This window comes from Spirochaetota bacterium (assembly GCA_004297825.1).
Taxonomy (GTDB): domain Bacteria; phylum Spirochaetota; class UBA4802; order UBA4802; family UBA5368; genus FW300-bin19.
The window spans coordinates 1-57,671 of record SCSX01000060.1 but is presented as its reverse complement, the minus strand read 5'-3'; the positions used below and the strand labels follow the sequence as shown (position 1 = coordinate 57,671).

The window sequence follows — 57,671 nt, the reverse complement described above, 5'->3', positions numbered from 1 at the left end:
CGGTTCGAGACGGACATCTCGCGCGTCTTCATGGACGTCGACCGGCCCCCCATGGACCTCCCGCCGCGCACCGCCGACGGCGTCATCAAGATCGAGACGCCCACGGGCCGCAGCGTATACCCCGAGGGCGTGTTTCCCGACGAGATCGCCATCGCGAACATGCTGCGGCGCTACTATTTCCCCTTTCACACCGCGATCGAGAAGGCGGTTTCCTCGAAGCGGGTCAGGCTGATACTCGACTGCCACACGATGATGCCCGTGGGTCCCGAGCACTCGGTGGACGCCGGAAGCCCCCGGCCGCTGTTCTCCGTACAGAACCTGTCCGGGGGCGCGGGCGGCGGGGACCGGACCGCCCCGGATCGCCTGGCCGAGGCGCTGCTGGAGAATCTGCAGAAGTCGTTCGGCGCGGAAACGGGGACGGTGGCGAAACGCTTCACGCTTAACGCACCCGTCTTCCCCACCTATACCGCGGGCCGGTACGGGACCGGGCGCGTCCCCGTGCTCAGGCTCTCGGTTTCGCGCGCGCTGTTCCTCACCGATCGCTATTTCAACTACGAGCGGATGAAGGTGGACGCCGCCCGGCTGGACGCCATCCGGGCGCGCCTGGAAAGCGCAATCACGCGCTTCATGGAGAAAAACCTTCAGCCCGGAGGGAAATTTTAGACATCACGCTTGCGCGATACTGTCTATAAAAAGTGATTGACAAATAAATCCAATAGAACCCATTGTCCTCCAATCAGACGCGCAACTGCTATGAACCCCGTGAAACCGCGTGAAGCGGACGACCGCCGTTCCCTCAGCCGGCAGGCTGAATGCGGTGCGCGGTATGCCCGTTCTGCATCTCGCACGAACACGGCTCGCGCATCGAACTTTCGCTTCGCTCGATCGATACCGCACTCTGTTAAAAATTTAATATAAGAAGGGAAACCCATATGAAAAGCTTCCTTCTGTACAGTTATTTCATTATCCTGATAATTCTCAGCGTCTACGGTGCGCACCGCTATTACATGATCTACCTGTTCCGGAAGTACCGGCACAAGGACATGTCGCCCGAAAAGCAGTGGGACAAGCTCCCGAAAGTGACCATCCAGCTTCCGGTCTTCAATGAGAAGTACGTGGTCGAGCGGCTCATTGACAAGGTGGCGCTTATACGCTATCCCAAGAAGCTTTTACAAATCCAGGTCCTGGACGACTCCACCGACGATACCGTCGAGATCGCCGCGGCCAAGTGCAAGGCGATGAAGAAGCAGGGCGTCAACATCGAGTACATCCGCCGGACCAACCGCCAGGGCTATAAGGCGGGGGCGCTCGAAAACGGCCTCAAGACCGCCACGGGCGAATTCGTCGCGGTGTTCGACGCGGACTTTCTCCCCGGCCCCGAATTCCTGGAAAAGACCGTACAGCATTTCACCGACCCGAAGGTGGGCATGGTGCAGGCACGCTGGGACCATGAGAACAGGCGCTACTCCCTCCTCACCGAGTGCCAGAGCATACTCCTGGACGGCCATTTCATGATCGAGCATACCGCCCGCAACCGCAGCGGCCGGTTCTTCAACTTCAACGGCACCGCCGGCATCTGGCGGCGCGCCGCGATCGCCGACGCGGGCGGCTGGCAGCACGACACCCTCACCGAGGATCTGGACCTCTCCTACCGTGCGCAGATGAAGGGATGGCGCTTCGTGTACCTCCCCGACCTTACCGTCCCGGCCGAGCTGCCCATAGAGATGTCGGCCTTCAAGGCCCAGCAGTTCCGGTGGGCGAAGGGCTCCATCCAGACGTTCATGAAACTCTACGGAAAGATACTCAAGTCCGATATGCCGGTGCGCGTGAAGATCGAGTCCTTCTTCCACATGGGCGCGAATTTCGCCTACCTGCTCATGGTAGTGCTCTCGCTGCTCATGCCCATGAACATCATCGCGCGCTACAACACCGAGGGGCTCAAGGACCTGGTCTACCTGGACCTGCCGATATTCTTCTTCGCGACGGTCTCGGTCATGTTCTTTTATCTATACTCGGAATTCATCGTCATCCAGGAGACGCTCAGCGTAAAGCACCGCTCCAGGCTGAAGCCCATCATCTTCCTGCCCCTGGTGCTTTCGATCGGGATAGGACTGGGCATCAACAACTGCAAGGCCGTGCTCGAGGCGCTGTTCAAGAAGGAGACGCCCTTCGAGCGCACACCCAAGTACAACGTGTCCGATACGACCGCGGGCGTGGATCGCGCGAAGAAGCTGGTCGCAAACGTATATCGCATCAAGAAAATCGACTGGGTCTCAATCATTGAGCTCGTGATGGGGCTCTACTTCACCTTCGCGGTGTATTACGCCTATACGAATGAAATGTTCACCACCCTTCCCTGGATCATGCTCTTCCAGGTAGGTTTCCTGTACACGGCGTTCCTGTCAATGTTCTTCACGCCGCTCAGCGTGCTCCTGAAACGGCAGGCAGCGTAACGACGAACGCCGGGGTTTCCCCCCAGCGTTATTAATTTCCAGGCACCCCCCCTTCCGGGCTTATTATTACCCATAACTTACCCGGCCGCCCAAGCTACGGCAAGGGCGTGCAAGAAGTTAGAATAAAAGATATAGAGATCGGAGAGCCGGGAGGTTGCTTATGACCAAAGCGCACACGAATCGCGGTCCGGTGCGGGTCGGCATTATAGGCTATGGAGACATAGCGGGGCCGTATATGCAGACGCTAGAGCCCTACCGGAGCCGACAAATCGAGCTTGTCGGCGTGGCGGGCCGGACCCCGGACAAATGCGCCGCGTTCGCGAAACAGCACGACCTCCGCGCCTACGGATCGATTCCCGAATTATTGGCGGACAAGGGCGTTGAGCTTGTCCTCGACCTCACGGCCCAAAACGCGCACACAGAGGTAGTGTCGCTGTGCCTGGACGCCGGGAAAAACGTCTACTGTGAGAAACCCATCGCTTTTAACTATCGCGAGGCAGCGGAACTGACTGCAAAGGCCAAAAAGGCGGGGCTTCGCCTGGGGTCGGCGCCTTCAAGCTTTTTGGGAGAGGCGCAGCAGACCGCCGCAAAGCAGATTCGCGAGGGACGTCTGGGGACGGTGCGTCTGGTCTACGCCGAGATTAACCACCATCGAATCGAGACATGGCACCCCTCCGCGCCGCTCTTCTACGCCTGCGGACCGCTTTTCGACATGGGGCCATACGCGCTCGTTTTGCTCGCAAGCATCTTCGGTCCGGTCCGGAGCGTCACCGGCTGGGGCCGCATTATCCTCGGGGAGCGGCATACGAAAGACGGAACGCCTTTTCGCCTCGAAAAACCGGATTTCGTGGTTGCCCTGCTGGAGTTCGCGAGCGGTCCAGTGGCGCGGTTAACCGTCAATTATTACACCGATTGGATGAAGAAGGAGGGGGAACTGGTGGAGTTTCACGGCGATAAGGGCTCTTTATACCTGGCGCACGTCTCCATTTTCAGTGCCGGCGTGGAGTATGCGGACTTTGGAAAACCCTACGAGCCGGTGCCCTTCGTTAAAGAGCCGTTCAAGGGGATTGAGTGGGGACGCGGCTTGATTGACATGGCCGAGGCGATGCGCGGCGACCGCCCGCATCGGGCGACGGGCGAACAGGCGGCACACATCATCGAGGTACTTGAGGCGATTGAGGAATCCGTACGAATTGAGCGCTCCGTCGCGGTGAGCTCGACGTTTTCGCCGCCCGCCCCGATGGAGTGGGCGCTGTGACAAATAAAACGGTATTCGATTTCACGAAGCTGCGCCCGTATCGGACCCGCCGCGGCCGAATACGCCTCCGCAAAGGGGAAGCGCGGGAAATCCCGGGGGTCACCCCTATTCCGTCGAGAGTATCTCGCGTATTTTCTGGAAGAGATCGTTAAGGAGAAACGGCTTGGGGATGAACTGGACCCCCCGGTTGATCATGGCGCGCGTCATGATTCCCTGTTCCGCGTAGCCGGACATGTAGAGGACCCGCGTGTCGGCAAGCCGCGACGCGAGCTTTCCGACGAGCTCCGGGCCGGTGGTGTCGGGCAGGACCACGTCCGAGAGGATGAGGTCGATATGCGATTCGGCGGCGGCCACGGCCTTCTCCGCCTCGGCGCCGCTCTGGGACTCTATGACATTGAAGCCCTGCAGGGCGAGCGCCTTGGAGATGAGCTTCCTCACGGGCTCCTCGTCCTCCACGAGCAGGATCGTTTCCCGGCGCTCCGAGGGGCGCACGGCCCCGACCTTTTTTACCGCCGGGGCGGCCGGCTTCTCGCCCGACTGCTCCACGCGCGGCAGGAGGACGGTGAAGGTCGTGCCCTTGCCCGGGGTGCTCTCCACGGAGATATAGCCCCCGTTTTGCTTCACGACACCGTACACGGTCGCGAGCCCCAGGCCGGTCCCCGCCTCTCCCTTAGTCGTGAAAAACGGCTCGAATATTTTTTCCTGAATCTCCGGGTCCATGCCGATGCCGTTGTCGGATATCTTCAGGACCACGTAGAGTCCCGGGTACAGGCCCGGTTTCTTGAGCGACTCCCCGTAGGTCACCAGCGCGTTCGTGATCGAAATCATGATCCTGCCGCCGCGCGGCATCGCGTCGCGCGCATTCACGATCATGTTGACGATGAGCTGTTCCATCTGCGTGGGATCCGCCTCGATGAATCCCGGCCCGCGATGGGGTTCGATCGAGAGGTCGATATTCTCCCCGATCACGCGGCGCAGCATTCTTTCCATCGAGGCAAGCGCCTCGTTCAGGTCCAGCTTTACCGGCTTGATCATCTGCTTGCGGCTGAAGGCGAGGAGCTGCCTGGTGAGCTCCGAGGCGCGCGTGGATATCCGGATGATGTCGTCCAGGTTTTCCCGGAGGATCTCCGGATCGTCGAGCGCGGCGAGGGAGAGCTCCGCGTTTCCCAGGATCGCCGTGAGCAGGTTGTTGAAATCGTGCGCGATCCCACCCGCGAGCCTGCCCACGGCCTCCATTTTCTGCGCCTGCAGGAGCTGCCGCTCCAGGCGTTCCTTCCCCTCTTCCGCCGATTTCTGCGCGGTGAAGTCGCGGATATACCCCTCGAGGAAGCCGCCCTTACCGCCCGGGTCCAGGCGCACGCTGGTGTTCATGGAAACCCACACGATGCCGCCGTCCTGCCTGCGAAAGCGCGTTATAAAATCGTTCACGTCGGAGCCGGCGTCGGCCCGGACGCGAAGCTCCCGGGCGTCCCGGGCCTCCAGGAAAAACCCTTCCATGTTCTTCTCATGCGCCATGAGTTCTTTGATGGAAGAATACCCGAGCATGCGGGCCATCTCGGGGTTCACGGTAAGCACCGTCCCGTCGAGCGAGGCCTGGTAGAGCCCCACGGGGAGATTTTCGAAAAGCTCCCGGTAGCGGCGCTCGCTGGTCGCGAGCTCGGTCTGGGAGGCGATGAGCTCCTCGTTGGTGGCGTTTAGCTCTTCGTTCGTGGCCTCGAGTTCCTCGTTCGTGGCCTCGAGCTCCTCCTGGACGCGCTTCAGCTCGGTGATGTCGATGACGTTGATGAGTCCCGCGGGCCTGCCGCGCATGTGGGTGGTCGCGCCGTTCAGGAGCACCCATCGAACGCGGCCCTGTTTCGTGACGATCTTGAATTCATAGCGCGGATCGACCGCCTCGCCCGCCTGGCGCCGTTTGCCGCGATCCTCCACCATCGCCTTATGATCCGGGTGGACGATACTCCAGAAATTCATGCCTATGAGCTCATCCCGGGCGTACCCGGTGATCTCCTCGGCCGCGCGGTTGAGAAAGACCCACCGGTCGTCCTGGAAAAGCAGCACCGCAACCGGGGTCGATTCGGCGAGGGTGCGGAAGCGTTCCTCGCTCTCGACGAGCTCATTCCATTCGCTGCTGCTTCCCGTTTTATCTTTACCCATAGGTTTCCGTTGCCGCGCGCTTCCATTCACGGTCCGTGGCCCGCGGCGGCGCATCCCTCGCGACGGATACTCGCATGCCGCTTTCCGTGAGTCAAGAATGTTATATGCAACCGGGAAACTATAAACTGCCGTGGATAACCCCCGGTGCATAAAATCGCTCAAAAAGGTCTTCCTGAAATGATTTACATGCCCCAGTTTTTGTAGTTGAAGTTTTTCCCGTTCTTTCTTTACAATTCCTTTACCTTCGAGCCCAAGGAGCGGTCACCCGTGAAAAATCTTCTGCGTCTCTTTTTCGTCACGATTGTCATCCTGGGCGCGGCCGTTCCCGTATTCGCGACGCATTCCAGCTGGGACGACCTGGACGAGGGCGAGTACGAGCTTTTTGGCAGCGAGAAGGCCAAGAAGGTCCAGATTGACGGGGGTCCCTTCTTTCGCAAGGAAGACTGGCCCGACGGAAGTCACTCCGTCTGCATGTTCCTGCAGCTGTATAAAAGTACCGATTTCCCAAAGTATACTTCGACCCGGTTTCTCCCTTTTTTCTATCACATGGATTCGAAGATCGACAACAGGGAGCGTTCACTCTACCTGCTGCTCTGGTACAACCATATAGACGACACGGAAAACCTCACGGTTAGCCCGTTCTATTATTCCCGCATAGACAAAAAAGAGCAGCACCGCTCGTTCCTCTGGTTCACATGGTGGGGACATCACTCGTACAAGTACCGGATGGACAAATATCTCACCATCTTCCCCCTCCTGTACTGGAACAACGATTACACGAACGAGAACCAGTTCGAATTTACGATCGTTTCCCCGCTCGTCTACTGGCACACGGAGAGGAAGGACTCGAAGGACGGCTACACCCAGGAGCGCGCGAACCTGTCGCTCCTGCACATGTATTACTCGGACTACACCGCTTCCGGCGATTTGCGGGAACGCGTCTGGTGGTTTCCCATCATTCCCCTCGTGCTGCGGTCGTGGAGCCATGCCGGAGGCCACCAGAACATCCTGTGGCTCATAGACTGGGACTGGGATACCGTGGACGGAAAGGACAGGTTGAACCACTTCTGGTTCTTCCCGGTCTTCCTGCATAAGCCCGGCGACGACGGTTACACGGACGTCCTCCCGCCCGTATTTATCAACCTGCGCAAATCAAACGGCGAGCTCTACACGCACCTCCTGCCGCTGTACCAGCATACGAAGAGCGTCGAGTCCACATGGGATTACGACCGGGACACGGGCGTGACCGGATACTACGAGTCGTATCTGACCCCCATATATTCGAGCTTCACCACGTCATCGGGCGAGAACAAGTGGGACGGGGACATCTTGAAGAAGACGTTCTTCTTCCCGCTCGTTCCCCTGTATTATTCGAGCTACGACCAGCGCGAGGGCACGCACCGTAATCTCGCGTGGCTATTCGACTGGCAGAACCGGCGTGACGGGACCAACGAGCGTTTCTGGTTCACGCCCCTCTATTTCCAGAAGGACGATTCCTACCTGCACATCCCTCCGCTCGGTTACCTGAGCTGGTGGGATAACTTCGAGAAGTATATCGTCGCGCCGTACCTGTACAAGTATTCGTACAAGGCGGGCGCGCAGGCGGAGGTCTCCGAGGAAAGGATATGGGTGCCGATACTCCCCCTGCTCTATTCGTCATACCAGTCCCCGAACGGGGGCGTATCGCGCAACCTGCTGATGCTCTTCGATTGGCGCTACTCGAAAGAGGGCGTCCTGGACCGGCTGTGGATCGCGCCTTTCTACTTCGCGAAGGATAACGCGTACCGGCACATACCCCCGCTGCTCTACATGAGCTGGACGGAGGGGCGTACCACGATGCGCGTAAACCCGCTCTTCTACTGGGAGACGGTTGCACCCGGCACCCCCGAACCGGCAAAGCGTGACGGCGAAACCGGTGATAGTATCACCACCGCCGTTACCGGCGCGGGCGGGAGCTCGCGTCTCTGGGTGCCGATACTCCCGGTCCTCTATTCCCATCACTACAGGGAAGACGGAAGCGTGTCGCGCAACGCGCTTATCCTTTTCGACTGGCATACCACGAAGGAAGGGAACACCGACCGGTTCTGGGCCATGCCCTTTGTCTTCCAGAAGGACGGCGCATACCTGCATTTGCTCCCCCCGCTGTTCATGAGCTGGGACGACGCAAACTCGAGCCTGAAGCTCTCGATCTTCGGCATGGACTACCGCGAGGCCCCGTTTGACAAGGACCACGCCGGGTTCGAGCGATTCTGGTTCCCCGTCATACCGCTCGTATATTCATCGCGTACCGAGGAAACCGGCGTTAAGGACAAAAACCTCCTGGTGCTCTTCGACTGGCAGACCAATCCCGATGGAAGCTGGAAGAGCTTCTGGGCCTTCCCGCTTGTCTTCCACGAATTCGGATCAATGGGCTACCGGGTGTACGCGCCCTTCTACTTCCGGCCCTCAGGTAACACCGACGAGCGCGGCTGGTCGTTCGGCCTGTTCTACTACCACAACTGGAGCCCGGGGTATGAGACGCAGTGGGCGCTCCTGTACTACAAGCATTATAACCAATCGACGGGTTTTTCCACAAGCAACCTCGTCCCGCTCTACTGGAACTTCGAGACAAAGAAGCGGGAATTCACGCTCGTCCTGCCGCTCTACCTGGATTACAGCGACAGGAAAACGAAGGTCCATGTCAACATCCTGGGCCTGTCGAAGAGCTCCGCGCTGGGGGCGTATCCGAACGTGAGCCTGGGACTTGGATCGAACGAGAGCAATTACTACGTCGATCTTGATTTGTCATGGCTGTACGATGCGGTGAGTCTCTCCTATCGCTCTCCCATTCCCTTCACGGAAAAGGCCATGGACGAGGCGACCAGGCTTGATCTCGAGCGCGAGGCAAAGGCGAAGGCGGAGGCCCAGCCCAAGGGCGTAAGCCTTGCGTCCAAGAGCACCGTGAGCCGGGACGATTCTAACAACTTCTTCGGGTTCAAGTTCCTTTACGGATGGCTCGCATGGCAGAGGGCTGACGCGCGGACGCATTTCCGGCTTCTGCCGCTTTCATGGATCACCTTCACCGACACGGATTCCGTCAAGGTGATTCTCAATTACATCTCCTACGATTCTAAGGAACTGGAGTACCTCGTGTTCTTTCCGTTTTATGGAATGCAGCGCGTGGATCGGAGCTACAAGAAAGCGTACCTCTTGAACCTCTACTGGACCGAGTACGACCAGACCGAAGACCTTTACGACAGGTCGGTTGTCTGGCCGATTATCAACTGGTACAATGGTGCGAAGAAATCGGGCTGGAGGATCCTGCCGCTCTTCTATCACTGGGAGCGCCAGAAAAAAGACGAGCGCGTCGCGAAATCGTTGTTTCTCCCGCTCTATTATTCTTCCCGCACGACGGACGCGGACAAGAACGTGAACGCGAGCTTCACTATCAGTCCGCTGTGGTATTATGACTATAAGCAGGCGGCGTCCTACGAGGAGAAGACGTGGTGGTTCCCCATTCTTCCCCTGGTGTACTACAACCGGGACGAGACCCGTTACGCGGCGAATATCGGCGAGCGGAAAGAGGGGAGCTATCCCCTGTCCACCGCGTCGTCGTTCGTCCTTCCGCTCTGGTTCTGGACCTCGCGCGATACGCTGCTCGCAAAGGAGGGCGCGACGCGCACCGATTTCACCCTGCTGGGACTGCCGCTCCTTTATTATTCATCGGCGAGGGTGGGGGATGAAACGCGGGAACGCTCGCTCTTCATGCTGGGATATTACTACACGCGCGACGCGAGCATCGCGCACTGGAGCTTCCTGCTGGGGCTCGTGGGCTCCACAGATTACAAGGAATCCGGGGCGAGCGAGTTCGAGCTCCTGTGGGGACTGTACAAATCCTATTCCTCGAATGAGAAGAACAAGTCGCACTTCCTGCCGTTTTACTACTACGAGCGCGCTGCCGACAAGAGCGAGTTCCTGTTCATGCTGGGGCTCTACCAGGGGATATGGCATGCAGGGAAGGACGACAGCGAGAACTCGTTCCTGTTCTGGCTCGTCCACACCGAGGTCTCGCACGCGAAACGCTCCGCGTACATCAACGGGAATTACGCGACCTATGACGCCCGCGAGCGCGCGACCTGGGTGGTTCCCGCGCTTTATTATTACTCGAGCGCGACGAGCGAGACGCCCGGGTACGAGTATTTTGAGAACTCGCACACAAGCCTCTTCTTCTACAAGGACTACCGGACCGACAAGGACCACGGGTACGAGTCGACGTTCTGGTTCCCGATCATACCGCTCGTGTATCGGTCTTCCTCCGGCGACGGCTCGCACCTGAACGTGCTGGGACTTTTCGACTGGTCGAACGATCACGCGAAGCAGGCGTACCGTCGATGGCTTATCCCGGTTCTTCCGATCTGGTACACCTATTCATCGCCCGATGAAAGCACCTGGTTCTTCCTGCCGCCCCTGCTGTACCGCTCGCATGACAGGACGAGCGATTCGGCGCTTACGCTCCTGTGGTATTCGAGCAACGACCGAACGACGGGCGAATCATCCCGGCATTTGCTGCCTTTTGTTTTTTCATGGCGCGAGAAGGAAGCCTCCACCCTGTTTACGCTCCCGGGCTTCTATCTCCACTCTTCACCGGGATATTCGCACTGGAACCTGCTGCTTCTTGTCGACCGTTCGCGGCAGGAGGATAAGGACTACACCTCCACCCATACCGGCTTCGTGCTGAATACGATCTCGTGGGATTTTTCTCCCTCCGTCACCGAGTTCAACCTTGTGTGGGGTGCGCTCCTGTCCTACAAGAATTACAAGACCTCGCCCACCGACTGGAGCACGAACGTGCTCTGGTTCCTCTACCAGGTGGGCAACGAGCAGGGGCGCTTCTACCATTACGCGACCCCGCTCTGGTATTACTCGAGGGACGCGCAGGGCTACAGCCTGCTCATCCCGCCGCTCCTGTCGTATCTTTCGAGCGACAAGGATTACGGGAAGTTCCAGATGTGGGCCCTGGGCGCGCTCTGGTACCGGAACTACAAGCCGCAGGAACGTTCCGACACCCAGACGCTTCTCCTGGGCATTCCCTATTACAAGGTCCAGGTTCCCGAGCGCGGTTACACGGGGCGCGGCAGCCTCTGGGGCATACTCTGGGAATACCAGACGGAGAGCGAGACGGGCTTCAGCAAGTTCTCCATACTGAAGATCCTTTACCAGCGCGTCACGATCGACGGGGAAACGTACAACCGCGTGCTGGGGATAAAGTTCTAGGGAATATTTTTCGAATCGTCAAGGGGCAGGGAGCCCTCCCGTCACGGACGAGAGGATTTCACGCCAGGCATTATTATGCCGGTGAAGGCGCGGAAACGCTTCCGCGCCTTCACCGCACTCTCATGCATCCTTCCCGTCCTGCGAGAATTTTCGCGTTATACGACACCGTGTTCCCTGCGGCGCCTCACTGACCGGCGCGCGTCGGAAAGCGCACGACATCTTCAGCCGTTCGCGCAGCTAATGGTGACGTCGTGCGTATGAGGCCCGGAGCCGTCCGCCGTCGAGGTGATGGTGACGGGTGTCATTGCCTGGAGGTCGGTGAAATTTGTGACGGTTACGGTAATTGAGTGGGTATGCCCGCTGCCCGACGTAAGCGGATAAATAACCTGGGCTCCCGTATTGATGTCGGCCTGCGGCACGGTGACGGTGTGCCCGTGATTGGCCGAGATCGACATGCAATCTGTGCCGTTATCGGAACTGCTTCCGCCGCATTTTGTAAGAAATGCGCCGCCCGCGACGATAAGCGGAACCGCTTTAAGTACGCCCGTTAAAAATTCCCTTCTGGTTTTCATAACGATAGTACGTCCTCCCGTTCAATTGGCATACCGCTTCGGTGCGGAGAATGCCAAGGTTAGTCCGCGGCGGTGCGCGCTTTATCCCCGTAAGAATTCAATTCGCCGGTGAAATTTCGGACCCGGTAACCATGCATTGTGCGTCCGGAACCGCGCTATATGATGAGCGTTACGCACCATCCCGCGCCTTCATGCGGGGTTTCGGTGCGATCGCTTCGGTAAAAGGAAATGGGTTGAACCGATGAAAGTAAGGTAGGGATAATTACCCGAATCGTCAAGAGGCCGCGTGTAAACCTTTCCGCCCGAATCGGAACAGCGCCGATATCGAATACGATTATGGCCCGGCCGGCGAAACGGCACGGTTTAAAAGTCGATTATAAAGCACCCGAAATCCTTTTCCCGGAGCATTTCATTGATCTCGTCGATATCGAGCATCTCCGGATCGAATTCTCCGCCAAGCCATTCCATCGTCTCCTCGTACTCATCATGGTCGGGATCTTTCAGCGTTTCCAGGAGTGATTCGTATCCCCAGGGTCCCCCGCAGTCTTCCGGCGGACAATGACGCTTGCCGGCGACACATACGGGGAGCTTCGCCGTCGAGCCTTCCGGCAGTATCTTTTCCAGCACGATCTCGTGCTCCCATCCGTCGCCGAAATCATACTCGTAAAAAAACTTTTGCTTCGGTTTTTTCACGAGCGCGTTAAGGCGGGCCTTCCGGGAATCGCTCACCGGGGTATAATCCCCCCGGTGGGGAACCGAATAAACCGCGCTTCCGATCCTAAACGCATGAAGATGTGAGTTGGTCCAGCCCATGGTCGTTTGGAAAACCTTATGGAGGTCGTTCAATTTCATGTCCGCGGGCACGAGAATCCTTCTCCACACGGGCGGCTTGACCTGCTTTAATGTGATTTTTAACTGATACGCCTCGTCCGATCTCAGTTTCTTTACGTTGCTCATATCACGATCTCCTATCCCCGGGTGTTCCCGCCTATTACGCACACCCCATAAACCGGGCAACCATAATTCTTTATCTCCTCATCTCTTCCCATCTCCCTCTCCCCCGGTCCTTAATGTTTCTATGGAATACCAGGAGGTTCCGATTGGGAAGTCAAGCAGCTTACAGCCCTTCCAGGTACTGGTAGGCGGAGAGCGCCGCGGTCGCGCCGTCGGCGGTGGCGGCAACTATCTGGCGAATTGAATCGAGGCGGAGGTCGCCGGCCGCGAAGAGTCCGGGCAGGGAGGTGCGCATCTGCATGTCGACAATCACCTCGCCCTTCTTCGAGAGAAGGTCCGCCGGGAGCCACGCGGTGTTGGGCTGGTAACCCACGAAGATGAAGACGCCGTCCACCGGGAGGGCGCGGGACTCGCCCGTCAGGCAGTCCGAAATACCTACCGATTCCACCTTATGTTCGCCAATCACGGCCGTGATCACCGCGTGGTACACGGGCTCGATTTTAGGGTTCGCGAGCACGCGCTCCTGGAGCATCTTCTCGCCGCGGAACTTGTCCCTGCGGTGGATCAGGTACACCTTGCTCGAAAACTTCGTAAGATAGTTCGCCTCCTCGAGGGCCGTGTTGCCGCCGCCCACCACGGCGGTGACCCGATCCCTGAAAAACGCAGCGTCGCAGGTGGCGCAGTACGAGACGCCGCGCCCGGTGAACTCCGCCTCGCCGGGGACCCCGAGCTTCATGAGCGAGGCGCCCGTCGCCGCGATCACCGCGCGCGCGCGGAGCGTTTCGCCCCCCGCAATGTTCATCACGAAGCATTTTTCCTCCGCGTTCCACGAGAAGCGCTCGATGTCACCGGAGGCGATATCGGCTCCCAGGCGGCGCGCCTGCGCCTCCATCCGGCTCATGAGCTCCCAGCCGGGCACGGGCTCCGCGAATCCCGGATAATTCTCAACCTCGTAGGTCGTCATGACCTGGCCCCCCGGCGCGATCTTCTCGACGACGACGAGGTCCATTCCGGCGCGCATGCCATAGATGGCGGCGGAGAGGCCCGCGGGCCCCGCGCCCGCGATGATGAGGTCCTTTATCTTCATTGCGTATCTTCCCCCCGGACGGATGTGTATCGGCGCACATACTACAGCCGTCTGCACGCGCATCAAGCAGGAAATTTCTCTTAACCATTAATTCATATTAACTTCACATGGGCCTTATCGGACCTTTACCAAACATCACGATCTTCGCCGTGAACAGCGAGGTGATTGAGAATGAAACTGCTTGTGATCAGCGATCTGCATATCGGCACGGGAGATCCGCTGGACATCTTCGACTGGCGCGACGACGACTTCCTTGCGTTCCTAACGGAATTCAGGGAGGACTACGGGATCGAGGGGCTCATCCTCAACGGCGACATCTACGAGCTCCACAAGTACCGTCTTGACGACATCGCAAAAGCCAGGCCCGCGCTGATGCGCTATTTCGCCAGGCCCGACGTGATCTACATAAAGGGAAATCACGACAGGATCAGCCCCCGCGGTCTCGATCACTACCTGCTGGTGAACCCGGCCGGGAAACGAATCTACTTCGAGCACGGCCACGACGCCGATTTCATAAACGGGACGAGGCCTGGCAGGGTGCTCGCGGCCGCATTCTTCGGGGCGCTCAAGCAGGCGGTAAAATTCAGGCGGGTACTCGATTTTTATTTCAGGGCGGTCGAGGTCAACGACATGATCGCGCGGATCCCGAAAAAGTACAACACTTACAAGTACCTGAACTACGCGCTTCGGCTGCTTAAAAAAAACGACGTGGTCTTCCTTGCGCACACGCACTCGCTCGAATCGCATGTGACCTGGTACCTGAACGACAAGAAGCGTTACCTCAACAGCGGATCGTGCTCGCTCGGCCGCTTCCAGGGCATGGTGCTCGACACCGAGACCCTCAAGTACGAAAGCGTCAAGATCGACAGGGACGAAGCGCGCATGCGCGTACGCTCGCGGATTCTTTCACGACCGGCGTAACGAATCAGAGACAAGCGGAACCGCGAATATACGCTAATGAACGCCAATATATTTCCTAAATGGAATGATTCGCGCGTATTCGCGTTCATTAGCGGTTTCACCTTCTTGTTTACGATCTATCGTATTCCCCCACCCTCTTCGCCGGTAAAGTTGCCGAAATAGAATTTCGGCACCCATCCTAAAAAAAGCATTGACAAGTATATGCGATTTCTGGAATATTCCAAATCATGAATATACAATCACTCTCGCCCGTCTCCGGGATCAAAACAGCCGCATTTAAAATCGAAACGCCGAAGAGGCTCTCCTTCGGCACGCGGGACTACTTCAAGGCGCTCCACTCATGGATACGCGCGTTCAGGCGCACCCACACGATAGAGCCCGGGCTCTATTATACGGGGGCCCGCTACGACATCGGGACGCCGCTCGTGGTCACGTGCAACTATCACCTGACGGTGCTCTCGGTCTGGCGGGCGCTCCGCGCCCGCAATGTCCGTGTGCTCGTCATCGACACCGACGGCATCAACGTGTGGTGCTCCAGCGGCAAGGGGCGCTTCTCGGCGGAGGAGATCATGCGGCAGGTGGGACGCTACGGAAAGGGCATGCTCACCCGCGGTGAGCGGATAGATCTCGTTCTTCCCAAGCTCGCGCTCTCCGGTGTGAGACTATCGGAACTGAAAAAACAGGGCGTGCGGCCGGTGATAGGCCCGGTGTACGCGAGCGAGCTCCCGGCCTTCCTGGACGCGGCGCCGCTGCGCGACCGCGTCGCGGACATCTACCGCTTCTCTGTTAAAGATCGCCTCTTCACGCTGACGCCGTCGCTCGTGCAGTTCGCGAAATATTTCCTGTTCGCCGCGGCAGGCCTCTTTGCGTGGGACCTGGCGTTTTCCACCGGCATCCACTGGCAGGTCCTGCCCGCGGCGCTCGGATTCGGGCTCGCCTACATCCTGCTCTTCCCGCTCCTTCCCACGAAAAAATTCGCGGTAAAGGGAATCGCGCTGTTCGCCCTCTCCTGGGGAGCGGCCTCCGTGGCCATGTTCCTTCAGGGGTCGATACAGGGCGATCCGTACCGGTACCTGTTCTGGACATTCTTCATGTTCGCGACGGCGCTCTTCTTCGCGCTCTACTACACGGGAAACAGCGGCGTGAGCAATTATTCGCTGGTGAAGGACGAGATCGTCACCTGGCTCCCGGTGAGCGCGCTTTCGTACGTCGCCGCGCTGGTGTTCATCATTCTCGCGGGGGTTCTGTAATGATTCAGTTCAACGATTCGTTATGCACGGGCTGCGGCGTGTGCGTGAAGGTGTGCCCGCGCGGCGCGTTGGCCATGCGCGATAAAAAGGCGTACTGCGTCTCGTACGAAACCTGCATGGAGTGCGGCGCCTGCCGGCTCAACTGCGAGTTCGGCGCGGTCGACGTCACCAAGGGCACGGGATGCCTGGGCGCCATCATCCGCGAGGACATACTGAAAACGGCCCCCAGGGGAACGGGATGCGGATGCGGCGATACTGCTTCCTCCCCGGGCGGGTGCTGCTAGTGGGTGTGAAAGACGACGCCTGCGAGCGGATGGCGCGCGTTTTCGGCGCGCTCGCGAATCCCGCCCGCCTCAAAATCCTGAACGCGCTCGTATCCAACTGCTGTGCCCAGCAGGCGAGTGCCTGCGCTGTCTGCGAGATCAACGAAAAAGTAGCGCTTCCCCAGCCCTCCGTCAGCAAGCATTTAAAAATATTGAAAGAAGCGGGTATCCTCGACTTTGAACGAGACGGGAACCGCATCCTCTATTCTTTTAAAAGCGGCGCGCTCTTCGAAGAGATCGCGGGAATTGTTGAGAGATACAACGGCTGCTGCGGAAAAAAATCTTGATATCAGGGGCGCCAGCCCCTATATTGATGCGAGAGGGTATCCCCCGGATACGCATCGATAATTCAAGGAGAATACAATGAAACTACGCAATGCCGCTCTCATCGTGCTCATGGCAGCAGCACTCATCGTACCTTCCGTCCAGGCGCGCGCACAGGAAGACCACGCAAGCATCATGCTCGAAACCATAGGCACGCTCTCGGCACAGGGGGTGTACCTCACGTATGGCGCCATCGGGTCGGTCGCCGACGGGTACGCGAAGAAGATCTACACCAAGGAGCTCACCACCCAGCTCCTCACGGAATACGCGACGCTGTCGGGAAGCGCGGCGAAACAGCTCGAAAAGCTCGCGGCGTCCGGGGCGCTCTCGGCAGAGGACGTCGGGTATGTTAACAAGCTCGTCTCCACCTACAATCACCTCATCGCCGAGGCGAACGGTTACAAGAACTACGTATCGACCGGCAAGCAGGAACACGTGAAGGTCTATTCCGATGAGCGCGAAAAGGCGTGGGCCGCCATCTCCGACCTGCTGGGGCTCAAGAAGTAACATACCTCAAGGGAAAGGGGATGGACCTCCGATCCCCTTTCCCTTTAAACCCCTTGACGAGAACCAAAAAGCTTTTTATTATTGCTAGAGAGATTAAAGAGGTAACACAATGGAGTACTCAATTTTAATTGAGAAGATTGATGATGGCTCTCTCCCCGAAGGGTATTTTTATGCTCATATACCCGCCCTGGATTTAACAACCCACGGTTTCGGGATCGAAAACGCGAAAAAAGCCGCGGAAGACCTGGTAAATCTCTGGATAGAAGAAAAACTGGCTAATTCCGAACCCATTCCACGCGAAACCGAGAGCTATTTCAGCAAAATTGAAGTAAGTAATGCCCTACACGGCGCGTGAAGTTTTATCAAAACTCCAGAGGATAGGCTTTGTACAAAAAAGACAAAGCGGTTCGCATATAATCCTTGAAGTTTCTTTTCACCGCGCCCGATACGCCTCCCACTGTTTCCTCTGGCCCTGCACCACGTAGAAGCCCACGATCTCGGTTCCGCCCCCGCGGTACTCGCCGTAGTACTCCTGCACGAAGTAGGCGCTCCCGCCCACGTAGCGCAGCTCATCGGCCGTGCCCGCCGAACGCACGAAGCGGATCGTCCTGCCCGACAGCACTAGTCCCTTGAGGGGCTCCGCGACGCCACGCCCCCAGCCGGGGAAGCGGATAGTCCCGTACGCGGCTCCGTCCTGCTGCCAGATGAGGAGCACCCCCTGGTTGCCGGCGGCGTTGACGGCGAACTGGCCGAAATAGTTTATCGGTTCCCCGGGGGGAGTGGCGTCGTCGCCGGTAGTTTCAACGGGTTCTGGGAGGAACTCGATGAGCGCGATCCGCCGGAGGGCCGCGAACGAGGGCGATCCTCCTTCCTCCGGCGCTTCAACGGCTTTCGCGCGATCGTCGTAGAGGGTATCGGCGCGCAGCGCGATAAAAAGACCGGCCCCGGACCAGACGATACGCGCCCTGAAATATTTTCCATTCCCGTCCAGAACCACGGCGCGACGGGCGGTCGCGCACAGGAGCCCGGAGCACAGCATGATAAGCAGCGCTGCGACGGACAGGCCGGCCGCGATCCTTTTTCGCTTTATATTGATTTTCATGAATTTACATCCCCGTTACATTGCACGGTATAATCTATTTGCGCGCGCGTGTAAAATAGATTTTCCTTCCAGCCGGTACGTGTGTATATTGAGCGTACGAATCATCGTCCCGCGGGGAATCACCGTAGGACGCGTACACCAGGAGGACGCCATGCGCATTCAATGCCTTCAGCACGTTCCCTTCGAGGGACCGGCGGCGATAGACGATTGGGCCCGGGACAGGGGCATACCCGTGAACTACACGCGGTTCTACGAATCGCACACCCTTCCGGACCTCGCAACCTTCGACCTGCTCGTCGTGATGGGGGGACCCATGAGCGTGAACGACGAAAGCATGTACAAGTGGCTCCAGGAGGAGAAATACCTCATTTCGAAATCGATAGGCGCGGACAAGGCGGTGCTCGGCATTTGCCTGGGCGCGCAGCTCATCGCATCGGCCCTGGGCGCCCGGGTCTACAAGAACGAGGAGCGGGAGATCGGCTGGTTTTCGGTGGAAAAGACCGGGGAGGGGATGCTCACGCCGTTCCTGAACGGTTTCCCCAAGGAGCTCACCGTGCTCCAGTGGCACGGGGAAACCTTCGACCTTCCGGCGAACTCGGTGCCGCTGTTCTGGTCGGACGCGTGCGAGCAGCAGGCGTTCCTGTACTCCGACCGCGTGCTCGCGCTGCAATTCCACATGGAGGCGACGCCGGAATCGTTGAAGGAGCTCGTGGAACACGCCCGCGCGGACCTCGCGCCGGGAACCTACGTGCAGAAGGAAGCGGAAATATTAAAAGGGTTCGATACGCACGGGCGCGAGAACCACTCGCATCTCAACAAGATTCTTACGCGTCTGGAAAAAGCGATGAGCCCCCGTTAGCGCTTCGACTGCGTGATGCGATCACGCGGGCTCAGCACTAGCCTTCGCGGACGGCGGGCCCGGCCTTGCGGCGCTCGTAGAAGAAGAAACCCCACCCCAGGAGCGAGAGCAGACCGAAGAAGATCGCGGTGTTGCGCGTGAGCCTGGAGCCGAGCTCCCTGCGTTCCAGCAGTATCTCGAGGTAGAGCGCGTCCCTGATTCCGAATTCCCCGTCCTTCACCATGCGGTCGTCGAATTCCTTGAGCACGCCCTTTATACCCAGCGACATGCCGTCGAAATTCTCGTAGCGTGCGAATATCTGCGGATCGCGCAGCATGACGTAGGCTTCCTTGTAGTTCCGGGCTATGTCGTTTGCGGCGCCCAGGCGCTCCTGTATCCGGGGTTCGACGAGCACGAGCGAGTACGCCGCGACGAGCCCGAGCACGAGCGCAAGACCCGCGGAGATGATCGAAAAATAGAAGTAGAGCTTCGTGTCATTTATTTTTCTCATTCTGCCTTTCCTTTATTAAAGTGTGTATGTCCGCCGTGCGGTACGTAATATTTTCCAGCCCTATAAGCTCGTCGCCTATTTCTATGTCCTCCGCCGAGCCCGCCTTCACGACCTCGTCCGGGGGAATGCCGAAGACCGCGAAGAGCGGCGCGAATTCCTCCGCGCTTCCCGTCACCTCGATGCGCACCGGCGCGGTCGCGAACGGGTACAGCGACCCGACCTTGAGCGTCAGGACGGTCGCGACTGTTTCCTTCACGTCCTTCCCCGGGTCGCGGAACACGATGCGCGCGCGATAATCGAGGAACACGGTGTCGCTCGTCCCGTTGTGAAGCGCCGCGGCGAGCGTGAGGGTGAACGCTGCCTTCCCGTCGCGCGCATGGGCGCGGATCGTCATGCTGGGGGATTCCAGCCTGTCGGGCGCCTTCGCGCACCCCGCGAGGACGAGCGCGAGCGCGATGTATAACGGTGTTCGCATATCGGTGTTAAGGGTGTGCATATGCCGGGCGGTTTCGTCAAGAAAAATAACGGGGGTCCGATGCGCGAGTCCGCCCGCTCACGAACGCCGGACGGGGGTAGCGTGCCGGATGTGTAAACGGACGCGATCCTGCCCTCCCGGCGTTCCCGAGACGTCCGCGATGGAACGGTTTCGGAGCAGCAAGCGCGCTCCCGTCATTCCTAACCGCCCCGCGCCCGCCGGGCGCATCCTCCCGCATGCCCGGTGTCCAATCTCCCGGAGCCGATACGGGTGCCTCGGTGCAAAGAGATGTTGACGATAAATATTTATTATGCAATTAAAATTACACTACCTTAAGGCTAATTATGCTTGATAATTCGTACTACAACTTACATTCTTGAATGACAGACAGAGCTTCAGGGAGGGGCGCCCGCTTCACCTGCGTCGTGTGTGTACATTCCTCTCCCTATTCAGAAATCAGATGAGATACGTGCTCTTTGTAATGATCTCGTGGAGGGATTCATGCTGAATAAGACCACGCTTGTGCACATCCTGGTCGGTGTGGCAATGGTGATCACCGCGCCCGGCCTTTTCGCGGCTGAGAAGATGACCGTGGCCATACTCGACCTCACCCCCAGGGGCGTTCCGGTTATCGTCGCGGGCGCCGTGTCGGACATCATGCGCGCGGAGCTCTCCAATTACGGCAACTTCACCGTGGTCGAGCGAAACCAGATGAAGGCGATCCTCGCGGAGCAGAGTTTCCAGATGACCGGATGCACCGATGAGGGCTGCGCCATACAGGCGGGAAAGCTTCTCTCCGCCAGGAGAATCATCGCGGGCGAGGTGACCGCGCTCGAAAACTCTATCCTCATCACCGTACGCTATATCGACGTTGAGAAGGGGGCGTCCCTGCTCGCCGAGAAAGGCACGGGCGCGTCAATCGACGTGATCGACCAGACCGCGACGGACGTTGCCAAGAGGCTCGCGCAGAGGATCGTGGGGGGCGACAAGGAGGTGCTCATCTCGAAATCGCCCTTCTTTTATTATACCCTGAGCACGGTGCCGGGCCTGGGCCAGTTCTACGCGGGCCGCCCCGTGAAGGGGATCGTGTTCGGGTCCCTGGGCCTTGCCGCCGGGGCTGGCGTGTATTTCATGTATGCAAACTACCAGTCGAAATCCGACGCATACCATGAGCTGGGAACAGGTTCTTCCGAGTTCGACAGCAGGTACAACGACTACAAGAAGGCGGGCGATTACTTCAATTATTCTCTGATCGTGTTCGGGGCGGTGTACCTGGCGCACTGGGTGGACGTCCTGTTCTTCTCGCGTCCGGACTTCAGCGGTGGCGCCGTGGAAAGCGCGGCGCGCGATACCTTCTTCGATTACCAATATTGTGTGAACACCATGACACCGTATCCCGAACGGGTGCATACGTTCAGCGTCGGGTACAGGTTCTGACGATCCCCCGCCCCGGCAGGCGGCGGAAGAAATTGGGAGGCGGTATATGAAAACGCGATCAATAAATATAACGGTGGCATTATGCATTCTCAGCGGGTCGTTGCTCTCCTGCGCGAACGTCGCGCGTGACAACCCGAACGATCCCGATGCGGATAATTACAAGTACTCGGCCATAACCGCCACGCCCTCCGATGGCTCGACCATCGCCGGGCACGAGGAGATCGTGATCCGGTTCGGGGACGAGATGGACCCCTCCTCCCTGCAGGTGAGCGGGACGCTGGACGGCAATCCGGGCGCAATCGTCGCCGCGTGGAGCACCACAACGTATGACAACGACACGGTCACGCTCACCCCGTCGGCCAACATCTGGGAGAAGGGCGCGGGCAAGACCCTCACGGTGGAGTGCGATTCGATCATCGGTTCGTTTACGCTGAACAGGACCGTGGAGTATTCCTTCGATGTGGAATACGCGGTGTATGTGAATCCGGCCGCCGGCGCGGAGAATCCCGGAAGCCCGTCGAACACCGGAACCAGGACCGCGCCGCTCAGCCTTATCCAGGACGGGATCGACAGGGCAAACGACAAGTACGGAGCGGCCAACATGCCCACCGTACGGGTGGGCGCGGGCACCTACCAGTCGAATTATGCCGTGTCCTCCGCGCCCGTTATCAGCATGAAAAACGGCATCTCCGTGTATGGCGGCTATTCCTCCGACTTCAGCGCGCGCGACGTAAGCGGCAACGAGACGATCGTGGAGGATACCAGCGCCTCGGGAGGAACGACATCGACCCCCAACAGGGCTGTATACTGTGAAACCTCGGTCACCGATACCGCCAGCACAGTTCTGGACGGCTTCACGATCAAGCTCGCCGACGGTGATTATACTGCCGGTATTTTCTGCCAGGGAAGCATGACGATTTCATACAATACCATACAGGGGAAAGGTTCGTTCAAAGCCGAAAGAAAATACGCGTATGGTATGCGTGTCACCGCGGGCACTTGTATTATTTCGCAAAACGTTATCGATCCGGGATATGCCAGTGGAAGTGGGGATTACACCTATGGAATATATGATGCAGGTACAAATAGCCAGATTTCTTACAATACAATTGGAGGGGGATACGCATATAACACCTTCGGCATATATTCAGCTATTGCTACAACAACAACGCTTATTATTAATAACAACACCATCGATTGTGGAGGGGGCGGAAATATGGCCATTGGGATAATGTTGGATTATGATTCTCAACCACAAATCGATTACAATGAATTGACGAACACTATTTCTGTTGCTCATATGAGAGGAATGTGTGAATTCACATCCGACGCGGATCCCCTTTCCTTGACGCACAACTATTTCAACTTCTACGCCTCAACCGCTGACCACTACTATTATATCGACGACACGGCGGCATTCATCGCGGCGAGCGAATGGAATTCCATCAGTGTTTCATTGGCCGGCGACGATCAGACGCTCTCAAGTTCCGTCTGGGGCAACACGCGGAAAGAGTGATGGCGAATTCCAATAACAAATAATGGAGGCTTGGCATGCTAAAGATCGGATTTAAACCACCATTTTTCACCCTAAATAAATATGGCAGATCCGGCCAAATTGATTTTAATGAGGCATTTTTTAACGATACTATCACGATTCTCTCCTTCATCGACATCGGCGGTGGTTGGGACTGGGTCTACTATCTTCTCAAACTGCGAAGTGAACTGCCAGTTGCGAACTTAAAAATCGCCATCGCATTTTTCTCGCATAATGAAAGTATTGATGCGTCAAGAATTAATGAAAAATTCCCATCAAGTGGAGGCATAGAGAGACGTTTTACGTCTGGAGACATCAGTCCATCCGATCCCATTACCGCTGGCCTTTACACCGTGATCGATTCCGACCACGTCAATGCCGATACCTACCTCACCGCATTCAACCGCGTCAACGACCCGTCCTACGACGGCGGATGCGACGGGACGAAGATGTGGACCTTCATCATAACCGACAAGGGCTCCCCCACCCAGCGGGAATTCATCGCCGACAAATGGGAAACCTGCTTCACCGCCAAAAACTATCCCATTTCCTTCAACAGGCTCTCTCTCTACATCGCCAGGCTCACCGTCACTGGAACGCTGGCCCCGGGCAACACGGCGCGTCTGACGATGACTGCAATGGGGCTCGATTCCGGGGCAAATCACATCGACATACACAACAACGCCGGCGTCTACACCTACACGGTCGTCAAGGCGGCGCCTTCGTCCTCCCTTTCAATTCTGAGCGTGTATCCGGAGAACGGCACCACGTCCTCGGTCCTGGAGCCCATCTTCATCCAGTTCGACAGGGACGTTCCCGGGGCCGGGCTTAAATCCAACTATTTTCTCGCGGACGCGGGGGGCGGCCTCACCCTGAACGATCCCACCTACACCACGTCGTTCATGAGCGACAGCGCGTATTTCGGCACGGCGGCCCGGTATCTCAGGAAGCGGATCGACAACCTGCTCGCCGCCCCGACGGTGCTTTCCGTGGTTCCCGCGCAGGGTTATATCGCGGGCCTGCCGAATTCGAGAATCGATATTGTCCTCTCCAGGCCGGTGGGAACGCTCGTCGCGGGCGATACGCCGCTGGATGTAAGCGAGATCACGAAAACTTCGAACTATGCGCTGCCCGGCGCGGCGGGCCTCACCCTGAGCAGGGTCCACTACGACAATTTCGGCCTGAGGTCGAACATCGAGAACGTGGGATTTATCGAGAACATGATATCGCTCGAATTCTCCGGGACGCTCGAGGAGGGCGCCCTGCAGGTACGCGTGAATCCGGACTCGAACATCAAGTTCCCGGACGACACAGTACTGGCCCCCTTCACCCTGAGCTACACGGTGGATTTGATCAAGCCGAAGATAGCCACCGTCACCGTGCCCGCGGCCGGGACCTACGGCGTAGGGGCCAACCTCGATTTCATCGTGCATTTCAGCGAAAGAATCAACGTAACGGGCGCGGACAGCACGCTGGGCCTTAATATCGGCGACGCGGTCCAGCAACCGGTTACGAACCCTGCCGCCGGCATCACCTACCGATACACGGTCAAAGCGGGGGACTCGGGCGCCGTCCTGGTTAATTCAAGCGCGATCCACATGGGCACGACGACCATTAAAGACGCGTCGGGAAAGGAAGCGGATGTAAACCTGAACGAAGTCCAAAGCACCGCGGGCGTGAACGCAGACACCACCGCCAGGATCGTGCGCGTCGACGTCCCGGCCGCGCGGACCTATCTCCATGGCGAAAGCCTCGATTTTACCGTCCACTTCGGCAATGAAGTGAACATCGAGGGAAACGGCGCCAATGAGGTGCGCTTTATTATCGGTACATCGACGAAGGCCGCGATCCAGCAGCCGGTTACGAATCCCGCCGCCGGCATCACCTACCGCTACACGGTGCAGACGGGCGACCAGGGCCCCGTCACGGTCCCGGCAGGCCTGTTATACCTGAACAACAAGACCGTGAAGGACACGGCGGGATATGACGCCGATATTACCCTGCGCGGTATCGGAAGCACCGCGGGCGTAAGCGTCGACACCATCGTCAGAGTGACCGGCGTCGACGTGCCCGCGGCGAGGGCCTACGGTGTGAACGAACACCTCGATTTCACCGTCAAATTCAACAATACCATCGTCGTGACGGGCGCCGACAGCGCGCTCGGCCTCCAGAACATCGGCAGCGCGGTCCAGCAATCCGTCAACGACACCAGCATCACGTACCGATACACGGTCAAAGAGGGGGATTCGGGAGGTGTCGTTTTAATGAGCGATATCGTCAGGAACCATGCGACCTTGAAGGACGCCGCCGGTAATGATGTCGGCGTAACCCTTCATAACATCGGAAGCCTTGCGGGGGTGAACATCATCACCCCGGCGAGATACAAAGCGCAAAAAATCGCGTGTTTCAATAACGCGGGTTTTGTAATGTCATTTGAAATTCATTATGTAAATCCGGATAATACGAGCGGCTCATGCTGTAAGACCGACAACTTCCCCATCAATAGTCACATGGTCCGTGATCTGGCGACGGACGCACCGGAAATTAAAGAAGGCGCACTGGTGCGGGCAAAGGTTTATGCGAGTGGGGGTTATGATGTTTCCGGTAACCGATGGGTCATATATAAAAAGAACAATCAGGCAGCTACGTATGATGTCAAGGGAACAACCACGGATTATACCGTTATTTTAAATGAGACGAGGGGAAATCATGCGCCCGTGCACAAGATCAAGATCCATAATCGCGCTCCTTTTGACATGAGATTTTGGATAGAATACAATGGAAACACGTCAAAACAGGAATCAAAACGATGTTGTGTTTACCAGAGCGACGAGCTTGATATCGCCGGTTGCACGGTGAAAGACTGCACTATACCCGTTGGTTCGCAGGTGCGTCCAAAAGCAACGGCTATTGCAACGGCGTATGACGATAAGCACGGCGCTACCATTATCTATGAGCCCAATGGCGATGTCGCCGTTTATGAGGTTACCTATATAGATGGATTAATAGGGAAATGGCGCGTTAACCTGATAAGTTGAGGGACCGCGCCGCCCTGCCATATTTTCTTGACATTTCCCCCAAAATTATATCATCCTCAAGGCATGGCGGGCAGAACTGGACAACTCGAATCAATTTGCGATGAATACGGCGTGCGGGAGCTCTACTCCTTTGGAAGCAAGAGCGGCGAGATATGCCGTTTCGCGCGCGGCGAGCTTCCCGCCCTCGCGGAATCGCCGTCCGACATCGATATTGGCGCCAGGTTTCGCAGGGACGCGTACCCCTCACCCCGCATCAAGGTGGAATTCGGCTTCGCGCTGGAGGATTTCTTTGGCGCCGGGAGCGTCGATCTCGTCCTCCTGGAGGACGCCTCCCCGTTTCTCGCGCTGGAGATCATCCGGGGCGAGCTTCTCTACGCCGGCGACCCGGACGACCAGGCCAGGTATGAGCTGTACGTGATGGCAAGGGCCGGGGACCTCATGTACTACGAGAGGGAGCGCAGGAGAAACAACCTCGCGGTGCGGGTCCCATGACAAAAGCGAAGATCAGGGAATCGGTCGTGTCGGAGCGCGCGGCGTGGATCAGGGACATGCTCTCCGGCATCGAACGGCTGCCGCTGGCGGACATGCGATCCTTTTCGCTGGACGCGCGCAATTCCGCAGCGGCGGAATCCTACCTAAGAAGGGCGCTCGAGGCGCTCATGGACCTGGGCAGGCATATACTCGCGAAGGGATTCGCGATCGACGTCGCCGAATATAAAAGTATATCGGTGAAGCTCGGTGAGGTTGGCGTTATCGACGCGGACACCGCGGCCGGGATGAAGAAACTCGCCGGCTACAGGAACAGGATGGTCCACTTTTACAACGAGATATCGAACGCCGAACTTTACGAAATATGCCGGGATGAATTAAAGGACGTCACCGGCGTGTTGAACGGCATCCTCGCCTGGATCGACGCGCACCCGGAGATGATCGACACAACCCCGTGAGCCTCGCCCATCTCCCATGAAGGGCGCCCCTCGGAGCAGCATCCTACCAGAAACCCGAAAAGGTATTGACTCCGGCCCTCCGCCGCGTAGCATCGGGCCATCATCCGAAACGGAGGACCATGATGGACGAGCGCGAAAAGCTCCAGGAAATGGCCGACTACTGCAAGAACGAATGTCCCGTGTGCGTCCGCGCGCGGAAAAAAGGCAAGGGCTTTCTCTTCTGGATGGTTCGGATAGAGAGGAGGGTGTGTCCCTTCTGCCGCGCCTACGAAAAGGTGTACGGAAAGCCCGCGTATCGATGATCCTTCCATCAAGGCTCTTCTGCGCGCCCATGGCGGAGCTCACCACGCCCGCGCTCCGCGGCACCATCCGCCGCTTCTCGAAGGGAGCGGTGCTCTGTTCCGAAATGCTCTCGGCGGGGGCCATAGCCGCGCATTCGCCGCACAACGAGCCCCTCGTGCGGAAGCTCCCGGGTGACGACCCCTTCATTTACCAGATCGTGGGATCCAATCCCCGCGTCATGGCCGACGCCTGCCGCATCCTCGAAGCGCGCGGCTGCTTCTCGATCGACATAAACATGGGATGCGCGGCACCCGATATTCTGAAAACCGGCGCCGGCGCACAGCTCCTCGCGGACCCCGCGCGCGCACGCGAGGTCGTGGCCGCCTGCCGCGCGGCGACGGCGGGCGCGCTCTCCGTCAAGATGCGCGCGGGCTTCGAAGATGCAGACGGGAAGCGGCTCCTGGGATTCTGCGCCATGCTTCACGGGGAAGGCGTGAACTTCATCACCCTGCATGGCCGTCACGCGAAGCTCGGGTTCAGGCGCAGCGCCGACTGGAAGCTGGTAAGCCTTCTTAAAAAAGCGCTCCCCATCCCCGTTATCGGCAACGGCGACATAACGGCACCGGACCAGGCGCTTGCGCGTTTAAGAGAGACCGGCTGCGACGCGGTGATGCTGGGGCGCGAGGCGGTGAAGTCGCCGTGGATCTTCGCGCTGTGTGAACGCGCGCTCTCGGGAAGCGCGGAACCGCTGCGCGTGGACCTGTACGAAGTGTTCACGGAAACCCTGCGCGCGATTGGGACGCTCCTTCCCGAGCGCCTGCATAAAAGCCGGGGGCACCGATTCGCTTTTTATTTTTCGGGAAACGTCCATTTTTCCCACGACCTTTTCACGCGCATCCGCAGGGAAAATTCTATTGACGCCATGACGCGCGCGGTCGAAGGATATTTCGACCGGAACCCCGGGGAGCAGATACGGGAATTCCAGCCGGTGGAAGGAGAGAACCAATGCGGATCATGAAATGCACCGCGCGCGGCGGAAAGGAATTTTACGGCATTGTGGATGGAACTCGCGTGCGCCCGCTGCGCGGCTGCCAATCGGTGGAAGAGCTGTTCGGCGCGCTCCGGAAGCGGCGTCCCCCGGCGGGACCGCCGATAGCGCTCTCCTCCGTGAAGATGCTCCCGCCCACGGACCCGAACGCGCGCATATTCTGCGCGGGGTTGAACTACCGGGACCACGCAGACGAGCTGCGGATGCCCGCGCCAAAAAGCCCCATCTTCTTCACGAAGACCTCGGGGGCGCTGTCGGGCGCCAATGACGATATCGTGTACCCGGAGGGCGTGAAGCTCCTGGATCACGAGCTGGAGCTCGCCCTGGTGATCGGGCGGAGAATCGGGAAGGACGAGCGTGTTACGGCGGAAAACCTTTCCGAATTCTCGCTGGGGATAGCCATCTTCAACGATGTATCGGCGCGCGACGTGCAGCTCTCGACCGGGCAGTGGTTCCTGGGGAAAACCTACCGGACCTTCGCGCCGACGGGCCCCGTGGTGCAGACGCTCGACGCAGCCGCCCTCGAACGGCTCTACGCGCTCGACATGGAGCTCAAGGTGTACGATCCGGACGGGAAGCTCCATGCGCACAAGCACCAGGCGGGAACGACCGCGAACATGATTTTCAGGCTGCACGAGCTGGTCGCGTGCCTCGCGCAGAGGTTCGACCTGCTTCCCGGCGACGTCATCGCGACCGGAACCCCGAAGGGCGTCGCGCTGGGAAAACCCGCCCGCCTCCAGGTGCGCATGGCCGAAATCCTAGGAATCCCGCAGGGGAAGCGCACGGCGCGTTTCATCGCGGGCGAGATTGCGCACAACGACAGGTATCTTCGGCCGGGCGACGTGATCGAGGCCCGCATCGCGAGCCCCGACGGCGTGGTGGACCTGGGGGTTCAGCGGACGAGAATCCGATAGGGGATTATTTCCTCCCCAGGTTTTCGACGTCGCCAAGGTCCTTTAGTCTCCCGCTTGCCCGCTTGTTCTTAATCAGCATATCGCGACTTATGATAGGGATTTGGTAGTCGCCCATATCGGCGATCTCCCTCTTACGGTAGCATTCCTCAAAAGCAACGCCTGATATCGAAGTGAGGACCTCTATTCGCAGAGGCGGCACCCCCATCCGGATAACCTGGTCTTCCTTGAGAAACATTTCCTGATTGAGATCGGCGGGAGCGAATCCAAATTCGGTAACCGCGTCGACTACTCGGCGGACATTTTCCGGCGTGACGCGAATCCACACATCGATGTCATGGGTGGCCCTGATATACCCATGATAGGCAACAGCGTATCCGCCGACAAGAAGATATTCAACGTCGTGGGAGTTCAGCAATTTCAAGAAGTCTTTGAAGTCTTCCGGAAACGGCATCATGGGGGAATAGCCTCCTTCGAAGGATTTCGAGGGCGATGAACCGCTCCTGGGGAGGTTTTGCAAGCCAGTAGGAGACATCGTCGTCGTGCGCCGATTTCAAATCGGTAATTGAAAGCGCCCTCTTGTTCATTCTGGAAAGATACTCGCGCGTTCCCATTTCTCCAAACCTTCCGTCCGTTAAATGCATCCTACACGGCATAAGGTACTACGGCATGGGGAGAACCGTCAATCACATTATGTGGAAAGCCGTCATTTCAATGAGCTCGGCGAGGAGATGGAAAACGGAAAGGAGTGTGAAAATCCGAAAGGCCGTTCACGCATGGATCGGGACGGGGGGTTGATATACCGGACCGGGTATATCGGCCTTCCGGCCTGTGAAGCGATCCAGAAAATGCCGGTCATTTCATGGGTCCGCAACGAATGACCAGACACGCCCGGGCCCGTATGCATTAATGCCTTTAATGCAGGTCAATACGACGCTCCGGATCGGTTAAGCCCGCCGGACAACTGGAAATCACAGGGGGCCAAAGATGCGCAACAGAATACTTTCATGCATGCTTGCGGCAGCAACGCTGTTCATGTACTCGTGCGGCGGCGGGGGTGGGGCCGGCGGCCCGGGCGGAGGCGATACCGTTACGCTGGGCGGAATAGCCGCGACGGGGGCGGCCCTGGCGAACGCCGCCGTGGCGATCAAGGATTGCAACGGAAAGAAGGCCACGGGGACGACGGACGTCTACGGAAAATTTGCCGTGGGTATCAGCGGCCTTGAAGCACCCTTTATCATCCGTGTCGAGAAGGCCGGTGTGGTGCTGGTTTCATACGCAACGGGTACGGAGAACGTGAACGCGACCGCGCTGACGACGCAGGTCATGAGCTTCGCCTTCGGCCGGGACCTCGCCGCCCTGCCGATCGACGAGATCACAATGCCGACCGTGGAACAGATCACCGCGATGGAAACGTTCGCCGGAAAATATATTTCGATGCTCCGGGCTGTGTGTGCATCGGACCCGGGGTTGACGGATCTGCTCCAGGATTTCAATCTTTTCACCAGCACATTCAACGCCAGCGGTACGGGCTTCGATATGATACTCGACCTGGTGGATGTCGCGGTGAGCGATTTCAGCGACACCGGCCTCACGGTAACGGTAGGGGGCGAGAGCGTCCTCGTCGACACGAGCATTCCCGGCGCCGTCGATTTCACCGCCATACAAAGCGCGATGGCAACCGCCGCAGAGGCGCAGAAGGCGGCGAAAGGGAAGAAGGTTTTCTTCCTTGTAGACGACGCCGAGAACAGTACGAATTCCGGAATGTACTCCATGTGGACGGACGGAACCGGTCTGAAACAGATTACCCAGACGCTCCCGTCGGCATATGAGTTATGCGTGTTCCAGGACGCAAGCGCGTATTTCATGATCGCTTCGGGCACGCCGGAGGATCCCGCCATCGCGGGTAACGTCTATAAATACAGCGCCACCGACGGATCGCTCGCCAATCTCGTTGCGGTAATCCAGAGGTGCGAAGGCCTGTCGTTTTCGCACGACGGAAACACGCTCGCCGCGCTGCTCGCGGACGAGAACGACGATCTCTCGCTTTATTTCCTCACGAAAAGCGAAGACGGTACGTCCCTGGTTTCGACGAAGCTCCCGGGCGGCGGCCTGGAGCCCCTGGGCTGGTCATGGGAGCCGGGCAATGCGAGCCTTATTATTGCGGGAATCACGGAAGCGTCGGAGGACTCATATACGTCGGATATTTTCAGGATCACCGCGTCGTCAAAAACGAAACTCACGAATTCGCCGGACATCATCAAGGGCTACCCCGCGGTGTCGTATGACGGCCGGAAAATCGCTTACCTCGTGCACGCGGGCGACTCCGCTGAAACCTCCTCCTCGGAGGAAGGCGAAAGCGGCTCGGAGCCGGAGATCAGCCTCCATGTGGGCGATCTCGGGACAAGCTCGATAACGGGGCTTGCCCGGATAGTTGACGCCGCCATGATCCCGGACTCCCCGGTCTGGACCCCCGAGGGAAAAATACTCTTCCTGGGAACGGACACGGACGAGAAGCAGTATCTCTACAGTATTAATCCCAACGGGACGGGCATGAAGAAACTCACCGCGATGGGCACCGTGCGGATGATCGCGGTCCAGCCGTAATCCGGATGCGATCACCCCGGGCGCCCGTTCGCGGGCGCCCGATATCTCATAACGGTTATGACGGGTAACAGCCTCCCCGGCCGCATTAAAATGCTTGCAAAGCGCCGGCGTTCCTGAAAAATTCCCCAGGCTGACATCACATACATCTCGCGGACTTCAGGGCCGATATGCATGGTATTAAATCTATAACGTTCATCATTCTGTATCTTTCAGTAATTTTCATCTCGTGCGCGTCCGAAGCAGAGCGCGCGGAAACCCCCCGCGTCATACTCCGGGAATGGACCGTCGATATCGGAAACGGCCCCCTCCCCTCGGGCCCCGTCCCGTGGGATTTCCCGGCCGAAAAAGGGGGGATCGGCGCGAGCCGGTATGATGGGTACGGTACGTACCGCACCCGGGTAAGTCTACCGCGCTCGTTGGCCCGTACACAATTGGCCCTCTTCATCCAGGGAGCCGACGACGCGGACGAAACCCGGTTCAACGGTGTCCTCATCGGGGCGACGGGCGTGTTTCCGGGCGAAGGCGCGGGAAACCGGGGATTCATCCCCGCGTGGCGCACCCCCAGGGTCTACCCCATTCCGCAGAGCGCGACCAGGTACGAGGAGCCGAACATCATCGAGGTGAAGGTCTTCGATCATTCCGGGCGCGGCGGACTGGTGGGCGACTATCCCCCTGAAATCGCGGGGTACGATATTCTCAGCAAGCGGGCGGTGAAGCTTTCCCTCCAGAACGATACGCCCCGCCTCGTTTCCATGACCTTCATCGGGTTCCTGATTGCCTATCTGATCTTGCGGCTCATAACCAGGTCGGCAAAACCGGATTTCAGGTACATGGTGAAGCGCGCGGCGAACGGGCTCAACCCGGTCTATTTCGTTCAAACGGTTCTTGGACGGCGCCCCGTATCGTACCTGCTTACGCAGGAAGAGTCGTTTAAGTATTTATGCAGCCTCGCCACGCTCGGGTCTTTTTTCCTGTTTTCATTTTTCGAATTGACCGTCAAGGACATCTTCCTTCTGCCGGGGCTGGTCCCCGTGCGGTACCATGTCCCCATTCTCTATTTCGGGCTTACCGCGCTGATACTCCTGTTGCACCAGGACACGTTTTCCGCGCGGGTCGTCCATTCATCGGGACCCAGGACTGTGTTGCGCATCACGCTGGGCATGATATCCCACCCGTTTTTTTTCTGCGGGTATTTTCTCTTCGCATGCATGCTTCCCGAAAACCAGTTGGGAAACGATTTCACCGTCCGCGGATCGTTCTTTGTCATGGTCATCGTCATGTGCATGCTGGCCCGTTCGCTTCTCATCGGAATGCGTTTCGTTTCGGGAAACAATTGGGACCCCTACATTAAGATGAGCGTTTTTGAAAGCGCGCTGCGCATGTTCCTGCTCGCCGGCAGCGTTGCCGCGCTCCTTGCCTTCATCGCGGCCCCGAACCTCCTCTTCGTTCAGGCCACCGCGATCGGGTCGCTGTTCGTCGCTTCGTATATCGCCCTGAACCTGCGGCTCGAAAGAAACCGGTATGTTCTCTATCGTTCGCTGGAGGAAAAGACGAAGCTGATCGTGCGCCGCGTGGTATCTGCCGAGGAGAAGATCAAGCGCGTAACGGCCTTCATCGATGAGAATTATGCCCAGGACATCACGCGGGACGACATAGCCCTGGCCGTGGGACTGACGCCGGACCAGCTGAGCCGGTCATTCCATCTCTGTACGGGGAAAACCGTTGTCGAGTACGTGAGCGAGGCAAGGCTTCGGAATTCGACGCGCATGCTGGCCGAAACCGAAAAAACCGTGATCGAAATCGCGTTCCATTCGGGGTTCAACAGCCTGCGCACCTTCAACCGCGCGTTCGCGAAGCGGATGAAAACGAGTCCCACGAATTACCGGGCGAAAGAGCGCGCCCGCGGCGATGCCCGTCCGGGAAACCGGGCCCCTTCCTGAAACCGGCTCACCCCTTCGCGCGAAGCCCGTTGATGTACAGTTCGACCGCGCTCCGGTAAACCTCCGCCAGATCGTCGCCGCGCAGGATGGTGTTCTTGAGTTTCTTGAACTGGATGAGCCCGTGCAGCACGCCCCAGAACGCGACCGCCGCGTGCCGTGGATCGGTGCGGCTGAAAATTCCGGATTCGGTCCCCGCCACGACCGCCTTCACCACCGACTCGAGGATCTTGTTGCCGTGCGTGTCGATGCGCTTTTTAAGTCGCGGTGGGAAGAGGACGTCAGGCGCCGATAAAAAGTAGTTGATGATGTCGAAGTATTTCTTGTTCTCCACGCTGAAGGCGAGGTAGGCGCCGGCCATGCGTCGAATCCCGTCCTCGGGACCGTCCGCGGATTCGACGGCCCGGGTGATGCGCTCTCCCAGAAGGTCGAGTCCCTCTTCCTGGAGCGCGGCGAACACCTCCTCCTTGCTCTCGAAGTACAGGTAGATGGTCCCTACCGACATTCCCCCGAGCGTCGCGATGCGCTGCATGGTCGCCGAGGCGATCCCCTTTTCGAACATGAGCGTCCGGGCGGCGTTGAGTATCTGCCCCCGCCGCTCTTCCCGTTCCTTGTCCCGCCTCAACCTCGTTTTCATGTGTCAGTACCTGTATATGTCCGTGCCCGGCGCGCGGGTTTGGCGGTCCCGTGGCCGGTGCGCCCGGGGTCGCGCATCCCTGATAGAACGAAACGCCCCCGATTGCAACAAGGATTTTTCGGGAAAGGGACGCCGGGAAAGGACAAGGGGGCCGATACGCATGTAACGTCAAAGGAAAGGGAGATGGCGGAGATAGAGGCAAAGGCGATTGAGGAGATAAAGATTGGGATCAGGCCCCGCGGGGCCCCGGCATGAATTCGGGTCGTATCTTTTTCGTCATGAGGCGGTCGTACAGCGCGGGAATAAGGCGTGCGATCAGGTAGCTGAGCTTTCCCGTGGTCGTGAGCACGAGCATCCGTTTCCCGGACGCGACGGCGTCGCTCACGGCGGCGGCGACGTGCGCGGGCGAGTCCTCGCCGCCCGGGACGCTCCGGTCGCCGGTATTGAGGCGGCCCTTCCCGTCAAGCGCGCTCTTCTGGAGGTTCGTGGACGTGAACCCCGGGCAGAGCATGAGGATGCGCACGCCGTGTTCCGCGAGCTCGGTGCGCAGCGATTCGTAAAACCCGTGCAGGGCGTGCTTGCTCGCGGCGTACCCGGTGCGGCCGTACAGCGGCGCGACCCCGGCGACGCTCGTCGTGACGACGATGACGCCCTTGCGTGTTATGAGCGAAGGAAGCGCCGGGAGCGTGCAGTTCACCGCTCCAAAAAAATTCACGTCCATCACGCGCCGGTACACCTCCGGGCTCGTATCCGCGCACAGGCTCCTCTGCGTGATGCCCGCGTTCGCCGCGAGCACGTCTATGCCGCCAAAGCGCTTGATCGCCTTCTTCACCGCCGCGGCCGAGCTTCGCGCGTTCGTTACGTCGCAGCGAATCCCCAGGACATCGATTCCCATTCCTTTCAGGTTGGCCTCCGCCCGCGCGAGCGCCCCCGCGTCCCGGTCCAGGAGCGCAACGCGCGCCCCCTCGCTCCCGAAACGCTCCGCCATCGCGAAGCCTATGCCGCTTGCGCCCCCGGTGATGAGCGCAACTTTTCCCTCGAATCGTTTATTCGACATGTCGGGTTCCTCCACGGTCATTCCCTTTCTACGGTTTCCTTTCCTATTCCGCCGGGATCGCCCATTTCGCAGCGCTCCCGGATGACAACGGCGAGGTTGTCTAAAGCTCCATAAGCTGGCCGCCGCAGATATTGATGGCCTGCCCGGTCACGTATGCCGATTCCCTGGACGCCAGGAATGCCACGAGGTCCGCGACCTCACCCGGCGTTCCCAGCCTTCCCAGGGGAATGGTCTTGCACATTTCCTTCTCGCGCTCCTCGACGGTCGAGTTGTACACTTGCGCCTCGAGGCCGAACCTCCAGCGCTCCAGGTCGGTATCGATCTGCGCGGGGCAGATCGCGTTCACCCGCACGCCCGCGCCCGCGAGCTCCTTCGCCATAATCTTGGAGAGCATGATGACCCCTGCCTTCGCGACCGCGTACGCACCGTTGAAGATGGGCGGGACTTTCCCGGCGCGCGACGCCGTGTTGATGATGCTCGCCGGTGCGCCCAGCATGAGGGGGAGGAGCGCCCTGCTCGTTTTGAACACCCCGTGCAGGTTCACGTCGATCGTTTTCATCCATGCGGCCTCGTCGTAGCCCAGGAAGGAGTTGGGTACGCCGAACGAAGCCCCCGCGTTGTTACACAGCACGTCGAGACGGGCGAAGCGCTCTTTCACGAACGCGGCCAGCCCCGCGACCGACGCGGCGTCCGTGATGTCGCACGCGCAGGCAAACGCCTTAACGCCCGTTTCGCGCTCAAGGGAACGCGCGACCTCCTCCATCTCCCCTCCCGTAGCGGTTGAGATTATGGCGCCCTTCCCGCTCCCGTCGCCCAGGTCGGCGACCACGATGTTCATACCGCACGTGGCGAGCTTGTGCGCGATCGCGTACCCTATCCCGCTCTTTTTCCCAGATCCCGTCACCAGTGCTGCCTTGCCCTTCAGATCGTCGTACATGTGTTCACCCCGGTTAGCCCGGCCGCCCTTGAAGCGCGGTACCGTTATTTAGTTGCAATTAATGGTAATTCTGTTCAGTAAATGAACTATATTCATTTTACCGTTCGCGTGTCAACACTTTTTACAGTGCCCGTATCGGGCGCGGATCGGCCGGGGGGAAGCGCCTTTACCGTGGGCGCACTTCATGGGAGAAAAAGAGAAGATGGGGGTCTATTCAATCCCCATCTTCCATAAAAGGCGTACCCGCCGGAAGCATTCATCCTTGAACGCTCCGGTGGCACGACATGATAAAAAGTAACTGTTTACGCCCCCGCCGCGCATACGGCCGAGTCGGACTCGGACGCCTTCGCGGCAGTTCCGAATGCGGAGTCGGTGACCACTCCATACACGAAATACTCCTGCCCCGCCTCCAGGCCCGATATGGTGAAGGGCGGCGCGGTATCGACCCCGCCGTCGTAGCGGCGGAACTTTCCCTGGGCCAGTCCATTCACCTTTTTCTGGGTGAAGAATGTGACGTGCCGGCCGGCGATTTCCTCGGTTCTGAGAAATGAAACGCTGATCTCGCCGGCGGCGGCTCCGGGCACGACGGTGAAGTTCATGAGAGACTCTTCTCCCATCTCGCGAAAAAGCCGCAGGGGCAAGCCCTTCTTCTGGTTGGCCGAATTGGCGCCGATAAAGGCGTTAAATCCGGTCAGGTTCCTGTTCTCCGCGTAGGTCTCCCAGCCCAGGTGCATGACCCCGTTCAACTGCTTCCAGTCCTGCACCAGCTTGCCAAAGGCATTGCGGATATTCTGCTGCTTCTCCGTGGGTTCCCCGGTAGGTTTAGAGTAGGTCCTCGCGTAATTGATGCCTTTCCACTTGGAATAGACAACCGACCCCATTTTTTTACGTACGTCGTCCAGCATTGAATTGAGTTTAATGGTGCTAATGGTGAGCCTCCCTGTAAATTTGATTTAACGGTTGAACCGTTATCTTGAATACGATTGCCGGGCGGGATTAATAAAATTTTCCGGAATATTTTTATAATTTTTTTCACGTTTATTAATTGTGAAGCTGTTCTGAACAATTCCCGGGTTTTTTATGAACATGCATGCATTTATGTTGTATAGGGTTTTCAAAGCAAATTTTCAAGCCGCAGGAAAGCGAAAGTGACTATGGAGCGACGGTGGTGCGAGTTTGGTGCGAAGGATGTGATTGGAGGGTTTCTAGACGGAGTTGGTAGTTCTGTTGTATTTTGGAGATTGGTTTCCGGAGTCGGGGTCGTTGAAAGCGGACCCTAATAATGTAGCAGCTCTTTCAATGTCATCAACTCGCTTTCTGAAAGCTTAATCGTTATCGCATTATCCCCCGAATGAAATGTATAGGTCACTCCCTGAGCCGACTGCAATTCTGGTTTTAAATCCGCCGGTATCACGGTTCTTGCTTTTAGAATTCGATAAAAAGTCGTTGTCGTCGTTGAACCGGTCGGCTTGGAATAATCGACGGTTCCCCCTCCACCGGATTTAAAATGCGATTGAGTATACGCATCTGATTTGTCCGACGTCGTGATTTCTTCCAAAGGGAGAATATAGTCTTTGTCGTTAACCGTCAACACCGCGGTAGCGGCAAGGGGAGCACATTCCTGACATGCTCGAATTTGAAAAAGGACGGGTACGGGTTCAGTTTTTGCCGAGACGGATGTGCGGGAGTATGTTATGAGTGCTCGATAATTAGGAGACCAGAAGCCCGGCATGCGCTCTTCTGCTATGTGGTGCTGCCGTAATGTGTATCGCTTAATTCCTCCCTGAGCTTCATTACTGATTTCAATTTTACCCATGGTTGAACAACCAGCACACAGGATATAAAGGATTGCAATTATCACTTTTCTATAACTCATGTTGCACTCCAGAGAATGAATATCGCTCAGAAAATGAAACCACATATTAAGGCATTTGAATAATCCACGATACGCAATCATGCTGAGGCAATTATTACTAAATACAAGTTAAAATTCATATTTCAATGAATAATAATGATTGACACTATTCAGCACAATGAATAGTGAATAGTGTTCATTAGGATTCACTATGACGTAGAATCCGACGAAACTATCCTCTATATTGTGTGTCTGCCAATGAAAAGACTGTTAAAAGTCCCGATCATCGTATTCAGCTTCCTCTTATTCTCGTGCGGCCAGTCAACACTCACCAGTGATATTGAATCCCGGTTCAATGATGAGTATCACAAAGTACCGCCTTCGGCGCCATGGGCGGTAAAGATAGATAACCGATATACGCTCACCCGTGCGCAGGTTGACCGCGAGCGTGAATTCTTAATTAAATGGCTTTCCGACCCGGTAGAACGCGAAAAGAATTTATCGGATAAGGGGCTCGCAGCACTCTACCTGGATAATATTCTGAATCAGACTCTGATTATCCATAAGGCCATCGAGGATGGTACATTTAAATCGCCCGAATTTGACATGTTTATCTGGGTTAGTATCCGTGACGCGATAGTTAAGTATTACCTAAAGAAACAACTTGAAGAGCATAATTCCGAATCCCTGTGGGCGCCTGTCGCCAACGCAGAGATTGAAGAAGTTTATAAAAAGAACGTGGAGATTTATTCAAAGATGGGGCTCTCCAGGAAACAAGCCCTGGCTGAAATTCGCACCTCGCTGTCCAATGAGCGCAATGCGTTGGCTATGAAAAAATTGGAAAGTGATTTGGTAAACGAGCTCAAACTTAAATTAAAAATAGAATTCTCCAAATAAAGAGAAGTACACATCCATCATTCTCATTGAATGGTGAAGGCGGCCAAAGTTATGCGTCGACTTGCAATTTGTTTACTAAATTTCATCATCTGCTCCCTATTCGTATTCGCGTGCGGGAAAAATACCGAGAAGGCCCAGGAATTCTACCTGAAAGGAAAAGAGGCCTACACGCGCCAGGAATTGGATACGGCGCGCGCCCATTTTTCCGAGGCATTAAACCACGATAAGACCCTTCTAAACGCTCACCTGATGATTGCTAAAATTCACTATTTTAAAAAGGAATTCGGCGACGCGCTTTCCCGGGTGAGCATAATCCTGAAAGAGAACCGGGACCACACCGGCGGTCTTTTCTGGAAAGCGCGCATACTCACGGTGATGCCCAAGAAAGACAATGCCGATGAACAGACGCTCGAACTGCAGGCAATTGAAAGCCTTACACGCGTTCTGGAGCTTGATTCGCATCATATCCATGCACGTTCGCTGCTTGCATTGCTTTACGAAAAGAGAGCCCTCTATAAGGAAGCGCTTGCGGAATACCTGACCGCTTTAGAGGAGGAAGAAGCGCTCGTGAATACACGGGCGAATCTTGGATTGCTCTATCGCCGTATGGGCCTCAAGGATAAGTCGATCAGGGAGATGAAAACCGCATTAAAAATAGCGGATGCGGCGGAAGTCAACAAGAAGGGACTGCAGGTGATAATGGGGGAAATTGAAAAATGAGAAATACGATCGCAGGTGTTATAATCGCCATTTTTGCCTTACTGTCATGCGCTGGGGTCGATATGCATATCCAGAAAGAGAAGGCCCCGGCTCGTATCGCAAAAGTTCAGATTGGCACTTTTGAGAAACGAAACCTTGGATACGATCCCTATGTTGCGCTGAATTTTGCCGATGCGCTTAAATTCGAACTATTCAAACGCGGGGTAAGCACGGAGCTTCAACGTGTCGCGGCATCTACAACCAACCAGAAGACGAACGAGATCAGGCTTTTCACCTCCGATGAGATCAAAGAACTGGGCACAACGTATCAATTCGATTTGTATGTTCAAGGCGTGCTTGCCGAAATAACCTCCGGTGATACGATCGAAACTAATACCAGTTCTTCGATTACCGTTTTTCTTTATACCCGCGCCGGTGAAAAAATTGGAGAAGTCCGGTATGTGCTCAATGATTCGCTCTCGAATTTGAAAACCCTCGAAAAAATAGCGTCTGCCATCGTGAAAGAAATCAGCAGCGTGCTCCATACGGGGAGTTAATCGAACTGCCATGCTGCCTTATTCCTTTCTGCGTACGATCAGGTTCATAAGCGTGATCAGTGTCATCTCCGCTTTACTGTGGAATGCAATGGCGGCATATGCGGTTAAGCCGATGGATGTGGATGAAGATGCGACATCGAACATTTCAGCCCCGCGCTATGAAGACGAAATTCGACTTGATCTGGAAAATTCACTCGGCATCGCAATCAATAACAGCATCGATTTAAAATCGATCGGAGCGCAGGAACGGGTACGCGATTGTGTAATTTCCCAACGATGGCGCGACTTCTTTCCTACACTATCGGTTTCATACATGCAAACGGAAGAAGCCAGGCTCCGCGAGGCCGATTCACGCCAATATCGATTCACCGCCGAATCCAATCTTGTCGTCTATGACGGCGGTCAGAAAAAACTTGCCTATGACGTCGCAAAGCTTCAATCGATACTCGCACGTAATGATTATCGTATCGCGGTCAACCGGCTGATCGCCGATACGGGAAATTCATTTTTTAGTTTACTGCAACAGCGTGACGCAATTGCCATTCACAAGAAAACGCTCGTCCAAGGCCAAATGCAGCTCAAGTTCATTTCCAAAGAGCTGGAATTGGGGGAGGCGACCAGGTTCGACAGAATGGAGATCGAAGCCAAGGTCAAAGAGATCGAATTGAATCTTGAAAAAGCAAAGGATGATTTCGCGATCGGTCTCAATAAATTCAAGCTGATGCTCAGAATGGATTGGCGGCAGCGTGTTGCGCTAAAGGGCGATATCGAGAAAGACTTCATAATTTCCAGGATCAATGAGGAAAAGCATCCGATCGATGACCTGATAGTAACTTCATTGAGAAATCGTAAAGAGATCGATAGCGCAGACGTGGAATTTATGATTAACCAGAAAAAATATCTCATGAGCAAGTACTACTACTTTCCCGAATTTTCACTTGGCGCAAGTTACTCCCTCACTGATGATCGCTATTTTCCCAGGGAACAAGGGTGGGGAGTAAATTTCAAGGTCACCACACGGATTTTCGGTAACAGCGCCACCATGGGGGGAGGCTATACAGAGGAAGGAAATAAAAACGCCCGTATCCTTTCCAGCAACGGGTCCGTTAACCTCCTTGACCGGCTGGATTACGAACAGGAGCTCGTTCAGAGCTCTATCGATTATATTACTGCAAAATACAAGAAAAAAGAGATCCGCCAGCAGATAGCCCTCGAGGTGGCTACGAATTACAGCGCGCTCATTAATGGCTGGAAGATGATCGAGATAGCGAAGCAGCAGCTTGAATTATATGATGCCCAGCTTGAAATCGAACGACTCAAAGCAAACCTGGGGGATTCCCGCCGCTATGATTTGATCAAGAAAGAGATTGAACGGGGAGAGTCGGCATTGTCGTACCTGAACGCGATAATCAGGTACCTGCAACTCGCCTCTACCTTTGAAATCGCATTGGGAGTTGATGTGGGATTTCTGCAAGTCGCATTACGAAGGAATGGAAGCACACCATGAAAAAACCGGGTGAAATCCTGCGATCGGCAATCGATTGGTTTCAAACACGAAACAAGCGTGCAAGAGCCGCCATGCTCGTCTTATTGGCGATCATTATCATTTCAACGCTTATTCCGACAATCACCCTGATTATTCTTCCGAATACCGACGACTCGGAAACAAATGAGGTATTCGGAAGGGATTCGATTGAGCTAATGACGGTAAAAAAGAAAAAAGTCGCCGATGATATCGAAATATTGGGCCAGATAGTTTATTTGGAGAAAGTGAACATTTCCTCCAAGGTCGCCGGCAGGCTGGAGCGTCTTTATCTATATGAAGGTAAAACGGTAGATCGGGGCGAGCTGATCGCGGAAATCGAGCGAATGCCGTTGGAACTTAATCTCAAGGAACAGCAGGCGGAGATGGAGGTTGCGGCACGCTCGGTTGACCTTGCCAGGGCAAAATACGAAAATGCCCTGCGTGGAATGGAAATCAAGCTAAAGACCATTGAGAAGGCAAAAGCCGACCTCAATGACAAAAAAGTATCGTACGACAACATGGAGCGCATGCTCAAGAATAAAGATGAACTGTTTAAAATGGGCGGGATAAGCGAGAGCGATATGGAATCGCTTAAAGCCCAGCACACGACCCTTTATACAAAATACCTGCTCGCGAAATCCGATCTGGATATACAGTTGGTCGGGTTCAGGGACGAGGATATACAGGCAGAGGGGCATGAATTACCCGACAGCGATGCAAAGAAATACGAATTTATCAAACAGATAAATACAAAGATGGAGAGGGCCGAGCTAGAGGCGGCCAAATCCAGAATCAAGCAACTCGAAAAGAATGTCGAATCAACCCAGATGCTCCTCAACGAAACCTATATTCGTTCACCGCTCACCGGGTATGTCGCCGCGAAAAACATGGAATCGGGGGAAATGGTTAAGAATGAATCGGTCATTGGCATTATTCTTAATATTTCGAAAGTCTTTGTATCCATGAACGTAAACGAGCAGGATATAAAAATCATAAAGAAGAATCAATCGGTGGAATTCACTGTGGATGCTCTCGGGGAGGAGGTATTTAAGGGAAAAATAGATAGAATTACCCCCGCCGTGGATCCCAAAACAAGGACGGTCGAGGTAAAGGCGATCGTCAACAATCCCGGCAACCGGCTGCTTCCCGGAATGTTTGCCCGTGCGAAAATCATCACCGCCGAAAAGTCGGATAAAATCATGGTCCCCTCATCCGCGTTGATCAAGAAAGATGAAAAAGACGCTGAAATCTACCTCATATCAAAAAATCTGGTTTTCAAGCAAAAAGTAAAAATCGGAAAAGAATACGGTTCGGAGACTGAGATTCTGGAAGGCATCTCGGAGGACGACGAGATAATCGCAAAGGGCGTCACCATGGCATATCCGGGAATGAAGGTGCGCGAAACAAAGTGATGCTCGATACTTTTATAAAACGGCGGGTCACGACCGCGATGGTCTTCCTGGGAATTTGCCTGGTAGGTTTCATTGCAGTCGAAAAACTTCCCGTACAACTCCTGCCCGATATCGAGTTTCCGCGCCTTACCATCGTTACCCCCTATGAAAACGCATCCCCCACCGAGGTGGAACAACTCGTTACGCGATATATAGAAGAGGCGGCGAGCTCCGTTAACGGCGTGTTGTCGGTCTATTCGGAATCCCTTGAGGGATTAAGCCTGGTGACGGTGAGATTTCAATGGGGAACCAATATGGATATGGCCCTCATCGAAACCAAGGAGAAAGCTGATATTATTAAAACGCAGCTTCCCCAGGATACGGGAAAATCCACAGTCATAAAGTTCGATCCGAAATCCGATCCGGTCATGATATATACGATCGCGCTCCCTTCAGGGACTGAAAACGATTTTGCACAGCTGCGAAGGAGAATCGAAAAGGAAATAATACCGTACCTGGAAAGAATCGAGGGGGTCGCGCTCGTCGATATCATGGGCGGCTACAGAAGGCAGGTTAATATAAACCTGGATTGCGGAAAAATTTACGCGCATAGCCTTTCACTCGCCGAAGTCATCGAAGGCGTGAATATGGCGAACTTCAGCTTTCCCGCGGGATACGTGGAAAAAAAGGACAGGGAGTACCTGGTACGGACGGTGGGCGAATTTCGCAATGTCGCGGAGATGAATAAGGTTGTGGTCGGCCGCAATGACGCGGGGGTTCCGATCTATCTCAAGGAAATTGGTGAAATTCAGGACGGATTCCGGGACCGAAAATGCATTGTTCGCCTGAACGGCAAAGAGGCCGTGGGGCTCCTGATCAGGAAGGAGCCCGGGAAAAACACCATGGACGTGTGCTCCCGTGTGCGAGAGCGAATCACGGAGCTTTCCGCAAAGTATCACAAGGAATTCCAGCTCGCAAACGTATTCGATCAGTCGTCCTTCATTCAAAGTTCGATCGATAATGTACTCAATGCCGCGGTGATGGGCGGCCTGATTTCCATTCTTGTACTGTGGTTTTTTCTGAAAAACGTCCGCTATCCATTGATTATATCCTCATCCATCCCCATTTCGATTTTAGGTACTTTTGCACTTATGTATTTTAAGGGAATCTCTATCAATACCATGTCGCTTGGAGGTCTCGCCCTGGGCGTGGGGGTTATGGTCGATGCGGGAACGGTCGTACTGGAATCAATCGCCGATGAACTTAAACGCGGGAAGGGAAAAAGCAGAATTGCGAATGTCATTGCCGGCACCAGGGAAGTGTTTATTCCCGTCACGACATCCACTCTCACCACGGTAATCGTATTCGCCCCGCTGGTTTTCATTACCGGTTTGAGCGGAGCGGTTTTTAGCGAATTGGCCCTGACGATAACGTTCTCGCTGCTTTGTTCGCTTCTTTCGTCATTTTTATTCATCCCGATGATCGTGGCGTTGGATATTCCTTCTCCGGAAATTTTCCGGGATAGCCGGATTACGAAGACTCTTTCGGGAATACAGCAGATGGTGTTTGATTTTTCAGATGTTTTCATGGAACGGGCGATCGCCCTCTATACCACAATCATGGAATATACGCTTGCCAACAAGAAACGCGTTCTCGTGGCCGGACTTGTTTCCATGGCCTTTGGCGCCATTCTTTTCTTGTTTGTAGACAAGGAACTGATGCCGCGTGTGGATCCAGGGGAGCTGGCGATCGATATCGAAATGCCAAAGGGAACCCCGCTGGCGGAAAGCGCCGAAATGAGCACCCGGATAGAAAGCTATCTGCTGAAGAAGCCGTATGTACGGGACGTCTACGCGAAGATCGGGTCCGATCCCGATGACAACATCTCGGAAAAATCGTCCGGACGCGCTTCGAATAACATACTCATCCAGATTTTCCTCAAAGGGGGACGAAGGCCCCATGTGAGTAAGATCGTGAGCGCCCTGCAAAATGAAATACGCGTGGGCGAGATGGTGAAAATGGACTATATCGTAAAAGAGAGCGTGGTTGAATCGCTTTTTGGACAGGGGGGAAAGGCCCTCACCCTGGAGGTGTATGGCAAGGAACGCGACGAGCTCATGAAGATCGGCGAACGGGTCCATGAAGGACTCGCCGCCATACCGGAGGTAAGGAACATTTCAGCCGCATTAGACCGCGGACACCCGGAACTAAAAGTCAATATCGACCGGACCGCGATGGCTTCCCTGGGCATTAACATTAGCGATATTGCCTCGGGGCTGCGCGCGGCAGTGCGAGGAGAGATTGCCACAAAATATCGCGAAAGCGACGATGAAATCGATGTGCGTGTAAGGCTCAGGCGCGAAGACAGGTCGGAAAAGGATTCATTGAGGCGCATTTTGGTAAAATCAAGTACGGAAGCGAACATTCCGCTCGGCAAGATCATTACCATTGAGGAGGGGAGCAGCCCCAATAAAATTATAAGAAGCGAGCAGAATCGAATCAACCGGATTACCGCCGATATCGTGGGATCGAAGGCGATGGTATTCGGTAAAGTCGAGCGCATGCTTTCGCATCTCAATCTGAAGGAAGGGTATGAGGTTAAATTCGCGGGGGAACGCGACGAGATTTCCCGTTCCCTGGGCGATATCGGCTTCATGCTGGGATTCGCCATTATCCTTGTCTACATGGTCCTGGCATCCCAGTTTCAATCGCTGGTCAGCCCGTTCATTATTATGTTAAGCATTCCCGTCACTATCCTGGGCGTATCGGCCTCGCTTCTCCTTACCGGGACTTCCCTCAATATCAATTCGGGAATCGGCATCGTGATGCTCGCGGGAAACGTCGTAGCGAACGCCATCATCCTGTTCGACTTCATCAGCAAGGAACACCGGGAGGGTGTGGGTCTCCACGACGCAATAATTGAAGCCGGCAAGAAACGATTAGAGCCGATTTTAAATACGACACTCACGACGATTCTCGCGCTGGTGCCCCTTGCGATCGGGATGGGTGAGGGTTCCGAGCTCCAGCGACCGATGGCTATCGCGGTCATTGGAGGACTCACGGTTTCCACGTTTCTCACCATGGTGGTCGTACCGACGATCTACGCCATGGTCGCGGGGAAGTCCGCGCGATGAAATACTTCATTGAGAACAGGATCAGCGCCTATATGCTCTTTCTGGCGTTATGCGCGTTCGGCCTGGTGAGTTATTACAAGCTGCCGGTTTCGCTCATGCCCCAGGCGGCATACCCGGCGATCTCCGTTATTGTCGAATATCCCGGAATATCCCCGGAAAAGATTGAAACGATTATTGTGAAGCCGGTCGAGAAGGCCGTGAAAACGGTGGCGGGCATCGAGAAGATAGATTCGGTGTCGGAAGAGGGGAAGGCCAGAATTAATATAAGCTTCCAGATTGAGTCCGATATCAAGATCTCCGCGCTCCAGGTGCGCGAGAAGATAGGTCTCATCCGGGACGGCTTTCCCCGCGAGGTGCAGGAGCCGGTAGTCATGCGCTATGATCCGTCGGACAGGCCGGTGCTCATCGCGACGGTCGACAAGAAAGGGGCTAGTCTCACCCAGATTCGCGATATGGCGGAGCGCGAGATTAAATCCAAATTACAGCGCATCGAGGGAATCTCGGAGATCAATGTCGTGGGCGGACTCCAGCGCGAGATACATATCAATGTGGACCGTACCAAATTTGAGGCCCGCTCTCTCTCATTCGACGATCTCTTTGCCACGATCCAGAAGAGCAATGTGGCGCTGCCCGGGGGCACGCTCCAGATGAGCCATCGCGAGTACAGCGTTTATACCTCCTCCCGTTATAAAAACATTGCGGAGATCGCCGATACGGCCGCCATGAACACGCCGAGCGGCTCTCTCATCAGGATTTTCGATATCGGTGACGTGCGGCAGGATTACCGGGAGCAGGAGGACATTTCCCGGCAGGACGGCGAAGAGCGTGTCACGATCTACGCGCATAAGGCAGGGGACGCGAATACGCTCGCCGTATGCGGCAGGGCCATTGACTTGCTCGGCGGCATGAAAGATTTTGAAATAGGGATTGTATATAACCAGGGCACGTATGTGCAGTCGGCGGTAAACAACGTCATTACTTCATGCATTTGGGGCGTCTGTATCGTCATTGTGGTATTAATCCTGTTCATGAAGAAGGCGACGCCGGTTATCACGATGAGCATCTCCATCCCCATTACGATAATCATAGTTTTCGCGGGCATGTATTTTCTAAAGATCGGAATCGACCTCATGAGCCTGAGCGGCCTGGCAATGGGGGCCGGAATGATCGTTACCAATGGGATAATAGTAACGGACTCGATCTATCGGGCGGGCCCGATAGATCGAAAAACCATACTCGAAAGAGTCGGTGTGGTTAAAAACGCCATTATCGCATCGACGCTTGCGACTATTGGCGCTTTTTTCCCGATCGTTTTCGGCGATATAGCAACCAGGAAAATGTACCTGGGCCTCGTGTTCACAATCGCTTCCGCGCTCGCGGTGTCGCTTGCCGTGGCGATCATACTCATTCCCGCATTGTATGCGGAAGTCTCCGAAAACCGGGGGCCCGCACAAGGCGGTTCGCGAACGGCAAAATTATCGCGTTTGTTTCAAGGCAGTATCGGTCATACTATGAAACTTTCAACAATTTCCGGTTTGGTGGAAAAATTCAAAAAGCTTTTAACAACGATGAGCGGATATGAAAACCGCGCGGGAAATGCCTATGCACGCATACTCGATGGCGCCTTTAGCAACCGGCCAAAAGTGCTTAAATACCTGTTGGGGATTGTAGTGGGAACGGCGCTCCTGGTTCCACTTTTGAAAAACGAGTATATCGATCCTTTCAGCACCAACGAATTTTATGTATACCTGGAGTTTCCGACCGGCAAGTCCCTCGATCTTATCGACCGCGCCGTGGGGGACGCGGAGAAAAAGCTCAAATCCATGGAGATCGCGTCTTCGATCACCACGAAGGTCGAGAAATGGAGGGGGACGCTTTCCGTCAAGCTTGATGATTCATACTCCTCGAAATCAAAGCAAGAAGCGATAAAAAAATCCGTAAAGGACGAGCTTGGCCGAATCGTCGCTCCCGGGGAAGGCTTCGTGTACATTACCGAATCGGCCGAAATAAATACGCGCGAGCTCGACATCACCTTTATAGGCAATGAAAACGAAACCTTGAGGGAAATCGCCTCTTCGGCCGCGCGCCTCGTTTCGAAAATCCCCGGGGTCGACGATTGCGTGCTCAGGTTCAGGGAGGGAAGGCCCGAATACCGGCTCAACGTTGACAGGCAGAAGGCGGCGCTCTCCATGCTCACCCCTTACGACATTTCGCAGTTTTTAAGGAGCGCGCTCTTTGGGCCCGTCGTCACCAAGCATATTGAGAACGATCGCGAGGTGGACGTGAGAATTAAATTCGCGAAGAACCAGCGCGATACGATACAACGGATACTGGGCTACTCTTTGGTGAATAGCGAGGGGTCGATGGTGCCGTTAAAAGAACTTGTTTCCGTCGAAGAGGGGAACGGCCCTACGCGTATCTGGCGGCACAACGGGCGCCGTTGTGTTACCATTACGGCGAAACTGGGGGGAATTTCAGCCGAAGGCGCCGCGTCGAAGATCATGGACGCATTCAAGACCATCAAATTCCCCGAGGAATACTACTACGAATTCGATGAAAGCGTGAAGCGCATGGAAACCACGCGGCATTCAATGATGTTCGCGGTCGTGTTCGCCGTGCTCTTCGTGTATATGATTCTCGCGTCCCAATTCGAATCGCTCACCCTGCCGTTCATCATCATGGCGTCCGTGCCGCTGGCGGCGATCGGGATCGTTCTCATGCTGGTTCTGACGATTTCCTCAATCAATATCTCCGTGTATATCGGGTGCATAGTACTCGCGGGCCTGGCGGTCAACAACGGCATTATTCTCGTGGATGCGATCAATAAGGGGTACCGGCGAAGAGAGTTCGGCATCCCTGATTGCCGGGAGTATATAAAGACCGCGTGCCTGGAGCGGTTTCGCCCCGTATGCATCACGACGCTTACCACGATAATGGGCCTTGTGCCGATGCTCCTCAAGGGCGGCGAGGGAAGCAACCTGTGGCGCCCGCTTTCGCGTACGATTATAAGCGGAATGTCCTGTTCTGCCGTGCTGACGCTCGTGCTCATACCGGTGCTCTGCACGTATGCCTATACCTATTACTTAAAGAAGAGAGGGATACATGAACAACCTGAATATGCCGTTTAGAACCATTGTCGGGATGTCCGCGCTTTTCATCACCTATTCATACAATGACATCCTCCTTTTCTCCGGAGAGCTGATCGTATTCGCTAATCTTTTATTTTTCGTACTCGTGGCGTTGCTCCTGGGCGAATTGCTCCTCGAAAAAGATGAGACCCCTCCCCTTCTCTCATGGGCGATCCTGGGGGCGGTGTTCCTGGCGGGCATCAATATCAGGTTCAAAATAAAGATGATGGTATTCCTGTCGATTGCGTACGTACTCATGATTCTTCTTGCATGGATAAGGGCCCGGAAAGGAATGGCTATCCCGGCCGGAAGGTATATGGGCCCCCTGGTGGCGGCGGTAATCACCATCGCCGCTATCGTTCTTGCGGCGACAGGCGTATTGAACACTTATGTTCTTTTCGGTATTTCTCTCGCGCTTGTGGCATTGGAGTGCGGCGTGTTTCTCATGCGCGTTCGGGCGCATTCATGATGGGGAGGAAGGTATTTATGCGGACTAAGATAGTATCGGCGCTCGCGCTGTGCGTCCTGGCATGCGGATGCTACAATCCCCTGGGGCTGGATACCCTGCGCGTAACCGGGTGTACCCCCTCGAACGGGGTGCGCGGCGTTCAGGATGACGTCCAGGTCGTCGTCACGTTCAACAACGAGGTAAGCAGAAAGGATATCGAAGATTCCTTCTCCCTGAGCGGCGACGAAGAGTCGGTGGAGGGAAGCTTTAACTGGACCTCATCGAAATCGTTCAGCTTCGTACCGCGCTCGGCGCTCTCCACTAATGGGCGCTACGTAATATCGATCCCGCGGTCGGTACGGGACTCGAAGGGCAATAAGATGCAGATGGATTTCCTGTCCGAGTTTTATGCAGGCGCCGATATGGACCTTCCGCTGATCGTATCGACGGCGCCCGCGTATACGGAAGGGGGGACGATGAACATTCCCGTAGACCAGGACCTGGAAATCGTTTTCTCGGAACCCATGGATGTTCAGAAAACGGAGGAGGCGTTTTCGCTTTCTCCGCACACCTATGGGTATTTCTCATGGAACGCCGGGCATACCATAATGCAATACGTCCTTACCGGTGAAATGGAGTACGGGACCCAGTACCACTTGACCCTCTCGGGCGGCGCATGCGACGCGGCGGGGAATGAGCTTGCCGAACCGTGCTCAATCATCTTCATCACCGGGGACGACTTCACGCCCCCCGAAGTGCAGGGCATGTATGACGCGGGAACCGTGCCGCCCCCGTACTGGTCTACGACGGCCATGAATGAGGGGGTGAGCAAAGAAACCAATATCGCGGTGTCCTTTAGCGAACCGATGAACAGGAGCGTGACCGAAGGGGCATTTTCCCTCCAGCCGTCCACGTCCGGCGTGTTTACCTGGAATGCCGGTTCGACAATCATGGTTTTCTCCCCCGAGGAGGCGCTTACCCCCGGTGCGGCATATGTGATCAAGGTGGATACGAGCGCCCAGGACCGGAACGGCCGGCGCCTGCTTGCCGAGCACCGGGCACTGGTGCATATAAACGGCACCGATTCGCGGCATTTCAGGGTGGGGAATGTGTACGGCTCCCATGACGGAGGGGTGACCGATGCCTACCACCTGCTTTTCTTTCAAAATCCCGCGACATGGCCGGTCAGTATTGAGATGGGAACAGTGGCAGTTCCCGCAACCCCCACGGATTCGGAAATGGACTATTATTTCAGGATACACTTCGAATACGAGGACAACGGCGATCCGGCCCCCATCACGACCGCTTCGATATTCGACAGCGTGAGCGTGGACGATTTCGGGATTACTTACGTACCGAATATCAAGGACATTATACACATGCCCGGCGACAGCGAGATAATCGTGGTGATCGGGAACATGTCGAACGACGAGAGTTCGGGAGCCCCGCGCGTGCTCTACCGGCTCACGGTGAGCGGCGGGAGCTACGGCATGAAGGACGCGGGCGGTAACGAGATGCGAGAGTCGTTCAGCTTCGAATGCAGGGAGGATTGATATGCGAATAATCCTGAGACATTCACTTTGCATAATGGGCGCCTTCCTTGCCGTGTGGGCCCCGGCAGGATGCGGCGCCGTCATGGATAATCTGGGTTTTGGCCAGCCGACGGTACGATCGGTGTCGCCGGCGAATAACGCGGTCAACATTCCCGGGGGCGCGGAGATCGTGGTCCGGTTCAGCAAGGAAATGGATCGTGTGAAGACGGCGGAAGAATTCAGCCTTTCCACGACGGAGGGCGAGGTATACGGGTATTTTTCCTGGGAGGACGGCGGTACCACCATGCGCTTCCAGCCCAGGACGCCGCTGGACGGCACCCTGTATACCGTGTCCGTGTCGACCGGCGCGGAGGATATGGATGGAAACGATCTGGAGAAGGAATTCAGCTCGGTGTTTTACGTGAATACCGATTCGCAAAGGCCCGCCATTCTCTCCTACGATCCCGCAAACGATTCACTGGGCATTTCGCCGCTCGCGAATGTAAACGTCAACTTCTCGGAACCGGTGGACCTTGACAGCATCTACAGCGCCATTACGCTTACGCCGTCGGTCGAGGGAACCTTCCAGTGGAACCCCGCGCACACCTCGATAACGTTCGACCCGCTCTACGAGCTGGAATACGGAACCACCTATACGGCGACCGTGAGCGATTCGCTGCGCGACGCGAACGGAAATTCGCTCCAGGAGTCCCTCTCGTTCAATTTCACCGTGGGTGACGATTTTATAAAGCCCACGGTGCTTTCCGTGCTCCAGCTCCCGGCGGGAGCGGCCTGGGACGAGACCGCGACAACGAACGGCATAGAACGTGCCGGGGACCTGCTCATTACCTTTAGCGAACAGGTGGCGCGGGCGGACATGGAGGGCGCCATTACCCTGACCCCGGATGCCGGCTTTTATATCGACGCGAACATCACGGATACCACGGCGCGCCTGGTCTTCGATTCCCCGCTTGAAAGCGAGACCGCATATACCCTGAAAATCGCGAAATCGATCAGGGACGTGCAGCATAACCAGCTGGAGCGCGAGTACGCGTACCGTTTCTTTACAAACGGGCCCCTTTCCCTCCGGCCTACGGTCCTTACGATGGCCGACGCGGGGGGCGACTGGAATCCCACGGAGATTGAGCCACTCACCTACGCGGGGCTCGAATATGCCGGGGTCGTGATCCGCTTCTCGCAGGCCATGCGGCCCGCGAGCATAAACGTGACGATAGATATCGCCGCGGGGAGCGCCCAGGGGAGCCCGCAGGCGATAAATCCCGAGTGGAACGGCGCTTTGACGGAATACACGTTCGCGATGGACGACATGTACGCAGGAAAGGTGTACCGGATTCGGGTTAAGGGCGGTTCCACGGGGGCGAGGGACGCGAACGGAAATAGTATGAAAGAGGATTTTGTGCAGTACGTGAGGTTTTAAACTAAAAGTAATTAAATGTAGTGAATACTCCCCCGCCGCCGGAGGCGGCGGGGGAGTATTCCTGGCACCTATTATTTTATGTGCATATATTTAGCAAGCAGCTGAATAGTTACAGAACCAAGATTTATACACCATCTAGCATTATGCTTGGTAAAAAAAGCTTGCATAAATAATCAAAATCATTTTCAACTGATTCATTCGAAGATTTGCAAGTTTCACGTATTATCGATCACCCTATTACAATGCGAATGTACCGGCACATATTCCTGAGCCTGGTCCTGGCGAGCGCTGTGCTCCCCGCGGCGGGTTTTGCCTCGACGGTGGAGTGCAAAGCCTCCTGGGAGCGTACCGCCGACGAGACGGTATGGACCGGCGCCGTGCGCTCCGGTTTAATGACAGCCGGGGCCGATACATCCTCACTTCGTTACAACGCCTGGTGCGGGGCAGAATCGCTTCAAAAGGCAGTTTCCCTGCGCACGTCCCTTGGAGATGAATTGAAGGCGCTTACTACCGGGGATGGCTTCGCGGCGGGGGCCGTGGAATTGTTCGAAGTGCTTACCGCCCGCGGAATAGTCCCCCTCACCCACGAAGAATCAAACCTGATCGCCCGCACGAAGACCCTTCCCTATGGGCCGTTCCTTCCCAAAGCCGAAATGAGCGCCGATGCGCCCGCAAACACGCTTAGCGCGTTGGCGGAGGGAGTCGTCGCGATGCGCACCGTAACGGGAGGGGGTCACGGGATACGCGCACGCGCGCCCGGCGCGGAGGGATATCGGACACCCAGGAAAGACTCCGTTACGATGGATTTTTCACTGCGCACCGGGAAGCATAGCCTCTACCGCATGGTGCTCTACCAGTACGAGGACTCACCGGCTGACGCACCGACATTTAGTTTCCCCCCGCGCTTTGTCTCGTCCTTACCAGAAAACCGCATCACTTCATATAAATCAAGCACACAACCCACACGATCAGGAGACACCCTATGAAGACTCCCCGCGCCCTCACGTCCATATTTCGCGCATTGGGAATCATCCTCGTTCTCGCCGCCGTCGCCCTTGTAACCGGGATACCCGGCTACGGCGCGCGCGACGTCCAGTTCCGCTCGTTCGAGCGCGACAAGTCAAGGCTGGAGATGTCAGTCGAGAAGGCGGGACGCGAAGGCGACCGGGAGACCTGGGAGCGCATGGTCGAGGGCGGCAAGGAGGCGCTGCAGGCCGAATGGGAGCGCGACGCGGAAACGAAGATATCCCGCGCGCTCCTGGAGGAGGGGAACGACCCGGCGCTGCGCACGGCGCTCGAGGAGGACCGCAACGAGGCGCGCGCCGAATGGGAAGACGCGGCCGAGGGTCTTATCTCGAAGGCGGAGGGAAGCTGGTTCGCCCGCGCGAACGGATTCACGGCACCGGGGTTCGACCGCGCGGCGCTGGAACGCGCGGTAAGGGACGCGGCCCAGGCCGCCAAGGCGCTCAAGGGAACGGCCGCGCTCGCAAAATTCGACGAGCAGGTGAACCCGGTGCTGGACGACCAGGTGAGCGAATGGGAGCGCGCGCTCCTCGCGCGTGAGGACACCCTGCGCGCGCGGGGCACGGAGCTGGACGCGCCCGCCCGCGCCGCCTTCGAGACCGAGCTTCTCGCGATTATGAAGGAGATTCGCGAAGGCTACCGGCTTGACCGCTTCTCCCTGGTCTACAAGGCGCGTAACGGCGTGATCGCGGACATGATCATAGACGACGAGTCGCTCAAGTTCCAGAGCCTGAACGAGCGCGCCGACGCGGCAGGGGAACGGATCGTTTCCCAGACCCGCGAGGATTTAAAGAAGGAAGAGGCGCGCATACTCGACCGGAACGCCACGGCACCCAAGGGCGCCGACGCGAAGGAACTGGAGGACGCGGCAAAGCGGCGCGACGAGGAGTTCACGCGCATGCTGGAACGGGGCATGGACGCGTGGAAGCAGGCGCAGGAGAAGCTCCTCACCGAGATGCGCGCCTGGAAGGCGACAAGCGAGGAGGCGTTCGAGGAAGGCGAGCGCGCGTGGAGGGACGCGCTCAACAGGATAGTGCGCGCGCGCGACGAGTGGCGGGAACGCACGGTAGGCGAGATGGACGCGGCGCAGAAGGCATGGCAGGCTCGCCAGGATGAACTGACAGCAAACCGGGGCCAAGCCGAAGGTGACTTGGGACAGTACAATAACGTTCAGCAAACACTGTGGCAGGAATCATCCCAGGACTATACGGAGATGATGCATGACGGGATGGACGCGTGGCAAAACGCATGGGATAACGCGGCCTGGCTCAATGAAAAAGCGGAAGCATGCGATCCCAAGGGATATTTGAATACCCTCCAGCAGCAAGGCCTTCGTGAATTTATTGATCCGGTTTCCGGCGACAATATTTTTGGGAAAAAAGCGGACGAATTGTTGAGTATTATGTGGGCGTCATATCATTCCGACGGCGATAGCTGGCGGAACACGGTGCTCCCCCAGTGTACGATAACTCCAAGAATAGTTGATACAATCTATGACGAAGAGACGGGAACGGTTACCGAAGTATACAATGTTACACTCTATGCGGAGTACCGGTGGCTAAAGAAACGTGTTACCCACAGCGGTTACGCTGGCGAACACAGGCATACGCATTGGGACCCCAAATTCATTGACGAAACATTTGTTTTCACGAGATACACCAATGTGATCACGAACGAGACCGGCAATACCAATAAAACCAGATTTTATTATTACAGCATAGGCAACACGTTTTGGTCGAATCAGAGGGATACTTTCAAATCCACCATAGCCTCGACCGAGGCCGACGTGCTGGGACTCTTCTCATCGTCCACCGCCGCTCACCCCGGTTATCTTACCAACTCCAACGGCGATTACGGGCTATATTACCTGGAAAACGGCGCGCTGGAGAAGGACCCCTACCTGATGACCCAGGCGGAGCAAAGCTTCGAGCTTAAAAAACAGGACATGGATTTCTGGACCTCGCGGTTTTCGATCGCCGAGGACGTATTGAAATACGCGAGCCCCGAGCTCTACGACGATACGAACGAATACGCCCCCGGCGGCATGCGCGAGGGCGCGGCAGTGACGGAGCTTCGCGTGAACGAGCGGCGGACCGCCATGGACGACGCGAAGCGCGCGTATGACGAGTTGAACACGCGCGCCCAGGGGATGGTCACCGAGATGACGAACAAACAGCAGGCAGTGAATGACGCTGTTGCCCTCCTGGACAACCAAACCCTGAAAGACGAGATAGACGCCGCCTATATCGCCTATAGGCAGGAACAGGACGCATTGAAGGAGATTCTTGCCCGGACACCCGCTGCAAGCAACGCGGATATTATGGCGGAGATGGCTAACTATGAAATTTCGCTTAGGAACTACACCAGTGCACAAGCGAAGTACCAGGCCATAGAAACGCAGATACGCACCGCGCGCAACGCCCTCCAGGAGACCCAGGCGACCTATACCCAGTACATGGACGACGCCGCGGACGCGTATGAAACCTACCGCACGGCGGAGTTGAACTACGAGCGCGCATACGCGGTGTGGGAATACGCCCGCACCCCCTACCTCATGGACAGCACCTTAAACGCGGGAGGCACGGGATTCCAGGAGCTTACCGGCATCCCGGTCCCGGACGCGCTGGAGAATTACAATTATATAAAGGGATTGTACGACGAGCACGACACATCCTTCCAGGAAGCGCTTACCGCGCTGAACGACCAGAAGGGCGTTGAAGACCTGCTGGGGAACACAGGATACAAAACCGCACGGGATAAAGTGCTCCTCGCTTTGGAAAACATAACGGACCCGGATGACGCGGTGCAGATACTGGCAACCTACCACGCGGAATGCGCCGCGCTCAGGGAGAACGGCGGGTACGACAAGACGCTGGTCCTGCGCGACGAGGCGAGCGTGCTAAGCGAGCTGTTGGGACAGGCGAAGACGAAATTCATGGAGCTGATGGAATCCGGAAGCAAAGACGCCGCCACCACCTACGAAAGCGTCTACCGCGCGATCACGGACCTCCTGGTGAACGACGGCAGCGGCACGGACGTGGGAACGCTCACCGTAAACGAACTCCTCAAACAAAGCACGCAATTCCAGGATGATTTATGGGACCAGCAAAGTATAGAGCTTACACTCCGCGAGAACCGCTGGGGAGAAACGGCGAATTACATCTTCCAGCGCGGTGATATCGACTGGAACGGCCGCGTGAACGACACGGTAAATGAGTGGAAGAAGTGGCGGATAGAGGCGCGGAACGAAATAGCGAAGGGCGAGAAGGAGTGGGAGGCGGCCGGACGGGGCTTTCAAACGGAAATGAACGCATGGCAGGAGGAAAGCTCCCAGACCGCCGGAAAGCGCGCCCAGGCCAGAAGCGAGGAAGAGTTAAAGAAGAAGATCGCCGAGTATACGAAGACCTTGAAGAAGAGCCTCCCCGGGGCGATGGATATAGAGATAGACGCGGACAAGATCGCAAGGAAATACGCAACGAACAACATAGCCGGCCTTGGGGTCCTCACCGACAGCGCCAAACAGGCGGACACCACGATGGGCTTTACCGCCCTATTCGACTTAGGGATATCCACAGGAAAATACAAAGCCGCCTTCGACGAACAGATGAAAACCTACGCCGACCGGATGGAGACGATGCAGACAGTACGCATGGCCGAGGGGGCGTACCAGGCCTTCCAGGGGATGCTGGC

47 protein-coding genes (1 of these 47 running past the window's edge) are annotated in these 57,671 nt (G+C 56.5%); 33 read left to right on the top strand and 14 right to left on the bottom strand.

The window, feature by feature from the left end:
- From EPN93_12060 to EPN93_12050, 3 genes are all read left to right on the top strand, one after another.
- Positions 1-663 carry the 3' portion of a hypothetical protein gene (locus tag EPN93_12060; protein TAL34451.1) on the top strand. The gene continues 159 nt to the left of window position 1, outside the view, so the window shows 663 of its 822 coding nt (coding positions 160-822); its start codon lies off the left edge, out of view; the stop codon is at positions 661-663.
- 269 nt (positions 664-932) lie between these two features.
- Positions 933-2,453 (top strand): glycosyltransferase, encoded by a 1,521-nt coding sequence (locus EPN93_12055; protein ID TAL34450.1) that lies wholly within the window; start codon positions 933-935, stop codon positions 2,451-2,453.
- 160 nt (positions 2,454-2,613) lie between these two features.
- A complete protein-coding gene (locus tag EPN93_12050) occupies positions 2,614-3,711 on the top strand; it encodes a Gfo/Idh/MocA family oxidoreductase (protein ID TAL34449.1) in 1,098 nt (365 codons plus the stop codon).
- Between the two features lie 105 nt (positions 3,712-3,816).
- Here the strand turns inward: EPN93_12050 and EPN93_12045 are convergent, their stop codons facing one another.
- Positions 3,817-6,027, bottom strand: coding sequence for a PAS domain S-box protein (locus EPN93_12045; protein ID TAL34448.1), 2,211 nt, complete (start codon positions 6,025-6,027; stop codon positions 3,817-3,819).
- A 105-nt stretch (positions 6,028-6,132) separates the two neighbouring features.
- On the opposite strand from EPN93_12045, the gene EPN93_12040 reads away from it, so the two are divergent.
- Entirely contained in the window at positions 6,133-11,118 is a 4,986-nt protein-coding gene (locus tag EPN93_12040; protein ID TAL34447.1) for a hypothetical protein, read from the top strand.
- Between the two features lie 221 nt (positions 11,119-11,339).
- On the opposite strand, the gene EPN93_12035 is transcribed toward EPN93_12040, so the two are convergent.
- The 3 genes from EPN93_12035 to trxB form a co-directional block, all read right to left on the bottom strand.
- Positions 11,340-11,690: a hypothetical protein gene (locus EPN93_12035; protein TAL34446.1), complete on the bottom strand. Its 351-nt coding sequence runs from the start codon at positions 11,688-11,690 to the stop codon at positions 11,340-11,342.
- A gap of 363 nt (positions 11,691-12,053) precedes the next feature.
- Complete coding sequence (locus EPN93_12030) at positions 12,054-12,647, bottom strand: plasmid pRiA4b ORF-3 family protein (GenBank protein ID TAL34445.1); 594 nt, start codon at positions 12,645-12,647, stop codon at positions 12,054-12,056.
- Positions 12,648-12,807: 160 nt separating this feature from the next.
- Entirely contained in the window at positions 12,808-13,731 is a 924-nt protein-coding gene (gene trxB, locus EPN93_12025) for a thioredoxin-disulfide reductase (protein TAL34444.1), read from the bottom strand.
- A 171-nt stretch (positions 13,732-13,902) separates the two neighbouring features.
- On the opposite strand from trxB, the gene EPN93_12020 reads away from it, so the two are divergent.
- From EPN93_12020 to EPN93_11990, 7 genes are all read left to right on the top strand, one after another.
- A complete protein-coding gene (locus EPN93_12020) occupies positions 13,903-14,652 on the top strand; it encodes a hypothetical protein (GenBank protein TAL34443.1) in 750 nt (249 codons plus the stop codon).
- Positions 14,653-14,879: 227 nt separating this feature from the next.
- The gene (locus tag EPN93_12015; GenBank protein ID TAL34442.1) at positions 14,880-15,902 is read left to right on the top strand and encodes a hypothetical protein; all 1,023 of its coding nucleotides are present in this window, start codon (positions 14,880-14,882) and stop codon (positions 15,900-15,902) included.
- A complete protein-coding gene (locus EPN93_12010) occupies positions 15,902-16,186 on the top strand; it encodes a 4Fe-4S dicluster domain-containing protein (GenBank protein TAL34441.1) in 285 nt (94 codons plus the stop codon). Before EPN93_12015 ends, EPN93_12010 begins: the two co-directional genes overlap by 1 nt.
- Positions 16,084-16,512: a transcriptional regulator gene (locus EPN93_12005; protein ID TAL34440.1), complete on the top strand. Its 429-nt coding sequence runs from the start codon at positions 16,084-16,086 to the stop codon at positions 16,510-16,512. Before EPN93_12010 ends, EPN93_12005 begins: the two co-directional genes overlap by 103 nt.
- A 76-nt stretch (positions 16,513-16,588) precedes the next feature.
- On the top strand, positions 16,589-17,056 hold the full coding sequence (locus EPN93_12000) for a hypothetical protein (protein TAL34439.1): 468 nt from the start codon (positions 16,589-16,591) through the stop codon (positions 17,054-17,056).
- A 109-nt stretch (positions 17,057-17,165) separates the two neighbouring features.
- Positions 17,166-17,411 carry a type II toxin-antitoxin system HicB family antitoxin gene (locus EPN93_11995; GenBank protein ID TAL34438.1) on the top strand — a complete coding sequence of 82 codons (246 nt, stop codon included), beginning with the start codon at positions 17,166-17,168 and terminating at the stop codon, positions 17,409-17,411.
- Positions 17,392-17,541: a type II toxin-antitoxin system HicA family toxin gene (locus EPN93_11990; protein TAL34437.1), complete on the top strand. Its 150-nt coding sequence runs from the start codon at positions 17,392-17,394 to the stop codon at positions 17,539-17,541. Before EPN93_11995 ends, EPN93_11990 begins: the two co-directional genes overlap by 20 nt.
- Here the strand turns inward: EPN93_11990 and EPN93_11985 are convergent.
- Positions 17,490-18,158, bottom strand: a complete 669-nt coding sequence (locus EPN93_11985) for a hypothetical protein (GenBank protein ID TAL34436.1) — start codon at positions 18,156-18,158, stop codon at positions 17,490-17,492. The two genes, EPN93_11990 and EPN93_11985, sit on opposite strands and share 52 nt — an antisense overlap.
- Here EPN93_11985 and EPN93_11980 point away from each other — a divergent pair.
- Positions 18,094-19,017: a type 1 glutamine amidotransferase gene (locus tag EPN93_11980; GenBank protein TAL34435.1), complete on the top strand. Its 924-nt coding sequence runs from the start codon at positions 18,094-18,096 to the stop codon at positions 19,015-19,017. The genes EPN93_11985 and EPN93_11980 overlap by 65 nt on opposite strands.
- A 37-nt stretch (positions 19,018-19,054) precedes the next feature.
- Here the strand turns inward: EPN93_11980 and EPN93_11975 are convergent, their stop codons facing one another.
- Together EPN93_11975 and EPN93_11970 are read right to left on the bottom strand one after the other, a co-directional pair.
- Positions 19,055-19,507: a hypothetical protein gene (locus EPN93_11975; protein ID TAL34434.1), complete on the bottom strand. Its 453-nt coding sequence runs from the start codon at positions 19,505-19,507 to the stop codon at positions 19,055-19,057.
- Complete coding sequence (locus tag EPN93_11970) at positions 19,491-19,982, bottom strand: hypothetical protein (GenBank protein TAL34433.1); 492 nt, start codon at positions 19,980-19,982, stop codon at positions 19,491-19,493. The genes EPN93_11975 and EPN93_11970 overlap by 17 nt, the downstream gene beginning before the upstream one ends.
- Positions 19,983-20,483: 501 nt before the next feature.
- Between EPN93_11970 and EPN93_11965 the strand changes: the two genes are divergently transcribed.
- From EPN93_11965 to EPN93_11930, 8 genes are all read left to right on the top strand, one after another.
- Positions 20,484-21,419, top strand: a complete 936-nt coding sequence (locus tag EPN93_11965; GenBank protein ID TAL34432.1) for a hypothetical protein — start codon at positions 20,484-20,486, stop codon at positions 21,417-21,419.
- A gap of 46 nt (positions 21,420-21,465) precedes the next feature.
- Positions 21,466-22,935, top strand: a complete 1,470-nt coding sequence (locus tag EPN93_11960; GenBank protein ID TAL34431.1) for a hypothetical protein — start codon at positions 21,466-21,468, stop codon at positions 22,933-22,935.
- A 371-nt stretch (positions 22,936-23,306) separates the two neighbouring features.
- The gene (locus EPN93_11955; protein ID TAL34430.1) at positions 23,307-25,991 is read left to right on the top strand and encodes a hypothetical protein; all 2,685 of its coding nucleotides are present in this window, start codon (positions 23,307-23,309) and stop codon (positions 25,989-25,991) included.
- Positions 25,992-26,054: 63 nt separating this feature from the next.
- Positions 26,055-26,483: a hypothetical protein gene (locus EPN93_11950; protein TAL34429.1), complete on the top strand. Its 429-nt coding sequence runs from the start codon at positions 26,055-26,057 to the stop codon at positions 26,481-26,483.
- Complete coding sequence (locus tag EPN93_11945) at positions 26,480-26,938, top strand: DUF86 domain-containing protein (GenBank protein TAL34428.1); 459 nt, start codon at positions 26,480-26,482, stop codon at positions 26,936-26,938. Before EPN93_11950 ends, EPN93_11945 begins: the two co-directional genes overlap by 4 nt.
- 119 nt (positions 26,939-27,057) lie before the next feature.
- Positions 27,058-27,240 carry a hypothetical protein gene (locus EPN93_11940; protein ID TAL34427.1) on the top strand — a complete coding sequence of 61 codons (183 nt, stop codon included), beginning with the start codon at positions 27,058-27,060 and terminating at the stop codon, positions 27,238-27,240.
- A complete protein-coding gene (locus tag EPN93_11935; GenBank protein TAL34426.1) occupies positions 27,237-28,238 on the top strand; it encodes a tRNA-dihydrouridine synthase family protein in 1,002 nt (333 codons plus the stop codon). Before EPN93_11940 ends, EPN93_11935 begins: the two co-directional genes overlap by 4 nt.
- Entirely contained in the window at positions 28,226-29,182 is a 957-nt protein-coding gene (locus tag EPN93_11930; protein TAL34425.1) for an FAA hydrolase family protein, read from the top strand. The genes EPN93_11935 and EPN93_11930 overlap by 13 nt, the downstream gene beginning before the upstream one ends.
- A gap of 4 nt (positions 29,183-29,186) precedes the next feature.
- Here EPN93_11930 and EPN93_11925 read toward each other — a convergent pair whose 3' ends face one another.
- Positions 29,187-29,633 carry a hypothetical protein gene (locus tag EPN93_11925; protein ID TAL34514.1) on the bottom strand — a complete coding sequence of 149 codons (447 nt, stop codon included), beginning with the start codon at positions 29,631-29,633 and terminating at the stop codon, positions 29,187-29,189.
- Positions 29,575-29,793 carry a hypothetical protein gene (locus EPN93_11920; GenBank protein ID TAL34424.1) on the bottom strand — a complete coding sequence of 73 codons (219 nt, stop codon included), beginning with the start codon at positions 29,791-29,793 and terminating at the stop codon, positions 29,575-29,577. The genes EPN93_11925 and EPN93_11920 overlap by 59 nt, the downstream gene beginning before the upstream one ends.
- Before the next feature lie 373 nt (positions 29,794-30,166).
- Between EPN93_11920 and EPN93_11915 the strand changes: the two genes are divergently transcribed.
- Together EPN93_11915 and EPN93_11910 are read left to right on the top strand one after the other, a co-directional pair.
- Positions 30,167-31,786 (top strand): hypothetical protein, encoded by a 1,620-nt coding sequence (locus EPN93_11915; protein ID TAL34423.1) that lies wholly within the window; start codon positions 30,167-30,169, stop codon positions 31,784-31,786.
- Between the two features lie 167 nt (positions 31,787-31,953).
- Positions 31,954-33,726 carry an AraC family transcriptional regulator gene (locus EPN93_11910; GenBank protein TAL34422.1) on the top strand — a complete coding sequence of 591 codons (1,773 nt, stop codon included), beginning with the start codon at positions 31,954-31,956 and terminating at the stop codon, positions 33,724-33,726.
- Positions 33,727-33,733: 7 nt separating this feature from the next.
- Here EPN93_11910 and EPN93_11905 read toward each other — a convergent pair whose 3' ends face one another.
- The 5 genes from EPN93_11905 to EPN93_11885 form a co-directional block, all read right to left on the bottom strand.
- Complete coding sequence (locus tag EPN93_11905; GenBank protein ID TAL34421.1) at positions 33,734-34,360, bottom strand: TetR/AcrR family transcriptional regulator; 627 nt, start codon at positions 34,358-34,360, stop codon at positions 33,734-33,736.
- Positions 34,361-34,589: 229 nt separating this feature from the next.
- Entirely contained in the window at positions 34,590-35,438 is an 849-nt protein-coding gene (locus EPN93_11900) for an SDR family oxidoreductase (protein TAL34420.1), read from the bottom strand.
- Between the two features lie 79 nt (positions 35,439-35,517).
- Positions 35,518-36,354, bottom strand: coding sequence for an SDR family oxidoreductase (locus EPN93_11895; GenBank protein ID TAL34419.1), 837 nt, complete (start codon positions 36,352-36,354; stop codon positions 35,518-35,520).
- A gap of 302 nt (positions 36,355-36,656) precedes the next feature.
- Entirely contained in the window at positions 36,657-37,235 is a 579-nt protein-coding gene (locus tag EPN93_11890; GenBank protein ID TAL34418.1) for a hypothetical protein, read from the bottom strand.
- A gap of 395 nt (positions 37,236-37,630) precedes the next feature.
- Entirely contained in the window at positions 37,631-38,230 is a 600-nt protein-coding gene (locus EPN93_11885; GenBank protein ID TAL34417.1) for a hypothetical protein, read from the bottom strand.
- A gap of 237 nt (positions 38,231-38,467) precedes the next feature.
- On the opposite strand from EPN93_11885, the gene EPN93_11880 reads away from it, so the two are divergent.
- The 11 genes from EPN93_11880 to EPN93_11830 all read left to right on the top strand — a co-directional run.
- Positions 38,468-39,106: a hypothetical protein gene (locus EPN93_11880; protein ID TAL34416.1), complete on the top strand. Its 639-nt coding sequence runs from the start codon at positions 38,468-38,470 to the stop codon at positions 39,104-39,106.
- Positions 39,107-39,136: 30 nt separating this feature from the next.
- Positions 39,137-39,826, top strand: a complete 690-nt coding sequence (locus EPN93_11875; protein ID TAL34415.1) for a hypothetical protein — start codon at positions 39,137-39,139, stop codon at positions 39,824-39,826.
- Positions 39,823-40,362 (top strand): hypothetical protein, encoded by a 540-nt coding sequence (locus EPN93_11870; protein TAL34414.1) that lies wholly within the window; start codon positions 39,823-39,825, stop codon positions 40,360-40,362. Before EPN93_11875 ends, EPN93_11870 begins: the two co-directional genes overlap by 4 nt.
- A 10-nt stretch (positions 40,363-40,372) precedes the next feature.
- Positions 40,373-41,869, top strand: a complete 1,497-nt coding sequence (locus EPN93_11865; GenBank protein ID TAL34413.1) for a TolC family protein — start codon at positions 40,373-40,375, stop codon at positions 41,867-41,869.
- Positions 41,866-43,299, top strand: a complete 1,434-nt coding sequence (locus EPN93_11860) for an efflux RND transporter periplasmic adaptor subunit (protein ID TAL34412.1) — start codon at positions 41,866-41,868, stop codon at positions 43,297-43,299. The genes EPN93_11865 and EPN93_11860 overlap by 4 nt, the downstream gene beginning before the upstream one ends.
- Positions 43,299-46,412, top strand: a complete 3,114-nt coding sequence (locus EPN93_11855) for an efflux RND transporter permease subunit (protein ID TAL34411.1) — start codon at positions 43,299-43,301, stop codon at positions 46,410-46,412. Before EPN93_11860 ends, EPN93_11855 begins: the two co-directional genes overlap by 1 nt.
- Complete coding sequence (locus EPN93_11850) at positions 46,409-49,540, top strand: efflux RND transporter permease subunit (protein TAL34410.1); 3,132 nt, start codon at positions 46,409-46,411, stop codon at positions 49,538-49,540. Before EPN93_11855 ends, EPN93_11850 begins: the two co-directional genes overlap by 4 nt.
- Before the next feature lie 165 nt (positions 49,541-49,705).
- On the top strand, positions 49,706-51,541 hold the full coding sequence (locus EPN93_11845) for a hypothetical protein (protein TAL34409.1): 1,836 nt from the start codon (positions 49,706-49,708) through the stop codon (positions 51,539-51,541).
- A gap of 1 nt (position 51,542) precedes the next feature.
- The gene (locus EPN93_11840) at positions 51,543-52,958 is read left to right on the top strand and encodes a hypothetical protein (GenBank protein ID TAL34408.1); all 1,416 of its coding nucleotides are present in this window, start codon (positions 51,543-51,545) and stop codon (positions 52,956-52,958) included.
- Positions 52,959-53,206: 248 nt separating this feature from the next.
- On the top strand, positions 53,207-53,944 hold the full coding sequence (locus tag EPN93_11835) for a hypothetical protein (protein TAL34407.1): 738 nt from the start codon (positions 53,207-53,209) through the stop codon (positions 53,942-53,944).
- Positions 53,941-57,671, top strand: a 3,731-nt coding sequence (locus tag EPN93_11830) for a hypothetical protein (GenBank protein TAL34406.1), incomplete at its 3' end; no start/stop codon positions are given. The genes EPN93_11835 and EPN93_11830, both read left to right, overlap by 4 nt.

What these genes read in the sequence shown, in the direction of transcription:
- EPN93_11850 (TAL34410.1), top strand. Translation starts at nt 46,409, where the DNA reads ATGAAATACTTCATTGAGAACAGGATCAGCGCCTATATGCTCTTTCTG.
- EPN93_11910 (TAL34422.1), top strand. Translation starts at nt 31,954, where the DNA reads ATGCATGGTATTAAATCTATAACGTTCATCATTCTGTATCTTTCAGTA.
- trxB (TAL34444.1), bottom strand. Translation starts at nt 13,731, where the DNA reads ATGAAGATAAAGGACCTCATCATCGCGGGCGCGGGGCCCGCGGGCCTC.
- EPN93_11975 (TAL34434.1), bottom strand. Translation starts at nt 19,507, where the DNA reads ATGAGAAAAATAAATGACACGAAGCTCTACTTCTATTTTTCGATCATC.
- EPN93_11985 (TAL34436.1), bottom strand. Translation starts at nt 18,158, where the DNA reads ATGAAAATCAATATAAAGCGAAAAAGGATCGCGGCCGGCCTGTCCGTC.
- EPN93_11845 (TAL34409.1), top strand. Translation starts at nt 49,706, where the DNA reads ATGGGCGATCCTGGGGGCGGTGTTCCTGGCGGGCATCAATATCAGGTT.
- EPN93_11980 (TAL34435.1), top strand. Translation starts at nt 18,094, where the DNA reads ATGATAAGCAGCGCTGCGACGGACAGGCCGGCCGCGATCCTTTTTCGC.
- EPN93_12005 (TAL34440.1), top strand. Translation starts at nt 16,084, where the DNA reads ATGCCTGGGCGCCATCATCCGCGAGGACATACTGAAAACGGCCCCCAG.
- EPN93_11995 (TAL34438.1), top strand. Translation starts at nt 17,166, where the DNA reads ATGGAGTACTCAATTTTAATTGAGAAGATTGATGATGGCTCTCTCCCC.
- EPN93_12035 (TAL34446.1), bottom strand. Translation starts at nt 11,690, where the DNA reads ATGAAAACCAGAAGGGAATTTTTAACGGGCGTACTTAAAGCGGTTCCG.
- EPN93_11940 (TAL34427.1), top strand. Translation starts at nt 27,058, where the DNA reads ATGATGGACGAGCGCGAAAAGCTCCAGGAAATGGCCGACTACTGCAAG.
- EPN93_11915 (TAL34423.1), top strand. Translation starts at nt 30,167, where the DNA reads ATGCGCAACAGAATACTTTCATGCATGCTTGCGGCAGCAACGCTGTTC.
- EPN93_11965 (TAL34432.1), top strand. Translation starts at nt 20,484, where the DNA reads ATGCTGAATAAGACCACGCTTGTGCACATCCTGGTCGGTGTGGCAATG.
- EPN93_11840 (TAL34408.1), top strand. Translation starts at nt 51,543, where the DNA reads ATGCGAATAATCCTGAGACATTCACTTTGCATAATGGGCGCCTTCCTT.
- EPN93_11855 (TAL34411.1), top strand. Translation starts at nt 43,299, where the DNA reads ATGCTCGATACTTTTATAAAACGGCGGGTCACGACCGCGATGGTCTTC.
- EPN93_12030 (TAL34445.1), bottom strand. Translation starts at nt 12,647, where the DNA reads ATGAGCAACGTAAAGAAACTGAGATCGGACGAGGCGTATCAGTTAAAA.
- EPN93_11900 (TAL34420.1), bottom strand. Translation starts at nt 35,438, where the DNA reads ATGACCGTGGAGGAACCCGACATGTCGAATAAACGATTCGAGGGAAAA.
- EPN93_12010 (TAL34441.1), top strand. Translation starts at nt 15,902, where the DNA reads ATGATTCAGTTCAACGATTCGTTATGCACGGGCTGCGGCGTGTGCGTG.
- EPN93_11905 (TAL34421.1), bottom strand. Translation starts at nt 34,360, where the DNA reads ATGAAAACGAGGTTGAGGCGGGACAAGGAACGGGAAGAGCGGCGGGGG.
- EPN93_11880 (TAL34416.1), top strand. Translation starts at nt 38,468, where the DNA reads ATGAAAAGACTGTTAAAAGTCCCGATCATCGTATTCAGCTTCCTCTTA.
- EPN93_11890 (TAL34418.1), bottom strand. Translation starts at nt 37,235, where the DNA reads ATGGGGTCGGTTGTCTATTCCAAGTGGAAAGGCATCAATTACGCGAGG.
- EPN93_11875 (TAL34415.1), top strand. Translation starts at nt 39,137, where the DNA reads ATGGTGAAGGCGGCCAAAGTTATGCGTCGACTTGCAATTTGTTTACTA.
- EPN93_11885 (TAL34417.1), bottom strand. Translation starts at nt 38,230, where the DNA reads ATGAGTTATAGAAAAGTGATAATTGCAATCCTTTATATCCTGTGTGCT.
- EPN93_12000 (TAL34439.1), top strand. Translation starts at nt 16,589, where the DNA reads ATGAAACTACGCAATGCCGCTCTCATCGTGCTCATGGCAGCAGCACTC.
- EPN93_12050 (TAL34449.1), top strand. Translation starts at nt 2,614, where the DNA reads ATGACCAAAGCGCACACGAATCGCGGTCCGGTGCGGGTCGGCATTATA.
- EPN93_11960 (TAL34431.1), top strand. Translation starts at nt 21,466, where the DNA reads ATGAAAACGCGATCAATAAATATAACGGTGGCATTATGCATTCTCAGC.
- EPN93_11990 (TAL34437.1), top strand. Translation starts at nt 17,392, where the DNA reads ATGCCCTACACGGCGCGTGAAGTTTTATCAAAACTCCAGAGGATAGGC.
- EPN93_12055 (TAL34450.1), top strand. Translation starts at nt 933, where the DNA reads ATGAAAAGCTTCCTTCTGTACAGTTATTTCATTATCCTGATAATTCTC.
- EPN93_12020 (TAL34443.1), top strand. Translation starts at nt 13,903, where the DNA reads ATGAAACTGCTTGTGATCAGCGATCTGCATATCGGCACGGGAGATCCG.
- EPN93_11895 (TAL34419.1), bottom strand. Translation starts at nt 36,354, where the DNA reads ATGTACGACGATCTGAAGGGCAAGGCAGCACTGGTGACGGGATCTGGG.
- EPN93_11930 (TAL34425.1), top strand. Translation starts at nt 28,226, where the DNA reads ATGCGGATCATGAAATGCACCGCGCGCGGCGGAAAGGAATTTTACGGC.
- EPN93_11865 (TAL34413.1), top strand. Translation starts at nt 40,373, where the DNA reads ATGCTGCCTTATTCCTTTCTGCGTACGATCAGGTTCATAAGCGTGATC.
- EPN93_11920 (TAL34424.1), bottom strand. Translation starts at nt 29,793, where the DNA reads ATGGGAACGCGCGAGTATCTTTCCAGAATGAACAAGAGGGCGCTTTCA.
- EPN93_11945 (TAL34428.1), top strand. Translation starts at nt 26,480, where the DNA reads ATGACAAAAGCGAAGATCAGGGAATCGGTCGTGTCGGAGCGCGCGGCG.
- EPN93_11970 (TAL34433.1), bottom strand. Translation starts at nt 19,982, where the DNA reads ATGCGAACACCGTTATACATCGCGCTCGCGCTCGTCCTCGCGGGGTGC.
- EPN93_11925 (TAL34514.1), bottom strand. Translation starts at nt 29,633, where the DNA reads ATGCCGTTTCCGGAAGACTTCAAAGACTTCTTGAAATTGCTGAACTCC.
- EPN93_12015 (TAL34442.1), top strand. Translation starts at nt 14,880, where the DNA reads ATGAATATACAATCACTCTCGCCCGTCTCCGGGATCAAAACAGCCGCA.
- EPN93_11870 (TAL34414.1), top strand. Translation starts at nt 39,823, where the DNA reads ATGAGAAATACGATCGCAGGTGTTATAATCGCCATTTTTGCCTTACTG.
- EPN93_11835 (TAL34407.1), top strand. Translation starts at nt 53,207, where the DNA reads ATGTACCGGCACATATTCCTGAGCCTGGTCCTGGCGAGCGCTGTGCTC.
- EPN93_11935 (TAL34426.1), top strand. Translation starts at nt 27,237, where the DNA reads ATGATCCTTCCATCAAGGCTCTTCTGCGCGCCCATGGCGGAGCTCACC.
- EPN93_11860 (TAL34412.1), top strand. Translation starts at nt 41,866, where the DNA reads ATGAAAAAACCGGGTGAAATCCTGCGATCGGCAATCGATTGGTTTCAA.
- EPN93_11950 (TAL34429.1), top strand. Translation starts at nt 26,055, where the DNA reads ATGGCGGGCAGAACTGGACAACTCGAATCAATTTGCGATGAATACGGC.